Source organism: Kitasatospora sp. NPDC023385 (genome assembly GCF_055664045.1).
The window spans coordinates 1-45,229 of record NZ_JBVOOL010000041.1; the positions used below are offsets into that span (position 1 = coordinate 1).

The 45,229-nt window shown below is 73.4% G+C and carries 40 protein-coding genes; 24 read left to right on the forward strand and 16 right to left on the reverse strand.

The features are described from left to right. Positions 1-173: 173 nt before the first annotated feature. The 6 genes from AC0B61_RS34360 to AC0B61_RS34385 all read right to left on the reverse strand — a co-directional run bounded on the left by AC0B61_RS34360 (position 174) and on the right by AC0B61_RS34385 (position 4,900). Positions 174-344 (reverse strand): hypothetical protein, encoded by a 171-nt coding sequence (locus AC0B61_RS34360; RefSeq protein WP_471746018.1) that lies wholly within the window; start codon positions 342-344, stop codon positions 174-176. 34 nt (positions 345-378) lie between these two features. Next, positions 379-918, reverse strand: coding sequence for a hypothetical protein (locus tag AC0B61_RS34365; RefSeq protein ID WP_471746020.1), 540 nt, complete (start codon positions 916-918; stop codon positions 379-381). Between the two features lie 133 nt (positions 919-1,051). Beyond that, positions 1,052-1,426, reverse strand: a complete 375-nt coding sequence (locus AC0B61_RS34370; protein ID WP_471746022.1) for a peptidoglycan-binding domain-containing protein — start codon at positions 1,424-1,426, stop codon at positions 1,052-1,054. Between the two features lie 302 nt (positions 1,427-1,728). After that, on the reverse strand, positions 1,729-2,091 hold the full coding sequence (locus AC0B61_RS34375; RefSeq protein ID WP_471746024.1) for a peptidoglycan-binding domain-containing protein: 363 nt from the start codon (positions 2,089-2,091) through the stop codon (positions 1,729-1,731). A gap of 121 nt (positions 2,092-2,212) precedes the next feature. Continuing rightward, positions 2,213-2,572 (reverse strand): peptidoglycan-binding domain-containing protein, encoded by a 360-nt coding sequence (locus AC0B61_RS34380; protein WP_471746026.1) that lies wholly within the window; start codon positions 2,570-2,572, stop codon positions 2,213-2,215. Between the two features lie 867 nt (positions 2,573-3,439). Further along, the gene (locus AC0B61_RS34385; protein WP_471746028.1) at positions 3,440-4,900 is read right to left on the reverse strand and encodes a COG1470 family protein; all 1,461 of its coding nucleotides are present in this window, start codon (positions 4,898-4,900) and stop codon (positions 3,440-3,442) included. A gap of 215 nt (positions 4,901-5,115) precedes the next feature. On the opposite strand from AC0B61_RS34385, the gene AC0B61_RS34390 reads away from it, so the two are divergent. Continuing rightward, positions 5,116-5,859 (forward strand): response regulator transcription factor, encoded by a 744-nt coding sequence (locus AC0B61_RS34390; protein ID WP_471746030.1) that lies wholly within the window; start codon positions 5,116-5,118, stop codon positions 5,857-5,859. A 67-nt stretch (positions 5,860-5,926) separates the two neighbouring features. Here the strand turns inward: AC0B61_RS34390 and AC0B61_RS34395 are convergent, their stop codons facing one another. Both AC0B61_RS34395 and AC0B61_RS34400 read right to left on the reverse strand, forming a co-directional pair. Continuing rightward, the gene (locus tag AC0B61_RS34395) at positions 5,927-6,127 is read right to left on the reverse strand and encodes a DUF397 domain-containing protein (RefSeq protein WP_471746032.1); all 201 of its coding nucleotides are present in this window, start codon (positions 6,125-6,127) and stop codon (positions 5,927-5,929) included. Continuing rightward, a complete protein-coding gene (locus AC0B61_RS34400) occupies positions 6,124-6,972 on the reverse strand; it encodes a helix-turn-helix domain-containing protein (protein WP_471746034.1) in 849 nt (282 codons plus the stop codon). The genes AC0B61_RS34395 and AC0B61_RS34400 overlap by 4 nt, the downstream gene beginning before the upstream one ends. A gap of 273 nt (positions 6,973-7,245) precedes the next feature. Between AC0B61_RS34400 and AC0B61_RS34405 the strand changes: the two genes are divergently transcribed. From AC0B61_RS34405 to AC0B61_RS34445, 9 genes are all read left to right on the forward strand, one after another. Further along, positions 7,246-7,614, forward strand: coding sequence for an ATP-binding protein (locus AC0B61_RS34405; protein ID WP_471746036.1), 369 nt, complete (start codon positions 7,246-7,248; stop codon positions 7,612-7,614). Continuing rightward, a complete protein-coding gene (locus AC0B61_RS34410; RefSeq protein ID WP_471746038.1) occupies positions 7,611-7,871 on the forward strand; it encodes a hypothetical protein in 261 nt (86 codons plus the stop codon). The genes AC0B61_RS34405 and AC0B61_RS34410 overlap by 4 nt, the downstream gene beginning before the upstream one ends. 379 nt (positions 7,872-8,250) lie before the next feature. After that, positions 8,251-11,517, forward strand: coding sequence for a hypothetical protein (locus AC0B61_RS34415; RefSeq protein WP_471746040.1), 3,267 nt, complete (start codon positions 8,251-8,253; stop codon positions 11,515-11,517). Next, positions 11,514-12,236 (forward strand): Pvc16 family protein, encoded by a 723-nt coding sequence (locus AC0B61_RS34420; protein WP_471746042.1) that lies wholly within the window; start codon positions 11,514-11,516, stop codon positions 12,234-12,236. Before AC0B61_RS34415 ends, AC0B61_RS34420 begins: the two co-directional genes overlap by 4 nt. Further along, a complete protein-coding gene (locus tag AC0B61_RS34425) occupies positions 12,233-14,404 on the forward strand; it encodes an ATP-binding protein (protein WP_471746043.1) in 2,172 nt (723 codons plus the stop codon). The genes AC0B61_RS34420 and AC0B61_RS34425 overlap by 4 nt, the downstream gene beginning before the upstream one ends. A gap of 196 nt (positions 14,405-14,600) precedes the next feature. Continuing rightward, positions 14,601-16,145, forward strand: a complete 1,545-nt coding sequence (locus AC0B61_RS34430) for a phage tail sheath family protein (RefSeq protein WP_471746045.1) — start codon at positions 14,601-14,603, stop codon at positions 16,143-16,145. A gap of 42 nt (positions 16,146-16,187) precedes the next feature. Beyond that, complete coding sequence (locus AC0B61_RS34435) at positions 16,188-16,628, forward strand: phage tail protein (protein WP_380648825.1); 441 nt, start codon at positions 16,188-16,190, stop codon at positions 16,626-16,628. Beyond that, complete coding sequence (locus AC0B61_RS34440) at positions 16,625-17,122, forward strand: hypothetical protein (RefSeq protein WP_471746047.1); 498 nt, start codon at positions 16,625-16,627, stop codon at positions 17,120-17,122. The genes AC0B61_RS34435 and AC0B61_RS34440 overlap by 4 nt, the downstream gene beginning before the upstream one ends. Beyond that, complete coding sequence (locus AC0B61_RS34445) at positions 17,119-17,277, forward strand: DUF6760 family protein (RefSeq protein WP_199807987.1); 159 nt, start codon at positions 17,119-17,121, stop codon at positions 17,275-17,277. Before AC0B61_RS34440 ends, AC0B61_RS34445 begins: the two co-directional genes overlap by 4 nt. Positions 17,278-17,803: 526 nt before the next feature. On the opposite strand, the gene AC0B61_RS34450 is transcribed toward AC0B61_RS34445, so the two are convergent. Continuing rightward, the gene (locus tag AC0B61_RS34450; RefSeq protein WP_471746049.1) at positions 17,804-18,310 is read right to left on the reverse strand and encodes a hypothetical protein; all 507 of its coding nucleotides are present in this window, start codon (positions 18,308-18,310) and stop codon (positions 17,804-17,806) included. 2,053 nt (positions 18,311-20,363) lie between these two features. Here AC0B61_RS34450 and AC0B61_RS34455 point away from each other — a divergent pair. The 9 genes from AC0B61_RS34455 to AC0B61_RS34495 all read left to right on the forward strand — a co-directional run bounded on the left by AC0B61_RS34455 (position 20,364) and on the right by AC0B61_RS34495 (position 28,667). After that, positions 20,364-20,786, forward strand: coding sequence for a hypothetical protein (locus AC0B61_RS34455; protein WP_471746051.1), 423 nt, complete (start codon positions 20,364-20,366; stop codon positions 20,784-20,786). Between the two features lie 75 nt (positions 20,787-20,861). Continuing rightward, the gene (locus tag AC0B61_RS34460; protein WP_471746053.1) at positions 20,862-21,287 is read left to right on the forward strand and encodes a phage tail protein; all 426 of its coding nucleotides are present in this window, start codon (positions 20,862-20,864) and stop codon (positions 21,285-21,287) included. 62 nt (positions 21,288-21,349) lie between these two features. Next, positions 21,350-22,072, forward strand: coding sequence for a CIS tube protein (locus AC0B61_RS34465; RefSeq protein ID WP_471746054.1), 723 nt, complete (start codon positions 21,350-21,352; stop codon positions 22,070-22,072). Further along, a complete protein-coding gene (locus AC0B61_RS34470) occupies positions 22,069-23,847 on the forward strand; it encodes a VgrG-related protein (protein ID WP_471746056.1) in 1,779 nt (592 codons plus the stop codon). The genes AC0B61_RS34465 and AC0B61_RS34470 overlap by 4 nt, the downstream gene beginning before the upstream one ends. Before the next feature lie 96 nt (positions 23,848-23,943). Next, a complete protein-coding gene (locus tag AC0B61_RS34475; RefSeq protein WP_471746058.1) occupies positions 23,944-24,255 on the forward strand; it encodes a PAAR domain-containing protein in 312 nt (103 codons plus the stop codon). 70 nt (positions 24,256-24,325) lie between these two features. After that, positions 24,326-24,748, forward strand: coding sequence for a GPW/gp25 family protein (locus tag AC0B61_RS34480; RefSeq protein ID WP_471746060.1), 423 nt, complete (start codon positions 24,326-24,328; stop codon positions 24,746-24,748). Continuing rightward, positions 24,748-26,709 carry a putative baseplate assembly protein gene (locus AC0B61_RS34485; RefSeq protein ID WP_471746062.1) on the forward strand — a complete coding sequence of 654 codons (1,962 nt, stop codon included), beginning with the start codon at positions 24,748-24,750 and terminating at the stop codon, positions 26,707-26,709. Before AC0B61_RS34480 ends, AC0B61_RS34485 begins: the two co-directional genes overlap by 1 nt. After that, entirely contained in the window at positions 26,706-27,293 is a 588-nt protein-coding gene (locus AC0B61_RS34490; protein ID WP_471746064.1) for a phage tail protein I, read from the forward strand. Before AC0B61_RS34485 ends, AC0B61_RS34490 begins: the two co-directional genes overlap by 4 nt. Positions 27,294-27,893: 600 nt before the next feature. Next, complete coding sequence (locus AC0B61_RS34495; protein WP_471746066.1) at positions 27,894-28,667, forward strand: zinc ribbon domain-containing protein; 774 nt, start codon at positions 27,894-27,896, stop codon at positions 28,665-28,667. A 103-nt stretch (positions 28,668-28,770) separates the two neighbouring features. Here AC0B61_RS34495 and AC0B61_RS34500 read toward each other — a convergent pair whose 3' ends face one another. The 6 genes from AC0B61_RS34500 to AC0B61_RS34525 all read right to left on the reverse strand — a co-directional run bounded on the left by AC0B61_RS34500 (position 28,771) and on the right by AC0B61_RS34525 (position 36,871). Next, entirely contained in the window at positions 28,771-31,371 is a 2,601-nt protein-coding gene (locus tag AC0B61_RS34500; RefSeq protein WP_471746068.1) for a glycoside hydrolase family 31 protein, read from the reverse strand. A 248-nt stretch (positions 31,372-31,619) separates the two neighbouring features. Beyond that, the gene (locus AC0B61_RS34505; RefSeq protein ID WP_471746070.1) at positions 31,620-32,489 is read right to left on the reverse strand and encodes a carbohydrate ABC transporter permease; all 870 of its coding nucleotides are present in this window, start codon (positions 32,487-32,489) and stop codon (positions 31,620-31,622) included. Then, on the reverse strand, positions 32,486-33,454 hold the full coding sequence (locus AC0B61_RS34510) for a carbohydrate ABC transporter permease (RefSeq protein ID WP_471746072.1): 969 nt from the start codon (positions 33,452-33,454) through the stop codon (positions 32,486-32,488). The genes AC0B61_RS34505 and AC0B61_RS34510 overlap by 4 nt, the downstream gene beginning before the upstream one ends. A gap of 124 nt (positions 33,455-33,578) precedes the next feature. Next, positions 33,579-34,853 carry an extracellular solute-binding protein gene (locus AC0B61_RS34515; protein WP_471746074.1) on the reverse strand — a complete coding sequence of 425 codons (1,275 nt, stop codon included), beginning with the start codon at positions 34,851-34,853 and terminating at the stop codon, positions 33,579-33,581. Between the two features lie 171 nt (positions 34,854-35,024). Continuing rightward, entirely contained in the window at positions 35,025-35,783 is a 759-nt protein-coding gene (locus tag AC0B61_RS34520) for a DeoR/GlpR family DNA-binding transcription regulator (RefSeq protein ID WP_471746075.1), read from the reverse strand. Positions 35,784-35,857: 74 nt separating this feature from the next. Further along, positions 35,858-36,871 carry a LacI family DNA-binding transcriptional regulator gene (locus AC0B61_RS34525; RefSeq protein WP_471746077.1) on the reverse strand — a complete coding sequence of 338 codons (1,014 nt, stop codon included), beginning with the start codon at positions 36,869-36,871 and terminating at the stop codon, positions 35,858-35,860. A gap of 298 nt (positions 36,872-37,169) precedes the next feature. Here AC0B61_RS34525 and AC0B61_RS34530 point away from each other — a divergent pair, with 298 nt between their 5' ends. The 5 genes from AC0B61_RS34530 to AC0B61_RS34550 all read left to right on the forward strand — a co-directional run bounded on the left by AC0B61_RS34530 (position 37,170) and on the right by AC0B61_RS34550 (position 44,741). Continuing rightward, the gene (locus AC0B61_RS34530; protein ID WP_471746079.1) at positions 37,170-38,450 is read left to right on the forward strand and encodes an ABC transporter substrate-binding protein; all 1,281 of its coding nucleotides are present in this window, start codon (positions 37,170-37,172) and stop codon (positions 38,448-38,450) included. Positions 38,451-38,452: 2 nt separating this feature from the next. Next, positions 38,453-39,418, forward strand: a complete 966-nt coding sequence (locus AC0B61_RS34535; RefSeq protein WP_471746080.1) for a carbohydrate ABC transporter permease — start codon at positions 38,453-38,455, stop codon at positions 39,416-39,418. 49 nt (positions 39,419-39,467) lie between these two features. Next, positions 39,468-40,313 (forward strand): carbohydrate ABC transporter permease, encoded by an 846-nt coding sequence (locus tag AC0B61_RS34540; RefSeq protein WP_471746082.1) that lies wholly within the window; start codon positions 39,468-39,470, stop codon positions 40,311-40,313. Next, positions 40,310-42,196, forward strand: a complete 1,887-nt coding sequence (locus tag AC0B61_RS34545; protein ID WP_471746084.1) for a DUF5107 domain-containing protein — start codon at positions 40,310-40,312, stop codon at positions 42,194-42,196. The genes AC0B61_RS34540 and AC0B61_RS34545 overlap by 4 nt, the downstream gene beginning before the upstream one ends. 103 nt (positions 42,197-42,299) lie before the next feature. Beyond that, positions 42,300-44,741, forward strand: a complete 2,442-nt coding sequence (locus AC0B61_RS34550; protein ID WP_471746086.1) for an RICIN domain-containing protein — start codon at positions 42,300-42,302, stop codon at positions 44,739-44,741. Positions 44,742-44,828: 87 nt separating this feature from the next. Here AC0B61_RS34550 and AC0B61_RS34555 read toward each other — a convergent pair. Then, positions 44,829-45,229, reverse strand: a 401-nt coding sequence (locus tag AC0B61_RS34555) for an amidohydrolase family protein (protein ID WP_471746088.1), incomplete at its 5' end; no start/stop codon positions are given.

Here is a 45,229-nt window from a genome sequence, read left to right on the forward strand (position 1 = left end):
CTCCTGAAGACCGCCCCTGACGGACAATCAGCCCACTACACTGCACCACGCAGCCTCTGACCAGGCAAAACACCGAAGTCCTGCTGGAGTACTAGTACTCCAGTGCGGCTTCGTGATCTATCCGGTCGCGGGGGCGGTGAGTCATCGCTGGTAGCGGCTCAGGAGCGCGCGGGTCAGGAGTGAAAGCGGATGCGGATCATGAGGGCGTCCTCGGCGAGAGCGTCGAGGTAGCGGTCGGCGAAGTCGAAGTACCGGTGGCCGACGAGAGCGTCGGGGTCGCTGGACGTGCAAGTGCCGTCGAGCCACTCGCCGTCCAGAGTGAGCAGCACGTTGGTCGGCACCACGCGGGAGCACGTCCGACGTACGTACTGCTCGCGGTTACCGGCATAGCAGGCGACCGGATCGTGCATCCTGGCCCACCGGGGGGGCCTGCTCACTGCTCGCCCGCAGGGCGGTCACGGCCCGGATGACCGGTTGCTCGAAGAACGCCTCCCGCCCCGCCCAGCCGTCGTAAGCCTGCGCGATCATGGCCCGCTCCGACAGTGCGGGTTCGAAGTCGGCGCTGAAGGCGGCCCAGCCATCCCGGTCCGCACCGGCCGCATCCGCCGCTGGCGCGCGGTCGCGGTCCAGATCGAGCAGGCCGCGCGGGCCACCGTCGCAGCGCTCCGCCGGCTGTGGTGGCCGCGGGCTGCCGTCGGACCAGAGCGGGTTACGTGCCAGCCGCGGATCGGCTTCGTATCCGGCACGGACCGCCAAGCCGTCTGCGCCATCGCCGCCGAAGATGTGCCACCACTGCCATTCGCCCTGCCAGACGCCACCTGACGGGATCTCGGCGTCATTCCAGAACGGGGCCATTGCGGCAGCCAGCGCGTTAGGTACGTCGGCGGGTTCGGTGGGCGACAGGCAGACAGTGAGCATGTCTCGGGCCATGGAATCGCAATTCGAACGGCGTTGATACCAGCCGAGGCATCGGTCGGCCGGGCGTGCCGGTGGGCCCCGTCCCCTCCCGGGGCCCACCGGTCACGGACCTACCGCCGTTGCGCGCCGGGTGTCAGCGGAGGGTGGGCAGGAAGTTGTAGCAACCGTAGTAGTCCTTGGTCGTCTCGACCATGACGTCACCGGTCCTCGGGCCGACGACGCCGTCCGGGTCCAGGCTCGCCCAGCGCTGGATGGCAACGATCGCCCCAGCGGTGTCGGGGCCGAAGGAGCCGTCCACGTCGATCGTCTTGTAACCGGTCTGGAGGTGCAGGCTGTTGGAGATCTGCTGCACGCACTTGACGCTGTTGTAGGTGTTGCTCCGGCCGGGACCGACCCACAGCGAGCCGGAGTTGGGCACGGCCTGGGCGACGCCCGTGGCCCCGACCGTGGCCATGGCCGCAGCCGCGAACAGGAACGCGCCGCGGCGCTTGATGGAACTGCTGCTCAAGGTAACCCCCAAAGTGTTCGGGGCGGGGCACCGCGAGGTGCCCTGCCCCGGTGTTGCTTCCAACCGACTGGTCAGCATACGTGTTCGAGGCGTTGCTCAAGTAGTCGAGCTTCGCCCAGGTCAGCGGGTCGACCTCGCCGTCCGTCTGAAGTCCGGTGCCGCCTGGAACTTCTGAGCGGCCCGCAGGGTGGCCTGGCCGAACACCCCGTCGCGGTCGATCCCGTAGCCGTCAGAGGTTTCCGTTCAGCACGCCGCAGCGCTGGGGCGGTGACCCCGCCCCAGCGCTGCGGCTGACAGCTCGGTCAGCAGGCCCAACCGGAGGCGTTGCTCCAGTAGTCGAGCTTCGACCAGGTCAGCGGGCCGACCTCGCCGTCCGTCTGAAGCCCGGTACACGCCTGGAACTTCTGGACGGCCCGCAGGGTGGCCTGGCCGAACACGCCGTCGCGGTCGATCCCGTAGCCGTCGCTGGGGTTGATCGAGAGGTTCAGCTCGCACTGGAGGGCCTGCACCGCAGCACCGGTGGCGCCCGGCTTCAGCAGCGGCTCCGAGGTCGAGTACTGGCTGCAGGACGAGTTGGGCGTGGCGGCACTCGCGGTGCCGGCGGTGGCGATGCCGCCGCCGAGAATGAGGCCGGTGACGGCCAGAGCGCCGAGGATCTTGCGCATGGGGAGTTCCCTTTCCATGGTGGCGCGCCGGACTCCGGGCGCGCCGTGTGGTGTTCGTGTTGATCGGTTCCGCACCAGCGCTGGAACCTGCCCCGCTCCAGTGCGGCAGCTACCGGCGGGGTCAGCAGGCGTAGTTCGGCCCGCTGCTGTAGTAGTCGAGCTTCGCCCAGGTCTGCGAGCCGACCTCGCCGTCCGCCTGGAGCCCGGCACAGCCCTGGAACCTGTAGACGGCGTTCAGCGTGGCCTGGCCGAACACGCCGTCCTCGGCGATCGGGTAGAAGCTGCTGCTGATCGAGCGGTTCAGCTCGCACTGGAGGGCCTTCGCGGCGTCGCCGGTGGCGTTCGCCTTCAGCAGCGGCTCCGACGTGGTGTACCAGCTGCACGGCTTCCCGGGCTGAGCGGCACTCGCGGTGCCGGCGGTGGCGATGCCGCCGCCGAGAATGAGGCCGGTGACGGCCAGGGCGCCGAGGATCTTGCGCATGGAGTTCCCCCGTTCTTTGCGGCGCGCCGAATCCGCAGCGCACCGCGTGGTGTTGGCGTTGAGCGGTTCCGTTCGACTGCTCTCGGAACGGCACCAGACTCGCCTGCCGGGGGGCCTGCCGACTATCCGAAAACGGTCCTCGTCGGTGCACGGAATCGGCTAGGAGCTGTCCGGGCGGTCAGGTAGGGAGCCGGACCGCCCGGTGGCTTGCGGAACGAGGACGGTGATCGGGGTGGAGTGCGCCGGCCGGGCTCGCAGCCGATCTGCGCGCCGGGATGCTGCTCCCACACGACCGGAACCTCGCCGCCACCGGCGCACACCTGCCGGTTCGGACGACCGGGCCACCTACGAGGCCACCATCGGCATCGCCATGCTCACAACGGGCCCTTGACGCAGGCCGGCCTGCCCTGACGGCCGGTGTCTCGGTACGGCGAGGAGTGAGCAGCACCGTCGACGCCTGATCACGGTCTATAGCGCGAGTACTGGATCAGGGGTGGGGACGGCGTGTAGGTGACAGGCGGGTCGGCGCGGCGTCAGGAGGGGGCGCCGGGGGCAGGCTTCGGCGTGTGCCGGGGGAAGGGCCGGCTGCCCCTGAGGGACGGGCCAGGTGCCCGTGTGGGCAGGTCCGGATGTCCCGGACGGGGCGCCCCGTCCGAGCTGGTGTGATCTGGTCGTATTGTCGGTGGGTGCCCGAACCGGTCGTTGTTACTGTCGGGTATTGACATGGTCACGGGCTGGGGGAGGAGATATCCGGAGGGGGAGATCACGGGGACGGGCAGGTCAGAAGGGGCTCGTCGCCATCGTTTGGGGCAGCCGGCGCACCGTCCGGTCCGGCTGCCCGGGGAGGAAAGTCACCCTGACACCGATTCAGTTGCCCTTACTGACATCACTCAGCGCGCCGCTGATGTTGAGGAGTTCGTGGCACGTGGCCGCCTGCTTGCCCGAGGCCGGGGTGCCCGGCGTCTCGCAGGTCACGTTTGCCGTCACTGCCTGGTCCTCGGAGACCTGGATGGGAGTCACCCAGTGGTAGTCCTGGTTGCGGAAGGTCTCCAAGGCGATCGTGGTGATCGTCTTGTTGCCGGCCGTGATGGTCACCAGCCCCTGGTCGCCCTGGAAGTTGGCGACCACGAGGTCGGTGATGTCGAAGACCTTGCCGTGCGGCACCACGTAACTGCCCGTCGCGGAGGCGCCGTTCGCCGTCTGCACGTCGATCGTGGCGGAGCTCTGCTGTCCGGTCCCCGGCACCGCCTGGCCCGGACCCGGGTTGCGCCCGCCGGTACCCGCGCTCGGCTGGCCGGCGCCCGGCTTGGCCTGACCGCTGGAGCCACCGCCGGCCGGGGCCGTCGGGGCGCCCCCGGCGGGAACGCCGGCGGCCGGAGCCGGGGTGGCGCTCTGCTGGGCGACGGCCTGTTCGGCGGCCTGCTTCGCGGAGCTGCGCACCGCCGGGCGGACCAGGGCGAACCAGGCCAGCAGCAGCGCGAGCAGCGCCGCCAGGAGGGCGAGCAGCCACCGGGGGAAGATCGGAAGTTGAATGAACTCGCCGTCCAGGACCGACCGCTGGACGGCCGTCGGGGAGTCGGCAGGGGCGGCGGGGGCGAGAGTGGCCGTCGAGACCGTCGCGGCCTCGCCCGCCGTGCCCGTGGCGCGGCCCGTATCGGTCGCGCCGTTGCCGGCCGCGCCCTTGCCGTCGGCACCCTTGCGGGCCCCGTCCTTGTCGGCCGCGACCTCCTCCGGGCCCACCGTGACCTCGAACGGCCAGGAAGCCTGCTTGCCGAACCAGATCAGCTTGCGGGTGCGTGCCTGCACGCGCAGCTCGCCGGACTCGCCGGGCTGGAGGCGCAGCCGGTCCGGCGTGACCCGGAACCGCAGGTCCTCGCCGGCCTGCCCGGGAGTGAGGACCACGGTGCCCGGGGCGTTCCCGAGGTTGCGCACCGAGGTCCGGTAGCGGCCGCGCAGCCAGCCGCGGCGGCGGCGCGGCGCGAGGGCGGCCTGCAGCTCGTGGAACGGCGTCACCGTGACGGTGGCCTCCGGGACCGTCACCAGCTCGGGGTGCTCGGCCGGCAGCACCCGGATGCCGAGCGGGAAGTCCCCGGCCCGCGAGGCCGGCGAACGGGGCGGAGCCAGACGGACCGTCACCGTTTCGGACGTCCCCGGATAGAGGGAGACCCGGGCCGGTTCGACCGTCGTCCACGCGGCGCAGTCGCCGACCACCTCAAGCGAGTACGCCTCAACGATGTCGAGGTCGTTGCGTACCGTCAGGGTCGTGGTGGCCACGCCACCGGGCGCCACCGTCAGTGCGGGCAGGCCGAGTTCGGCGGATGTGGTCATAGCGTGACGGTAGGGCCGACCGGTGGGCCGACGAGAGGGCCGTGCGGGCAAGCTGTGGGCACAACCCTTGCCCGCACGGACAGACCGACCCTGCCCGGCGCCGTCGCGGCTCACCCCGCGGCCCGGGCGCACGTACCGCCCACACCCACGGCCGGCTCCGCCCCACGGCGGCCGGCCCGTCACCACCGCAGGTCCCTGGAGAATGGAGTAGTGCGATGACGCTGACCGATACATCCCGTGAGGAAGACGTCACCATCCGGCGGACCGTGCTGACACCGCCGTCCGGCAGTGCCCGGCGGTCCGGGCCGGTCGTCCCGACCCAGGGGCGGGGCAAGCCGGCACAGGTGCGCGTGGCGGTGTACGCCGAGGACCTCATCCTGCAGACCGGTGTGGTCCAGCAGTTGCGCCAGCGGCCCGAGGTGGAACTGCTGAGCGAGAGCGAGGCGGCGAAGGCCGAGGTCTCCCTGCTGGTGGTCGACGCCCTCACCGAGGCGGTGGCCGAGCACCTGCGCCGGCTACGGCTCGCCACCTCCGGCCGGATAGGCCTGGTGGTGGGGCACTTCGAGGCGGGCGGACTGCAGACGATCGTCGAGTGCGGGGTCGCCGCCGTGCTGCGCCGCTCGGAAGCGGACCAGGACCGACTGGTGCACCTCATCACCGCCCTGGCCAACGGTGAGGGTGTGATGCCGGGGGACCTGCTCGGCGAGCTGCTCGACCGGATCGGGATCCTCCAGCGCACCATGCTCGACGGGCGGGGCCTGACCCTGTCGACGCTGACGGCCCGCGAAGCCGAGATGCTCCGGCTGGTCGCGGAGGGCTTCGACACGAGCGAGATCGCCGCGAAGACCTCCTACTCCGAACGCACCGTCAAGAACGTGCTGCACGAGATCACCACGCGGCTGGGCCTGCGCAACCGGGCGCACGCGGTGGGGTACGCCATGCGGCGCGGCCTGATCTAGCGCGAGGGCGGAAAGGGAAGCGGTGCCTCGCCCGGCTCGGGCGAGGCACCGCTTGACGGGGGAGTGCTCAGAGCAGCCCGAGGTCGAACTCCCCGGTAGCGACGGCGGCGATGAAGGCCTGGTGGGCCGCACGGTCGAAGGCCAGGGCGGGACCGGAAGGGTCTTTCGAGTCGCGGATGTACGAGACCGGGCCGCCCGGAATGGCAACCTCGACGCAGTTGTCGTCTCCGCCGCTGTAGCTGGACTTCTTGAAGGTCGGCTGAGTCACTTGATCCTGTCTCTCTGTGCGGTGATAAAGGCGAGCGAAGAGTCGACGGACATGGCTTCTGCCGTGATCTCCTGAAACTTCGCCCGGCAGAGTTCCACATCGGCTGGATCCTCGACCCACAAGCTGCTCAGCATCCCTTCGACCAGGACGACGTCGAGGTCCTTCCGCTGCGGGAAGCCCATGAGCGTGAACGCTCCGTACATTCCCGGGTGGACCGCCGCACCGATCGGCATGACCTGGATGTTGATGTTGGACATGCCGCTGAGTGTCAGCAGCCTGTCCAACTGCGGGACCATGACCTCGGGCCGGTTGGCGTTCGAGTAGAGGGCTGCCTCATGGATGACGGCCCACACCTGCACGGGGTTCGGGCGCGTCAGGATGGACTGGCGTGCCATCCGAACCTGGACCAGGTCCTCGACGGTCCCGCCGGACCGGGTGCGTAGGCGGTCGATGACGATCCGCGCGTACTCGGGGGTCTGGAAGAGGCCCGGGATGAAAGCCGATTCGTACGTCTTGTAGGTGGTGGCGTCGGCTTCCAGGACGATGAGGTCGTTGGCGGTGGCATTGATGACATCGCGATAGCTCAGCCACCAGCCGCGCTTGCTTCCATCTTTGGTGATGGCGATCAGCCCAGCCCTGTAGTCCTCGTCATCGCATCCGTAGAAGTCGAGGAGCTTGATGACGTCCTCGATCTTGGCCGCGGTGTGGGCGGTCTCGATGCGAGTGAGCTTGGGTTGGCTCATCCCCGTGGCTTCTGCGACCACTTCGGCGGTCAGCTTCCGTTCTTCACGTAGCTTCCGCAGTTCGCCGCCGAGCCGCCGTCGGCGAACGGTCGAGACTGCCATGGTGTCCCCTCCTGAGCTGTCAGTTGACCAGTCTGCCTGTGTGAAGGGGCCGGCGCTACCGACAACTGGCCTTCCGAGCCGCCGAATTCCGGTTCGATTTGTATATATGCGAGTTATGGCGGATGAGTTGCGCCGTGCAGTGCATAGGCCCCATGCTGAGCGTAGCGGGTCGATTGCGGTGCGTATGCGATGACCTGTGATCTCGCCGTCGCCTGAGGCGTGCCTGCCTGTATGCGGCGATGAGTGATCCATTTCCCCTGAGGAGGTTCCTTCGTGTCTCCCCTTGAACTCCCCCCTGACTGGTCGGCCGCGCGCGAGGAGTTGCGCGAGGCGACGGCGCGCGCCGGGTGGAAGCCCGATCTGGTCGCCGATGCCGAGGTCGCGCTCCTCGAACTGTTCGTCAACGCGTGGCGCCATGGCGGGAGTGCGGCGCCGCTGGTCGTGATCGCGCTGCTCGACCACGTGCTCCGGGTCTCCGTCAGTGACGCGAGCCCCGTCGTCCCGATCCAGCGCGACGGCTCGGACCTCCTCTCGGTCTCCGGCCGGGGCCTGCACCTCGTCCGCTCCCTCACCGACCGGTTCGGTGCGGAGCCTCGTACGGCGGGCAAATCTGTCTGGTTCGAGCTGGACGCGGCCGCGTGACCGCCGACCACCGCCGCCCGACGGGGCCGGACGACCCGATCATGCGCACCTACACCGAGCCGGAGGTCGCCTCGCTGCTCGGCGAACTCCGCGAGCGCGGCCGCGAGTTCGGCCTGCTCTGGCCCTCCGCCACCACGGACAGCGTCGTGGACGGCCGGGTCCTGGTCCGGTTCGGCAACGCGCCCGCCAGCACTGTCCTCAACCTCCTCGCGATCCTCCGTCACTACGAGAAGGCCGAGGCCCCGTGCGACTCCTGATCGACCTCGTCCTTCCCCTCCTCCTGCTGCTCGCCATCGCGGTCGTCGGTGTCGGCGCGGTCGCCGTCCTGCGAATGCCCCACGGCCGGGAGGCCGCCGTGAATGCCGGTTCCGGTCCCGACCGAGGCCGCGTCCGGCAACCCGTGGCCTGACGCCCCACCCGCGCCGCCCGGCTCGACCCGTCGGGCGGCGAAGGCGTGACGGGAAGTCGGGCCGGCCGAGTTCCCGTGCGCGATGCGCTGGGCGCCGCGGTCGCCGTGGCCTGCCCTTCGGGGACACCGGTTGTTTCCCCCGGCTGGGGTGTCCGGGCTCTGCCGCCGCGGCCCGGGGCCGGGGAGACTGCGGGGGAGACCGCCCCTGCCATCCTGTGAGGTCGAGCGTGATCGGCGCCACCGCCACCCCCCGCTTCATCCGGCGGCCGGCCCGTGCCGCCGCCGCCGTCCTGCTCGCGCTGGTGACGGCCGTGGTGACGCTGGGCACCGCCGCCCCCGGAGGGCAGAGCGCACCGGCCGCCGCCGCGGCCGTCGACCCGGCGGCCGGGCGGATCGTGTTCGCCGGCACCAACCACCGCGGCCTCGGCCGGGTGACCGGTGCGGCGGCCAGCACCCCGCTGTTCGGGCCCGGCCCGATCCACTTCGACCAGGACCCGTCGGCCCGTGGCGGCGACCTGGTCTTCACCAGCCTGCGGGACGGCCCGCTGCCCCAGGTGTACCTGCGCGACGCGGCCGGCGCGGTGCACAAGCTCACCACCGGCATGGACACCTCCCAGCCCGCGCTGGCCCCGGACGGCAAGGGCGTCGTCTTCGTCGCGCTGGAGCCCCGCGATGGCGGCGGCGCGCCCCAGAAGGTCCTGTGGGCGGTCAACCGGGACGGCTCCGGGCTGCGCCGGATCACCGACGGCGCGGCCGACGAGACCCATCCGACGGTCTCGCCCGACGGCAAGTGGGTCGCGTACGCCTGCACCGGCGACGGGGCGCACATCCAGGTCTACCTGCGGCCGTTCACCGGCGGCGCGCCGACCAAGGTCACCAACGTGGCCGACGGCAACGCCGTCGACCCGGCCTGGAACCCGGTGGACGACGACGCCCACCGCAACCAGATCGTCTACACCTGGGACCGGGGCGACCAGGGCCGGACCCTGATGCTCACCTCGCCCACCGGCGGCGACAAGGCGTTCTTCCTCCGCACCGGCTCCACCTGGCGGACCGGCTCCGCCGCCTGGATGGCCGACGGCAGCGGGGTCCTCTTCCTGAGCGCCGACCCGCTGCCCCCCAACCCGCCGCAGCCTGACCCGTCCCGGCCGCCGGTCGTCAACCTGTACCGCGCGCCGACCTGCTCCTGCGACGACCCCCAACTGCTGTACGGCACCGACCGTTTGATCGCGGCGCCGACCTGGCTGGGCACCCAGGCCGAGGGCGGCCCGGTGGTGGAGCAGACCAGCGCCTCCGCCGCCAACATCGCCGACGTCCAGGACGTCCGCCCCGACGGGGCCGACCCGCGGGACCTGGGCATCAGCGTGCTCAGGGAGGACCCGGCCGCGGACACCAACACCGATCCGAACCCGGCGGCCGACCCGCTCTTCCACCCCCGCCCCGGCTACGACCCGTGGTACGAGCGGCAGGCCTACACGCCGGACGGCCGGAAGATCGTGGTGACCCGCTACGAGGACTCCCCGGCCGGGCGGATCGAACGGATCTGGCTGGCCGACGCCGACGGCTCCAACCCGCACCCGATGAACCTGGCCGGGCGCGGCCCGACCGACCGGGACACCGACCCCTCCTTCTCGCCGGACGGCAAGCTGATCGTGTTCAGCCGGAGCGCCCCGGGCGGCGGCGGGCAGCCGGGGCGTCCGGGGCGGGTCCTGATCGCCCAGGTGTCCACGGGGGCGATCGTCGGCACCGTCGAGCCGCCGGCCGGCCAGGCCGGGGCCTCCGACGGCGAGCCCTTCTGGTCGCCCGACGGCAAGTCGATCGCCTTCTCCAGGACCGCGGTCGTCAACGGCAACGCCGGCAACCTGCACGTCTGGACCGTGGCCGCCGGCGACCTCACCCGGCAGACCGACCTCAGCCGGGCGGTCTGCCCCGGCACCTGCAACGTCATCGACGACAGCCCCGTGTTCTCGCCCGACGGCCGGCGCATCGCCTTCAACCGCAAGGCCGGCGACGGCGGGAACAACCGCCAGGACGGCGTCGTGGTCACCTCGCCGACCGGCAGCGACTGCACCGTGGTCCTGCCCACCCAGCTCGGCCGGGACAAGGGCGCCTGCACCCGGCCGCTGCCCGACACCTCCGAGACCGGGCCGTTCCAGCCCCGCGACGTCGCCTGGACGGCGAACAGCGCCCAACTGGTGCTCACCTCCCGCCGGGCCCTGCCGCCGAACTCGCCGGAGGGGCTGGCCGTCTACGACTTCGCCGCCGGCACGCTCACCCCGCTCGACCGGCGACTGCCGGGCCGCCAGAAGGAACCGGCCGTCCAGCAGTCCGTCGACCTGGCGCTGACCGCCCCCGCCCGCACGCCGGCCGTCCCCGTCGACGGCGGCACCGACGTGACGATCACCGTCACCAACAAGGGGCCCGCGTCCTCGCCCGGGACCACCCTCACCGTCTCGGTGCCGACCGGCGCCCGGCTCGGCGGCCTCACCGCCCCGGTCGGCCAGTGCGACGCCGGCGCGCTGCGCTGCGACCTCGGCACGCTGGCGCCGGGCGCGGCGGTCCGGGTGACCGCCCGACTGATCGGTACCCGGCCCGGCACCCAGCCGTTCGGCTGGAGCGTCACCGGGGCGGTGGTCGATCCGAACCCCGGGGACGACTTCGCCCAGACGTTCCTCCCCGTGCTGGACCCGCCGACCCCCACGCCGTCACCGTCCGCCTCGCCGACGCCGTCACCCACACCCACACCGACGCCGACGCCGACGCCGACGCCGACCCCGGCACCGTCCACCACGCCCGCCCCCGCGCCGCCGCCCCCGCCGGCTCCCGAACCGGCCCCGGCACCGCCGCCGCAGGCCGGCCCCGGAGTGTCGGTCGACGCCCAGCCGAACCCCGGCTACGTCGGCGGCCACGTGACCGTCAGCTACACGGTGCGCAACACCGGGCAAGCCCTCGCGACCGGGCTGCGCCTGTCGCTCGGCCTGCCCGCCGGCGTGCCCGCCGAAGCCCTGCCCCCGGGCTGCCGGGACGGGGCCTGCGACCTGGCCGACCTGTCCCCGGGCGGCAGCCAGGTGGTCCGCGTGGTGCTGTCACCCGTCGCGGCGCTGCAGACCACCATCAGCGCCGAACTCACCACCACCGGCACCGACGCCGTCCCGGGGCCGCACCGGGCGAGCACCCCGCTGCGCATCCTGCAGCCCCGCATCGTCGCCGTGCCGCCGATCGGCAAGCCCGGCTTCGTGACCTCCGTCCGGGGCGTGGACTTCCCGCCCGGCGCACCGGTGCGGTTCACCTGGCAGCCCGGCATCACCGCCGCGGCCGCACCCACCCACCCCCGGGCCGACGGGACCTTCGCGGGCCAACTGCTCATCCTCCCCAAGGACGAGACCGGCCCGCGGACCATCATCGCCGACGGCCCCGGATTCTCCCCGGTGACCACCCCCTTCCTCGTGGTCGAGGGCAGCATCGGCCCGCCCGGGGAGGTGGAGCGGCGATGATCCACGAAGTCGACGAGGCACTGCGGCTGCTGCTCGCCGAGGCCGGTCTGCAGGAGCGCGGGGTCGAGGTGGCCTTCGACGCGCCCACCCGGGACTTCAGCGCCCGGCGCACCGCGCCGACGGTCAGCGTCTTCCTGTACGGGATCCGCGAGGAGACGGGCCGCCGACAGGCCGGCGCCATCGCGGAGCACGACGCGGACGGCATGGTGATCGGCCACCGGGCCGCGCCCCGGTGGTTCGAACTGGCCTACCTGGTCACCGTCTGGACCAGCCGGCCGCAGGACGAACACCGGCTGCTGGCCGAAGTGCTGCAGTGCCTGACCGCCGTGGACGCGCTGCCCGCCCGGGTGCTCACCGGGACGCTCGCCGACCTCGGACTGACCGTCGGGCTCGACATCGCGGGGCGCGACACGGGCCTGCCGTCGGTGTCCGACGTGTGGTCCGCGCTCGGCGGCGAACTGCGGCCCTCGATCGACCTCAGGGCGCTCGCCCCGCTGCCCGGCGGACGCAGCCCCGTCGGACCGCCCGTCACCGAGGGCCTGGTGGTGCGCGCCCAGGACACCAGTCGGGACGCCTCTCGGGACGATGCGGCACCCGCCGACGGCCCGGGCCGCCGGCTGCGCTACCACGGCGGCGCGGACCCCGGCCCGGACGGCTTCGCCGCGCCCCGGGACCGCGTACTGCCGCCGGGCCGCCGGACCCGGGGCGGGACGCGATGAGCCTCGACCTCCGGACGGCCGTGTCGGATGCGTCGGCCGCGTCGGGTGCGTCAGGTGCGTCGGCAACGCCCGCCCCGGCCGCGGCACCCGCGGGCCCCGACCACCTCTGGGAACGGCTGCACCTGGTCGAGCAGCGGGTCCGGACCGCGGTGCGCGAGCGCCGGGCCGACGACCCCGACCCGGACGACCCGTACCGCGGCCAGTACCTCAGCCCGGAGGCGGTGGAACGGATCCTGGCGGCCTCCGCCACGGCGCGCCACGACGGTACGGCCCCCGGCGACGCGCCCGCGCCGCCGCCCGGCTCGCGGCTCGCGCGGCTCAGCGAGGCCTTCGGGCTGCTCCCGGTGGACGTCGAACTCCTGCTGGTGGCTCTCGCCCCCGACCTCGACACCCGCTTCGAACAGCTCTACGGCTACCTCAACGACGACCTGACCCGACGCCGCCCGACCATCGGGCTGGCCCTGCGGCTGTGCGGACTGTCGGGCCTCGGCGCCGCCCGCTTCCGGTTCTCCACGCGGGCCCCGCTGATCGCCGGCGGGCTCCTGGAGGTCTCAGAACCGGACCGCCCGCTGCTCTCCCGCGCCCTGCGCGTGCCGGACCGGGTGACGGCCCATCTGCTCGGCGACGACGAACCGGACGGCGCCCTCGCCGGGCTGGCCCGCCGCGCCGCGCCCGTAGCCGCCGACGGCGCCGCAGCGGCGTCGGAGCCCGTCGAGCGGCTGCGCGCGGCCGCGGCGGACGGCGGACTGGTGCACCTGCTGGACCGGGACGGGCACGCCGTGCCGCTGGCGGTGGCCGCCCTCGCCGCCGACGGCCGGGCGCCCTTGGTCGTCGACGCCGCCGCGCTCGCCGCCCGCCCGCCGGGGAGCATCCTTCGGGTGCTCGCCCGCGAGGCCCGGCTGGGCAGGGGCGGCGTGGTGTTCGGACCGCTGGACCGGCTCGAACCCGAACGGCCCGAGCGGGCGGCCCTGTTGCGCGAACTGTGCGCGGAGCTCACGGGCCTCCCGCTGCTCGTGCACGGCCCGCAGGTGTGGGATCCGGACTGGGCGCGGGACAGCCCGGTGGTGGTCACCGTCCCGCCGCCGGACGCGCGCGGCCGGGCCGAACGGTGGGCCCACGCGCTGGCCGCCGCCCGGACACCGCTGACCGACGCGCCGGCCGAGGCGCTGAGCGACGAACTGACCGAGGCGGTGGCCGCCTACCGGATCGACCACGAGAAGCTGGAGCGGGCCGCCGGGGTGGCGGCCCGGACGGCGGCCGCCGAGCGGCGCCCGGTGAGTGCGGAGGACCTGCGGGCCGCCGTGCGGGCGCAGAACGCCGCGGGCCTGGCCCGTCTCGCCCGCCGGATCGAGCCCGCCGTCGGCTGGGCCGACCTGGTGCTGCCCGAGCCCACCGAGGGCCGGCTGCGCGAGCTGGTGCTGCGGGCCCGGCACCGCGAACAGGTGCTCGGGCGCTGGCGGATGCGGCCGGGCGGCGGCCGGGGGAACGGGGTGATCGCCCTGTTCGCCGGGGAGTCGGGCACCGGCAAGACGATGTCGGCCGAGGTGGTCGCCGCCGAACTCGGCATGGAGCTCTACGTCGTGGACCTGTCCACCGTGGTGGACAAGTACATCGGCGAGACCGAGAAGAACCTGGAACGCATCTTCACCGAGGCCGCGCAGGTGAACGGCGTCCTGCTGTTCGACGAGGCGGACGCGCTGTTCGGGAAGCGCTCCCAGGTGAAGGACGCCCACGACCGCCACGCCAACGTCGAGACGGCCTACCTGCTCCAGCGCATGGAGTCGTTCGAGGGGATCGCGGTGCTGACGTCCAATCTGCGCGCCAACCTCGACGAGGCGTTCACCCGGCGGCTCGACGTCATCGCGGAGTTCCCGCTGCCCGACGAGGCGCAGCGGCGGGTCCTGTGGGACCGCTGCCTGGGGTCGCGGCTGCCCCGCGGGGACGACCTCGACCTGGACTTCTGCGCCCGGCGCTTCGAGCTGACCGGCGGCTCCATCCGGGCCTGCGCGGTCTCCGCGGCCTACCTGGCCGCCGGGACGGGTGCCCCGCTGGGCATGGCGCAGCTGGTCGCCGCGGTGGTCGGCGAGTACCGCAAGCTCGGCCGGCTGGTGCTGGAGAGCGAGTTCGGGCCGTGGCTGACCGTCCTCGGGGGCGGCGGGCGCGGCTGACCCGGCCCGTCGGCGGCGGGCCGGCGGTGGCGGCCAGCCGGGTGCCGCTCCGCCGGTGGGGGCGCCTGCGGGTACCTGCGGCGCTGCCCGCCGGGGCAGTCGTTCCTGCCCCCGGTCCGGGACCTCGGGACATGTCCCCGGACGGCGCCCGGCAGCAGACTCGGGGACGACTGACCGGCCATCCGAAGGAGCGCGAATGCCGTCGTACCTCACCCCGGGCGTGTACGTGGAGGAGGTCCAGTCCGGTGCCCGCCCGATCGAGGGCGTCGGCACGGCCGTCGCCGCTTTCGTCGGCTTCGCCGAGACCGGTCCCTTCCACGAGCCCACGCTGGTGACCAACTGGGACCAGTTCGTCCAGCGGTTCGGCGGGTTCACCGAGGGCACCTACCTGGCGCACGCCGTGTACGGCTTCTTCGCCAACGGCGGCGGCTCCGCCTACGTCGTGCGGGTCGGCGACCCGGCCCGGCAGGCGCCCGGCGGCACACCCGCCGCCGCCGTCAGCGCGCCCCCGCCCGTCGCGGTCTCGGGCTTCCTGTTCTCGGCCCTGCCCGGCGCGGGCGGCGACGTGTCCGTCGAGATCGCCGACGTGGAGGGGGAGAACGTCCCCGAGGACCGGTTCCGACTGCTGGTCCGCCGCGGCAGCGAGGTCGCCGAGACCTACGACGTCTCGACCCGCCGGAACACCAAGGGCTACGTCGTCACCCAGCTGCGGGAGTCGAAGCTGGTCGCGGTCACCGAGCAGGCCGGCACCGCGCCGAGCCGCCCCGAGCGCGCGACCCACGCCCTCGCCGCGGCCCCCGCGCCCGCGTCGGCCCCGGCCACCGCCACCCGGCTCGACCCCGCCGAGTACGTCGGCGACGCCGCCGCCCGGACCGGGTTCTCCGGCCTGGAGGCGATCGACGAGATCACCATGGTCGCGGTGCCCGACCTGATGAGCGCCTACCAGCGCGGCGACCTCGACGACGAGGGCCTGCGGACCGTCCAGCTCGCGGTCATGTCGCACTGCGAGCAGATGGGCGACCGGATCGCCGTACTGGACCCGCCGCCCGGCCTGAACGCCCAGCGGATGCGGACCTGGCGCAACGAGGAGGCGGGCTTCGACTCCCGCTACGCCGCCCTCTACTACCCGTGGATCAAGGTGTTCGACCCGGCGACCGGCCGCAACGTGCTGGTCCCGCCGAGCGGCCACGTCGCCGGGGTGTGGGCGCGCAGCGACGCCGACCGCGGCGTGCACAAGGCGCCGGCCAACGAGGTCATCCGCGGTGCGGTGGACCTGGAGACCCGCCTCAGCAAGGGCGAGCAGGACCTGCTGAACCCGATCGGCGTCAACTGCGTCCGGGCGTTCCCCGGGCGCGGCATCCGGATCTGGGGCGCGCGGACCCTCTCCTCCGACCCGGCCTGGCGCTACCTCAACGTGCGCCGGCTCTTCAACTACCTGGAGGAGTCGATCCTCCTGGGGACCCAGTGGGTGGTCTTCGAACCCAACGACGACCGTCTGTGGTCCAGCATCCGCCGGAACATCACCGCGTTCCTCACCGAGGAGTGGCGGCGCGGGGCGCTGTTCGGCCAGACCGCGGCCGAGGCCTTCTACGTCAAGTGCGACCGCGACAACAACCCGCCGGAGTCCATCGACCTCGGCCAGGTGATCTGCGAGATCGGCGTCTCTCCGGTGAAGCCGGCGGAGTTCGTGGTGTTCCGGCTGTCCCAGTTCTCAGACAGCACGAGCCTCGTCAACGAGTGACCGCCGGCACGGTCGGCACCCATCGGAAGGTGACAACAAGCAATGGCTGAAGGCGATCCGCTCTCCACACACATCTTTGGCGTCCAACTCGGCGGCTACAACGTCGAGTCCGTCAAGGAGATCAGCAACCTGTCGGTCGACCAGGAGGTCGTCGAGTACAAGCAGGTCACCCAGGAAGGCAAACTGATCGTCCGCAAGCAGCCGGGCGCCCGGCTGCCCGGCGAGGTGACGATCACCCGCGGCCTCGACAAGAGCGGCGCGTTCACCAACTGGATCAAGGAAACCCTCAACAACGGGGCGATCAACACCGCGCGGCAGAACCTCACCATCGAGGTCAAGGACACCACCGGTGCCACCCTGCGGCGCATCCAGCTGACCAACGCCTGGGCCAGCCGCTGGGAGGGCCCCACGCTCACCGCGGGCGAGTCCAGCGCCGCGACGGAGACCGTGACCATCGTGTTCGAGGAGATCAGCGTAGAGTGAGGCGACGGATCGGCCTTGACGAACTGCTGGAACGGGGCCCGGCCCAGCAGAACACCGCGCCGCCGCAACAGCAGCAGCCCGCGGGCCAGCCGGGGCCGGCCGGGCCCCGGCCCCGCGGGCAGGCACCACGCACCGAGTTCGAATTCGAGCTGCCGCTCGGCTACGTCGACGACGAGGGCGGCGTGCACCGGCACGGCACCATGCGCCTGGCCACCGCCCGCGACGAACTGATGCCGCAGATCGACCTGCGGGTCAAGGAGAACCCGGCCTACCTGAGCGTGGTGCTGCTCAGCCACGTGATCACCAGCCTCGGTGACATCACCGACGTACACGCCGGCATCGTCGAGCGGATGTACGCCACCGACGTCGCCTTCCTCCAGGACCTCTACCAGCGGATCAACAGCGAAGGCCACACGCGCGCCGCGGTGACCTGCCCGCACTGCGACGGCGCCTTCGAGGTCGACCTCGCCGGTGGGCGCCTGGGGGAATCGTGACGTACGCGCCTGCTCGGCTGTACGAGGAGATCGCGTACATCGCCTACCACTTCCACTGGCAGCGGGAGGACATCCTCGACCTCACCCACCGCGAACGCGGGCAGTGGGTGCGGGAGATCGCACGGCTCAACACCCGTGTCAACGAAGGCGGGTGAACAGAGTGGGGCTTCGGGACTGGATCAGCCGCCGGACGGCGGGTGAGGCGGCGGACGGCGGTTCCGACGGCGGCGCGAGCAGCGGCGTGGGCAGCGGTGCGACCGGCGGTGTGACCGGCGGTGCGGGCACGGCCGGCTCAGCCGGTGACGGTCCGCGGCGCCCCGCTGCGGGGGACGAGGGGTGGCGCGCAGTGCGACCCCTGGTCCCGACCGTGGCCCGGGCGGCGCACGGGGTCAGCGACGGCCTGAAGTTCCGGTCCCGGCTCTCCTCCTGGCAGGACCCCTCGCTGTGCGGACCGCTCGGCCATGCGGTTCTCCCGTCCGCTCCGGCGGGGATCCTGCGGGCGGTGGCGGCACCGCTCGCACCGGCCGCCGCCGTCGCGGGCGGGGGCGGCCCTGCCCTGCCGGTCGCCAGGAGAACGGCCGGGGCGACCGATGCAGGGCCGGTCGCAACAGGCGAGCCGGCCGAGGCAGCCGGGTCGGCCGAGTCGGTCCGCGTGGGAACACCGGCGCAGACCCGGCCGGTTCAGCGCTCCGGCGGGGTGCGGCGGCTTCCCGTGCGGCCGGCCTCGCGGGCGACGCACGCGGGCGGGGGCGACCGGTCGGTCGTGCCGGACGGCCGTCCATCCATGCCTAAGGTGACGACGCCTGATGCGGCGGAGCCTGAGGTAACGAAGCCTGAGGCCGTGAAGGCTGATGCGCTCCGCCCGGTGCGGCCCCGTTCCGTCAGCGAACCGCTGATCGTCGCGCGGCGCCCCCGGACACTGTCCGCTCGCCCGGTGACGGTGGTCCCGGGATCGGTCAAGGCGCCGGTGGCGACGCCTGCCGCGACGCCGGTTGGCGCCACCGAGTCGCCGAGCCGTGGCACGGAGACGGCGCGACCCGCCGTCGCGGCGGAACCCGGCACGTCCTCGCCTGAGAGCGGCGAAGCCGTCGTGCGGACGGTCGCGCGGCCGGAGAACACCATCGCGCCCGCGCGGAGCGGACCGGCCGAAGGGGCGGTCCAGCGCGCCGTCGCGCCGGGCGTGGCCACGCCCGCCCGCCCGGTCCTCGGCGAACCCTTGACCTCGCTGCCCGCGAGCGCCTCACCCGTGGCCGCCGTCGGCCCTCAGCGCCCTGACACTGCCCCGGGACTGCCGCCCATGCCGGTCGTCCCGACCGACGCGGGGACCGTGCGAGCCGAGACGGGCGGCCCCGACGGCGCCCGGCAGCTCGGGAACAGCCACCGTGACGCCACCGACGGCGGGGGCTCCCGCACGACCACCGAGCGGGGCGGCCCGGCATCGTCCCGCGCCGGACGTGGACCCGCCGACGGCGCATCCGTCCAGCGTGCTCCGTCCAGGGCAGGCACTTCCTCGCGCACACCGTCGTCGCAGGCCCCCGAGCGCGCCGAACGCGCCGAACGCCCCGCAGACACCGACCAGGTCCGCCCCGACCCGGCCCCCGCCCGTACGCGCGGAGGCCTGGGCGCGCCCCTCGACGCGTTGCCGCCGACGGCGGCAGCGCCGCGTGGCACCGCCCCCCTGCTCGGCGGGCGCGGACCGGTCCGGCGGATCACGGGCCCGGCGGCGACCGGCGCCGCGGGCGGCAGCACCGGGAGTGCGGCGGAACAGGGCGGCCCTGTGGCCGCGGGGCCTGCGGTCGGTGAAGCGCTGCGGGTGCAGCGTGCCGTCCGGCGTTCCGACGAGACTTCGGCTCCTGCAGCTCATACAGCTCCTCCAACAGCTCCTACGGCACCGGCAGTTCGGCCTCGGAGCGGCCCAAGCGAGGGCGGTCCGGGCGTGCCCACCACCGTTGCGCCGGTGGCCGATGGGGGACCGAGCGTCCAGCGTGCCGTCCGGCGCCCCGGAGAGACCCCGTCGGCCCCGACGGCCCCAACGGCGTCGGCGGGCCGCTCCCGGAGCGGCGACGACGGACAGCCCCGGCCGGGCGGCGCGCCGCAGCAGGCCCCGGGCCAGGGGAGTGCTCCGCACGAGAGCGGTGTCGGCCCGGCGGTTCCGGCGCGGCCAGGGGCCGGAGGCTGGGGCGTGCAGCGAGCCGTCGCGGTCACCGGCCCGAGGCGTGGCCTGATCGGCGAGCGTCCGATGACATTCGCCCTCGCCGCAGCGACGCCGCCGTCCGCGACCGCCGCCGGCGCTCGCCCCGGCACTGCTGCGGCGCCGTCCGGCCCGCCCGTGGTGCCGGCCGTCTGGCCGAGGGCGCTCCAGCCGCGCACGGACGGCGAGACGACCGCTGCCGCGCAGTCGGCGGCGCCGGGTGGTCGGCCGTCCGGCGCCACGGCTGTTCCGCAGCGCTCCCGCTCGCGGCACGCGCCGGGCGTGGGGGACGGCCGCTCCGCCGTCGGGCCGTCGGCGGTGCAGGGAAGTTCGGCGGGGTCCGGCACTTCGGGCCCCGCAACAGCGCGGGATCAGGCGTCCGGTGCGGGTACGGCTGCGGCTCGCGGGCTCGCGGGTGTGCTGCAGCGGTCGCGCGCTCGGCGGTCGTCCAAGGTCGGGGACGGCGGTGCGGACGGCCGACAGGACGCCGATCGCCCGTCGGCGCCGCCGCCGCAGGGTTCGGCGCCGACCGGTGCGACCCCGGTTTCTGCCGTGCCGGGACAGGCGTCCGGTGCGGGGACGGCTGCGGTGCGCGGTATCGCGGGCGTGTTGCAGCGTTCGCGTGCGCGGCGTTCGTCCGCAGGAGGGGCTGGCCGGAGTGCGGCCAATCACCCGGTGGTGCAGGGGAGTTCGGCGCCGAGCGGCCCGTCAGGCGCAGCAGCCGGGCCCACCGACCCGCCGCCTGCGCTGCCCCTGTCCGGCCGCGCCCGTGCGGCGGTGGCGACCACGGGTGGCTCGGCCGTGCAGCGTGTCGTCGCACCGGAGTCCGCAGGGCGCCCGGCGTCCGGCGGCCGCGTTGCGCCGTCCGCCGCCGGGTCGGCTCCGCGCCCGCCCGTGGTGCGGCTCGCGCCGCTGACGGCTCCGTCGCTCCAGCGGCTTCCGGCCGGCGCCCGGTCCCCGCAGCCGTCGCCGTCGCCGTCGCTGGCGCCCGCCCAGCCCGGCCCGGGCTGGGCAGCGGGTTCGCAGCTGCCCGTCGCGTCCTCGCCGGTCGTGTCGCGCGCCGCGGCCTCCCGGTCCGTACAACTGGCCCCGGCAGCGCCGTCGACCTGGGCAGCGCCGTCCGCCCCGGCCGGCCCCGTGCTGCCGTCGTCCGACACGGCGCGGGTGCTGCAGCGGGTGGCGGAGCAGGCGGGCCTGACCGGGGTGCCGTTGACCGCCGTGCCGGCCCGGACGCCGACGACGGTGCAGGCCGCCCCGCCGGCGGCCGCGCCGACCCGGGCCGGCGCGCGGCGTGCGACGGACGCCGGTGGATCACCGGCCGAGCCCGCCGACGCCACGGCCACCGGCATCGCCGGGGTCGCCGACCTCGACGAACTGGCCCGGCGCCTGGTCGAACCCGTGGGGCGGCTGCTGCGGACGGAGCTGCGCCGGGGGAGGGAGCGCAGCGGGCGACCGTACGACGTGCGCCGCTGAGCGCAGACCAGGCGCGCGGCCCGACGGGCGACCGCAGCGACATGACCGGAAGCAGCAAGCAGGGAAGCGGGACCGATGACCGACAACATCTTCGCGACCAGTGTGTTCTTCAGCCTGACCATCGGTGGGAACGACCTGGGCGAGTTCACCACCTGCTCGGGCCTGGGTGCCCAGGTGGAGATCGAGCAGTACGCGGAGGGCGGCAACAACGGTTTCGCCTGGCAGCTGCCGGGCCGCATCACCTGGTCGAACATCACGCTGAGCCGTGCGGTCACCGCGGACACCCTCAAGATCGCGCGCTGGCTGGGTGAGATCGTCCGGAAGGTCGAGCCGAAGGACGGGGAGATCGTGGCGCTGCGGCCCGACCTGAGCCGGATCGTCGGCTGGCAGGTGCTCGGGATCGTCCCGGTGCGGTGGGACGGCCCGTCGTTCGACCCCTCCAGCTCCCAGGCGGCGATGGAGACGCTGGAGATCGCCCACGCGGGCCTGCGCCCATCCTGACGCCCCCGCCTACCCGTGCCCCACCCCGCCCCACCAGCCCCACCCACGTAAGGAGCACCACGATGTCCCCGGCGGTCCCCGCGAGCGTCACCCGGGCGCAACTGACCATCATGGAGCCCCCGTCCACGGTCGGTGCGCAGCCCGGCGGGGCGCTCGTGCGGCTTCCGCTCCAGTTCAACCCGGCGACGCTGGTGCTCCGCAAGACCACGGAGTGGCGGCGCACGCCGTCCCGGACGGCGGGCCAGTCCGCGTTGCCGGAGTTCGTCGGCAGCGGTCCGCGGTCGCTCTCCCTCGACGTGTTCCTGGACTCGACCGCGACCCACGACAACTCGGTGGAGCGGGCGGTGGAGCAGCTGATGACGGCGTGTGTGCCGACCCCGACCAGCCTGGCGCGCAAGACGCCGGCCAGCCCGTGGATCCGGCTGGACTGGGGCACCCTGAAGACGACCTCGTTCAACGGGGTGCTGACCGGCCTGTCGGTCACCTACACGCTGTTCGACGTCGACGGCAATCCGCTGCGGGCGGTCTGCTCGCTCACCATCGACGAGGCCAGCGTCGACCCGGCCGGCCAGAACCCGACCTCCGGCTCGCCCGAGGCCCGCAGCACCCACCGGGTGATCGCGGGCGACAGCCTGCCGCTGCTCGCCTGGCGCGCGTACGGCGACGCGACGGCGTGGCGCACCATCGCGGAGGTCAACGACATCGACGATCCCATGGCCCTGGTCCCGGGCGCGGAGCTGATCGTGCCCGGGATCGACGAACTCACCCAAGGCGGCCGACCGTGACCACTCCCGAGGCCCGCGGCGGCCGGCCCTTCGCCGCGGATCCCGTCGTCGAGGCGCCGGGCCCGCTGCCGCCGGTCTGGGCGACCCAGCTGGTCTCCTGCGACATCGAGGAGAGCGTCGGCTTGCCGGACACCGCGGTGCTGACCTTCCGGGACGCCAACCACACCTTCCTCGCCGCGACCGGGATCACCATCGGGACCAAGCTGCGGGTGTCGGTGGTCACCGTGCAGGGGCACACCCAGGTGCGGCTGCTCACCGGCGAGGTGACGGCGTTGGAGCTGGAGGTGGACACCACGGGCTCGTACACCGTGGTGCGGGCGTCGGCGGTCACCCACCGCCTGATGCGCGGGCGCCGGGTGAAGGCCTTCCGGAACATGACGACCGCCGACATCGTCCGCCAGGTGGCCGCGGGCGCGGGCCTGGCCTGCGGCCGGATCGACTCCTTCCCGGTCGTCCACCAGCAGCTGTCCCAGGCGAACGTCCCGGACTGGGAGTTCCTGCAGTTCCTGGCGCAGGAGAGCGGCGCGCAGGTGCGCGTGGACGACGACGGGCAACTGGAGTTCGTCCGGCCCGAACCGGCGTCCGGCGCACCGGCCCCCTCCACGCCGGCGCCGCAGAGCCCGCTGGTCCTGGAGTACGGCCGCAACCTCCTGGAGCTGCGCGGGGTGCTGACCGGCGCCGCCGGCGCGGACACCGTCGAGGCGCGCGGCTGGAACGTCACCACCAAGAGCGCCCTGGTCGCCACCGAGCCGTCGGTCACCTCCCGGACGGTGCAGCCCGGGATGAGCCCCTCGACGGCGGCCTCGGCCTTCCCCGGCCAGGCCCGGCTGACCGTCGCCGACACCCCGTACCGCACCCAGGCGGAGACCACCGCCGCCGCCCGGTCGCTGGCCGCCTCGGTGGCCGCCGGCTTCGGCGAGCTGGAGGTGGTCGCCGAGGGCAACCCGCGGCTGCGGGCGGGCGTCGCGGTCGCCCTGGGGAACGTCGGGGCGGCCTTCTCCGGCCGCTACACCGCCACCGGCGTGCGCCACCTCATCGAACCGTTCCGCGGCTACCGCACCACCGTCGTGGTCAGCGCGGCGCCGGACCGCTCGCTCGCCGGGCTGGTCACCGGCGGCAACGCGCCGCCGCGCGGGCCCCGGATGCCTGGCCTGGCCGTCGCCGTGGTCACCGACGTCCGGGAGCCGGGCGACGGGCAGCGCGGCTGGGTGAAGCTGAAGTTCCCCTGGCTGGACGACACGTACGTCTCCGACTGGGTGCGCACCGTGCAGTGGGGCGGGCACGGGGGCGGCGGCATGGTCTGCCCCGAGGTCAACGACGAGGTGCTGGTCGGGTTCGAGCAGGGCGACCTGGACAGCCCGTACGTGCTGGGCGGCCTCTACAACGGCGTGGACCGGCCCTCGCCGCACGACGTACCGCTGGTCGACGCGGCCGCCGGCAAGGTCAACCGCCGTTCCGTGGTGTCCCGTTCGGGCCACCGCCTGGAACTGCTGGACGTGCCGGGCGGCAAGTCCGGCGTCCGGCTGGCGAGCGGGGACAAGAAGCTGGAGGTCAGGCTCGACCAGCAGAGCGGCGAGATCGTCCTGACCGTCCACGGCGTGGGCGGCGCGGCGGGGAGCACCGTGCGCCTGTCCTCCACCGGCATCACCCTCGACGCGGGCACCGGAGAGGTGAACGTGCGCGGCGGATCGGTGACCCTCCGGGGCACGACGGCGGTCACCGTGGACGGCGGGGTCGAGGCCGTGATCAAGGGGGCCTTCGTCCGCCTCAACTGACGGAGCCTCAGGAAGTGTGCGGCAGAATGCCCGCAGCAGACAGCAGAACCGTGCCCGCGACGTTCGGGGGCACACCATCGGAAACGGAGACCGCAGATGCCCCCCGCAGCCCGGACCGGCGACCTCACCGACCACGGCGGCGCCCTCACCACCCCGCCGCCGGGCGCCCTCAAGGTGGCGACCGTGCTGATCGGCGGCCGGCCCGCCGCGGTCGTCGGCAGCATCCACGCCTGCGTCCCGCACGTGGAGATGGGCCCCGCCAACCTCGTCGAGCCCTCCCTGGGCACGGCGACCAGGGGAATGGTGCTGATCGGCGGCCTCCCCGCCGCCCGCATGGGCGACAAGACGACCTGCGGCGCCACCATCACCTCCGGTGCGCTCAACGTGCTGATCGGAGGCGCCATATGAGTGGGCGCGGCGAGCGGGACAGCGACCGGAACTGCGAGCGGAACATCGAGCGGAACAGGAGGAGGCGCGCATGACGGCGAGCTTCATCGGCCGGGGCTGGGCCTTCCCGCTGCGGGTGAACGCCACCGGCGGCATCGGCATGGTGGACCGGGACCGGGAGATCGCGGAGGCCATCCGGCTCATCCTCGGCACGGCCCCCGGCGAGCGGCCGATGCGCCCGGAGTTCGGCTGCGGCATCCACGAGTACGTCTTCGCCCCGGGCGACAGCACCACCGCCGGGCGGATCGCGCGCGAGGTGCGCATAGCGCTGGAACGCTGGGAGCCGCGGATCGAGGTCGACGACGTGGCGATCGCCTTCGACAGCGTCGAGGAGGGCACGCTCTACATCGACGTGCACTACACCGTCCGCGCCACCAACGACCGCCGCAACCTGGTCTTCCCCTTCTACACGATCCCGGAGTCCCCGGCGTCGGCGGACGGGGGCGAGAACTGATGGCACTGCCCTCCCCGAACCTGGACGACCGCCGCTTCCAGCAACTCGTCGACGAGGCCAAGCGGTACGTCCAGCAGCGCGCGCCCGAGTGGACCGACCACAACGTCTCCGACCCCGGCGTCACCCTCATCGAGACCTTCGCCTACCTGGTCGACCAGCTGCTCTACCGGCTGAACCGGGTACCGGAGAAGAACTACGCCGCCTTCCTCGACCTGCTGGGCATCCGGCTCTTCCCGCCCGCCGCGGCCCGGGCCGAAGTGGACTTCTGGCTGTCCGCCCCGCAGCCCGAGACGGTCCTGCTGCGGGCCGGCACCGAGGTCTCCACGCTGCGCACCGAGACCGACGAGGCGGTGGTCTTCGCCACCGCCGACGACCTCCCGATCGTGCCCAGCGCGCTGGAGCGGCTGGTCACCGTCAACGCCTCCGGCGAGCAGTCCGACGGCACGGCCCGGCTGGCCGACGGGGCGGACGTGCGGTGCTTCCAGCAGCGCCCGGCGGCCGGGGACGCCATGCTCTTCGCCCTGCCGGCCGTCGTGCCGCGCTGCATCCTCGTCGTCCGGCTGGACAGCCGGGTGGAGGGCGTCGGCGTCGACCCGCGCCAGCCGCCGCTGGCCTGGGAGGTGTGGGACGGCGCGCGCTGGATCGGCTGCGAGACCGGCAGCGACACCACCGGCGGCCTCAACCGGCCCGGCGAGGTGGTCGTCTTCGTGCCCGCCGGACACACCGCGTCGGTGGTCGCCGGGCGGCGGGCCGGCTGGCTGCGCTGCCGGGTCACCGAGCCGCAGCCCGGCCAGCCGTTCTACTCCGAGTCCCCCACCGTCCGCCGGGCCGAGGTGTTCACCGTCGGCGGCACCGCGACCGTCGTCCACGCGCAGACCGTCACCGACGCGCCGCTCGGCTCCTCGGAAGGGGTCGCGGGCCAGCGCTTCACCCTCGCCAGGCCACCGGTCCTGCTCGACGCCGAGCCCCCGGTGGTCGAGGTCGCGGCCGGCGACGGATGGGAGCCGTGGACGCTCGTCGAGCACTTCGGCGACTCGGCGCCGACCGACCGGCACGTGGTGCTCGACCCGACCACCGGCGAGTTCCAGTTCCCGCCGGCGGTGCGCGAACCCGACGGTAGCCTGCGGGCCTTCGGCGCGGTGCCGCCCAAGGGCGCCCAGCTGCGCGTCCCGCACTACCGCACCGGCGGCGGCATCGCGGGCAACGTCGCCCGGAGCACGATCACGGTGCTGCGCAGCTCGGTCCCGTACATCGCCCGGGTGGACAACCGCGAGGCGGCCAGGGGCGGGGTCGACGGCGAGACCGTGGAGAACGCCAAGCTGCGCGCCCCGCACCAGCTGAGGCTGCAGGAACGCGCCGTCACGGCCGGGGACTTCGAGCTGATCGCCCGGCAGGCCGCGCCGTCGGCCGCCCGGATCAGCTGCGTGCCCGCGGGCTCCGGCGAGGCGGGGGCGGTGCGGGTGCTGGTGGTTCCCGACGCGGTCGCGGACGAGGGCGACCGGCTGCGGTTCGAGCAGCTGATCCCCGACGAGCAGGTGCTGGCCGCGGTCGCGAGGGCACTCGACGAGCGCCGGCTGATCGGCACCCGGATCCTCGTGCAGCCCCCCGCCTACCAGGGCGTGACGGTGGTCGCCCGGCTCACCACCCGCGCCGCGGACCCCGACCGGGTCCGCGAGGCGGTCCTCGCCGCGCTGTACCGGTACCTCAACCCGCTGCGCGGCGGCGCCGACGGCGCGGGCTGGCCGTTCGGCCGGGCGGTGCAGTACGGGGAGGTGTTCGCGGTGCTCCAGCGGGTCGCCGCCGTCGCGGGGGTCGAGGAACTGCGGCTGTTCCCGGCGGACCCGATCACCGGACGCCGCGGCGCGCCCGCCGAACGGGTCGAAGTCCTGCCGGACGCCCTGGTCTTCTCCCACCAGCACCAGGTCGTGGTCACCGCCCAGGCCGAGGGCGGGCCGTCATGACCCGCGCCGCCGTGCCGGGACTGCCCAGTCCGCACCCGATCGGCGAACTCCTCCCCGCGCTGTTCGCCGAGGACGACTTCGCCCAGCGGTTCACGGCCGGCCTGGACACCGTCCTCGCCCCGGTCTTCGCCACCCTGGACAGCCTGCCCGCCTACTTCCGGCCCCACCTCGCACCGGTCGACTTCCTCGACTGGCTGGCGTCCTGGGTCGCGGTGGACGTCGACCCGTCCTGGCCGGAAGAGGTGCGCCGCGCCGTGGTCGAACGCGCGGTGGAACTGCACCGCTGGCGCGGCACCCGGCGCGGACTCGCCGAGCGGCTGCGGCTGGTGCTGGGCGCCGGTGCCGAGATCCTGGACGGCGGCGGCGCCTCCTGGTCCACCGCCGCCGGTGCCGCGCCGGCGCCCGGGGCGGGCGGCGAGCTGCTCGTCCGGGTCTGGCCGCTGCGCGGTCCGGGGCCGGACCAGGGGCCGGGCCAGGAGCTGGACGAGGACCAGGTGTTGGCCGTCGTCAGGGCGGGCTGCCCGGTCCACCTGACCTGCCGGGTAGAGATCCTGCCCGGTCCACCCGGGCGAGCGGAGGACTGACGGATGCCGGTGTGCCCCGACTGCGGAACGGCCAACGGGGAGGGGGACGACTTCTGCGGCAACTGCGGTGCCTACCTCGGCTGGTCGCACGGCCGCGCCGCCACGGCGGCACCGGCCGCCGAGCCCGCGCCCGCTGAGCCGGCGCCCGCCGCGCCTGCGCAAGCCATCCCCGCGCAGACCGCCCCTGCGCAGACCGCCCCTGCGCAGGCCATCCCTGCGCAGGCCGAGCCGGTGCGGGCTGACCCCGAGACAGCGCCCGCTGCGCCCAGGACCGCACGTACCGAATCCACCTGGCGGACCGTGTCGCGACGGGTGACCCGCGGTGGGAGGGAGCAGCCGCCCGTCTCGGACGCCGAGACGCCGGCCCCGCCCACCGGGGAGCCACCAGCCTCGCCACTGGCGTCGCTACCGGCCTCGCCACCGGTCTCGCCGGCCGCCGAGCCGCCGCGCTCGGCCTCCGCCCGCGTACGGCCGGCTCCTGCGCCGGCTCCTGCCCCGGACCCCGCTCCGGCTCCGGCTCCGGCTTCCGAACCGGCTCCGGTCTCTACCCCTGCTCCCGTACCGGCCCCGGCCCCGGCTCCCGAACCGCCGACCGACCCGGTGGCCGTGCAGCCCGCCAAACCCGTCGCGCCCCGCCCGGTGGTCCGGGCATCCACGGCCGACGAGCGCCCGGACGGGCCGCCCTGCCCCCGCTGCGGCACGCCCAACCTGCCCGACCGCCGGTTCTGCCGCCGCTGCGCCGCACCGCTGACCGTCACCGCGCCCGCGCCGAAACTGCCGTGGTGGCGCACCCGCTGGCCGTTCCGGCGCCGGGTGCGGATCGGCGGTTCCGGCAACGCGCTGCGCCGCACCATCGCGCTGCTCGTGCTGGTCGCGGTGGTGGTCGCGGGGATCCTGCTGTACCCGACCGGCAAGAACGTCTACCAGGACGTGCTGGACAAGCTCCGCGGCACCGCGCCGATCACTCCCGCCGCGGCCTCGGCGAGCGCCGCGGTCGAGGGGCACCCGGCGACGGCGGCCGACGACGGCCTCACCAACACCTACTGGGGGGCACCGGCCGTCGGGGACTCCGTCACCTTCTCCTTCCGCACGCCGTTCCGGCTGGTGGACCTGATCATCCACAACGGCGGCTCGGCGGACCCGCAGCGGTACAAGGAGCAGGGCCGCCCCCTCGTCCTGTCCCTGGAGGTCACGGACTCACACGGGACGTCGCACGCGCAGCAGGTCACGCTGAACGACCAGCCGGGTCCGCAGACCGTGGCGACCGGGATCAGCGACGCCGTCCAGGTGAAGCTCACCATCCGCGAGGCCGCGGGGGCCGATCCCGGCCGCGCCATCGCGCTGGCCGAGGTGGAGTTCTTCAAGCGCACCTGAGCCCGTCGCGCCTACCGTCAAGGGCTCCCCTCGCACCGCTGCGAGGGGAGCCCTTGACGGTATGGCGGTACGCCGGTGCCTCGGCCGGTCGGTCGAGCGCCGGTCAGCGGCCGCCGTGGATCAACTCGACGGAGAAGCCGCGGTCGGTGGGCTGGTCCGGGGTCTTGACCCGGGTCACGCCGGTCGCCGCGTCGTAGTACCAGCCGGAGGCGGCCGCGTCGAGCGCGGCGGCCGAGGCGAGCCGGGGCAGCGGGCCGCCCGGGGCGACCACCAGGCGCGGGGCCGGCTGGCCGTGCACCGTGAAGCGGTACGCCCGGGAGGCCGGCTTGCCGGCGTAGTCGCCCACGCTGGCACCGACCTTGACGACGGTGACCGGCCCGGCGGCGTGGACGTCCACCCGCTGGGTGGCCGAGGCGCCGGCGGTGAACTGCCGGGTGACGCCGTCGTCCTCGTACAGGGTGTAGGAGGAGTCGCCCTTGGCCTGCGGGTAGAGGTCGTAGTCGAGTTCGCCGCGGTTCCTGGTCTGCCAGGACAGCGTGCCCTCGGGCCACATCGGCACGATCGCCCCGCCCTTGACGAACAGCGGCAGGGTGTCGAGCGGCGCGGAGTAGCCGTCGACGGTGGTCGGCCCCTGGTAGGTGCGGCCGGTCCAGTAGTCGGTCCAGGTGCCCTCCGGCAGGTAGATGCCGTTGCGGACCGCGGTGTCGGAGTAGACCGGCGCGACCAGGAAGTCCGGCCCGGCCAGGAACTCGTACGTGGCGTTCGGCCCGAGGGCGGCCGGGTCGTTCGGGTACTCCAGGGCGAGCGGCCGCACGGCGCCGACGCCGGTCCTGGTGGCTTCGGCGGACAGGGTGTACATGTACGGCAGCAGCCGTTCCTTCAGCTGCAGGTACTTGCGGTTGATCGAGGTGTACGGCTCGCCGTCCAGCCAGGGCTGCTGGTCGCGCTGCTCCTTGCCGGACATGTCCTTCGCCCAGCCGTCCATGGTCATGATGGCCGGGAGGAAGGCCTTCCACTGCAGGTCGCGGGTGTACATCTTCGGGTCGCGGCGGAAGATCGAGCCGACGTCGCCGGTGTTGTAGGCGATGCCGGACATGGTGGCACCGGCGTAGGTGGGGATCTGCCAGCGCAGGTAGTCCCAGGACAGGCTCTGGTCGCCGCTCCACAGCACGCCGCAGCGCTGGGCGCCGGCCCAGGAGACGGGCAGCCAGACGAAGCCGCGGGCGTCGCTGTTGTCCTCGATGCCGGCCTTGGCCTGGTCGCAGGCGTTCAGCGCGAAGTCGTAGCCGTTGCCGACCCAGGCCACGTCGAGCTTGCGGACCCGGACCCCGGCCTTGACCTCGTCGGACTGGTTCGGCAGGCCGTTCTGCGTCCAGAGGCCGAGCTGGGCGTGGTCCTTGCGCAGGCCCTCACCGGTCTGCGGCAGGTTCTCGTAGCCGCAGCCGTAGCCGTCGTTGACCAGCATCCAGCCGAGCGGCATCTGGTTCTGCCCGTAGCCGTCGGCGACCTTCACGGCGTCCGTGGTGTGGCGCTCGCCGCGGTTGGCGTTGTGCAGGTAGCAGTCGGAGTCGCCCGGCTCCAGGCCGTACACCGGCGGCATGAAGGGCTTGCCGACCAGGGCGGTGTACCGGCCGATCACCGACTTCACGTCGCCGGTGAAGTAGTAGGCGTCCAGGCGCCGTTCCTGCTGCCCGGTGCGGACGGGCGAGCCGAAGTCGTAGATCCCCGGGGCGAAGGTGTTGCGGAAGACGCCGTACCCGGCGCTGGAGACGTAGAAGGGCTGGGAGTTGTTGTAGCCGCCCTCGTTCCAGTTCGTGCTGTTGGCGACGTGGACGGTCCGGTCGCGGTGCGAGAAGCTGCCGTTCTGCTCGCCGCCGCCGAAGAACTGCTCGTCGGCGCCGCGCACCAGGCTCTGCCGCAGGCCGCCGGTGCTCCAGCGCAGCGGGGCGTCCTCCTGCCAGATCGCGGTGCGGTTGTCGGCCTTGTAGAGGCCGAACCGCAGGGGGTGCCGGTAGACCCGCAGCACCAGGTCCTTGGAGCGGATGCCGTAGTAGTCGCCGGCGTCGAACGTGCTGGTGTCGCGCTGGAGTTCGGGCTGCTGGCGGATGATGGTGCTGCCGGCCGGGTCGGTGAGGACGCCGTCCGGGGCGGCGCGCAGCCGCAGTTGGTCGTCGGCGAGGAAGTCGACCTTGGCCTTGAGCGTTCCGGCGGAGATGTCGTAGCTGCCCTGGGAGCCGGAGAAGGAGGTCAGGTCGCCCGCGTCGGCGGTCTGCGGCAGGTAGGCGCGGCCGGTGAAGGAGCCGCCGTGGACGTCGTAGGGGACGACCAGGACGTGGTAGGTGCCGGAGGCCTTGGGGATCACGGTCGCCTCGGGGTCGGCGGTGCCGGCGCTCTCGGCGACCTCCTTGCCGTTCGCGTCGTAGACGTAGAGGTCGAAGTCGTCGGTGGGGTTCTGCCACTGGATCGAGAGCGGGACGCCGCCCTCCGGGTTGTCGTCCCAGTAGCCGGCCGGCACGTCGACGGTCAGGTCGAAGCGGCCGCAGACCGTGCCGTCCGGGTCCTGCGCGGCGGTCGGACAGCTGGTGGCGCCGCCGAGCGTGCCCTTGGCGTAGGCCGGGCTCTGCCAGCTGACGCTCTGGTGGCCCCGGTCGAGGACGGCGGAGCCGGGGCCGGCGGCCCGGGCCGGCAGGGCGGGGCCGGCCACGGCGGTGAGGGTGGTCAGGGCCGCGGTGAGGGCGGCCCGGCGGAGTTGGGACCGGGGGCGGGACCGGGGACGTGACCGGGGGCGTGATCGGGGGAGGCGCACGGGTCTTCTCCTGTCGGGTGTCGACGGGCTGGGCGGTTCCGGTGCGTGGCCGGGAGACGGTCGGCTCCCGGTGGTCAGGTGCGGTGCGTCAGTGACGGTGCTCGGGTGCGGTAGTCGCGCGGGACGACGGGCGGTGGCGGGGCCGACTACTTGACCGATCCGGCGGTCAGACCGGAGACCACGTGCCGTTCGATCAGGGCGAACAGCACCACGACCGGCACGATCGCGACGACCGATCCGGCGAACAGGTAGTTCCACTCCACCGTGTAGTTGCCGATGAAGCTGTTGATGCCGACGGTGAGCGGCTGGCTGCGCGGTTCCGTCGACAGGGTCAGGCCCATCACGAACTCGTTCCAGGCGGAGATGAAGGTGAAGATCACCGCGGTGACCAGGCCGGGCCTGGCCAGCGGCAGGACGACCCGGCGCAGCGCGCCGAGCCGGCCCAGGCCGTCGAGCATCGCGGCCTCCTCCAGTTCCACCGGGATCGCGGAGATGTAGGCGGTGAGGATCCAGACAGCGAAGGCGAGGTTGAAGGCGGCGTTGCAGAGGATCAGCGTCCAGACCGAGTTGAGCAGGTCCAGCCGGTAGAACTCGCGGTAGAGGCCTACCAGGAGGGAGGTCGGCTGGAACATCTGCGTGACCAGGACGAGCAGCAGGAAGAGCCTGCGGCCGCGGAACCGCATCCGGGCGGTGCAGTACGCGGCGGGCAGGGCGACCAGCAGGGCCAGCACGGTGGAGCCGCCGGCGACCAGCAGGGTGACCTTCAGGTTGGTGCCGAGGGTGGACTCGCGCCAGACGTCGACGAAGGCGGACCAGGCGAAGTGCCGTGGCAGGTAGCCCGCGTCGCGCAGTTCGTCGGCCGGGCGCAGCGCGGTGACGACCATCTCCAGGTAGGGGAGCAGGAAGAGCGCCGCCAGCAGCCAGGCCACCCCCGCGAGGGCCAGGGTGCGCGGTGCGATCCGGCGCCGGCGCGGCGCCGGCAGGCCGGCCGGGGCCGGCGGCCCGGGGCGCGTCAACTCTCCTCCCCGGTCCAGCGGCTGACCTTGAGGAAGGCCAGGACCATCAGGACGACCAGTGCGAAGTTGACCACTGACATGGCCGCGGACTCCCCGATGTCGGTGCTCTTCAGCTGGTACATGAACACGGTGGTGGTGGCCGTGTCGCTGCTCGGGCCGCCCCGGGTCATGCCCCAGATGACCGGGAAGGAGTTGAAGACGTTGATCAGGTTGATCACGACGCCGACCAGGAAGGCCGGGCGGAGCAGCGGCAGGGTGATCCGGCGGTAGGTCTGCCACCGCGAGGCGCCGTCCACCCTGGCTGCCTCGTACAGCTCGGCCGGTACGGTCTGCAGGCCGGCGAGCAGGGTGTAGGTGGTGAACGGCAGGGAGACGAACACCGCGACGAGCACCATCCAGGGCCAGGCCGTGGCGGGGTCGCCGAGCCAGTCCCGGGGGCCGTCGACCAGGCCGAGGTCGGTCATGGCGGTGTTGAGGACGCCGGCCGTCCGGTCGAGCATCCAGCGGAAGCCGATGGCGGTCATCAGGACGGACGCGGCCCAGGGCACCAGCAGCGCCCAGCGGGCGTACCGCCGGCCGGGGAAACGCTGGTCGAACAGCTGGGCCAGGCCGAGCGAGAGCAGCATGGTCAGGCCGACGACGGCGAGGGTCCAGGCCACCGTGGCGAGCAGGACGTGGCCGAGGTCGGCCTCGCCGAAGAGCTTGCGGTACTTGTCCAGCCCGGCGGAGCCGCGCACGAAGCCGCTGGTGCTGATGCGGAGGAACGAGGTGCGGACCATCTCGTAGACGGGCCACAGCACGACGGCGAGGATCAGCAGGACGGCCGGGGCGATCCACGGCAGCGGCCCGAGCCTGCCCGGGCGGACGGTCGCCCCGGCGGGTGGCCGGCGGGGCGGGGCGGCGCGTGGTGCGGGGGAGTCGGCGGGCGCGGGGGTGCCGAGGGCCGCGGGGGTGCCGAGGGTCACGGGGGTGCCTTTCGCGGGGTGCCTTCGCGGGGTTGCCGTGGACGGGGGTCGCCTGGGGCGGGCCTGCCCTGGGCGGCACTGCCCTGGGCCGGAGTGCCGGGGGCGGAGCCGCCGTTCGCAGGGGTCACTTGTTCGCGACGGCGTCCTGGGCCTTCTTCTGCAGGTCGCCGAGCACCTTGGCCGGGTCGCCCGAGACGGCGCTGCCGATGCTCTTCTTGAGTTCGGCCGAGACCGCGTCCCAGGTGGTGTCGCCGAGCGGGTAGAAGGCGGCGTTCGGCAGGACGGCGAAGAACGGTTCGAGGTCCTTGTGGTTCCCGCCGGCGGTCAGCGCGCTCAGACTGTCCTGGGTGACGGGCAGCAGGTTGTAGGTCTCGTCGAAGGTCAGCATGTTGTCCTTGGCGTACGCGAAGTCGAGGAACTTCCTGATCTGGTCGCGGTGGCCGTTCTTCTTGAAGGCCATCATCCAGTCCGCGACGCCGAGGGTGGAGGTGAGCGGGCCCGCCTTGCCGGGGATGGGCGCGACGCCGTAGTCGACCTTGCCGTCGCGGGACATCCGGATCAGCGACGGGTGGCCGTCGAGCATGGCCGTCTTGCCCGCCGCGAAGTCCGCGAACGCCGTCTTGCGGTCGGTGGTGGCGGGGTTGGCGTACGTCAGGCCCGGGTCGACCAGGTTGGCCTTGAGCCAGCGGAAGGTGTCGATGTCCGCCTGGCTGTTCAGGGTGTACGAGCCGTCCCCGGCGGTGGGGCCGCCGCCGTTGCCGAGCTCCCAGATCATGCTCTCGCCCTGGGCCTCCTCCGGGCCGAGCGGCAGCGCGTACGGGGTGACGCCGGGGACCTTGGCCTTGATCTGTTCGGCGTCCTGGCGCAACTCCTCCCAGCTGCCGGGCGGTTGGGCGATGCCGGCCTGCTGGAGGAGCGCCTTGTTGTAGAACAGGAGCCGGGCGGAGGAGACGAACGGGATGCCGTACTGCACGCCCTTGACCTGGCCGGCCTTGGCGAAGCTGTCGATCAGGTTGCTCCGGGTGGCGGGTGACAGCACGTCCTCCGCCTTGTAGAGCAGGTCGTCGGCGACCTTGTCGGCGTAGCCGCCGGTCTGCAGGACGTCCGGCACGTTGCCGCTCTGGATCATCGTCTTGACCTGCTGGTCGATGTCGTTCCAGTTCACCACCTGGACGTCGACCCTGATGTCCGGGTTGGCCGCCGTGAAGGCGGTGGCGACGCCGTTCCAGTAGGCCTTCGAGCTGTTGGACTCCTTGTCGCCGTAGTCGGCGGCGACCAGTCTGAGCGTCACCTTGCCGTCGGCGTCGGTGCTGCCGCCGCTGCTGCCGCTGCCGCAGGAGGTGAGGGTGAGGGCGCCGAGGGCGCATGCCGTGAGGAGGGCCGGAATCCGTTTGTCCACCGCAGTGACCGCCTTCGTACGCGCTTGATCTGGTGATCGTAGGTGCTTGAAGAGAGCTTGTTTTGCGCAGTTTCGAAAGAGATTGCTGTGCCAGAGAGTTCATGTCAACCGACGGAGCAACAGAAATGCCCGGCCGGGAGGCCCGGCCGGGCGTCGACGGGTGCGCGGACGTCAGGCGCGCAGCACCCGTACCCCGCAGGCGGCGACCGCCTCCTCCTGGGCGGCGGTGGCCTCGGCGTCGGTGACCAGGTCGTGGACCTCGGCGAGCGGGCAGATCCGGGCGAAGGTGACCCGGCCGATCTTGCTGCTGTCGGCCAGTACGACCGAGCGCGCACTGCTGCGCAGGAAGGCGCGGTCGGTCTGGGCCTCCATCTCGTCGTGCGTGGTGCAGCCCTCCTGGGGGGTCAGGCCGTCCACGCCGATGAACGCGACGTCGAGGTGGTACTGGGCGAGCATCCGGTCGGCGGCCGGCCCGACCAGCTCGTAGCTGGTGGTCCGGGCGATGCCGCCGACCACCACCAGGCGGACGTCCGGCCGGACGATCAGGTCGGCCGCGATGTTGACGGCGTTGGTCACGATGGTGATCCCGCCGCGTTCGGCCAGGACGCGGGCCAGTTCGCTCGTCGTGGTGCCGCCGGTCAGGCCGACCACCGCACCCTCCGGGACCAGCCGGTCGGCCGCGAGCGCGATCCGGCGCTTCTCCGCCTGCCGGGTGCCGTGCTTGTGGCGCAGCGGCAGCTCGAGGTTGACGGCGCCGGTGACCGCCCCGCCGCGGGTGCGGTGCAGCAGGCCCTGGTCGTGGAGTTCCTGCAGGTCCCGGCGGACGGTGGCGGAGGACACCCGCAGGAGCCCGGCCAGCTCGTGCACGTCGGCGCTGCCCGTCTCGGTGAGGTGCGCGAGGATCCGGGCGGTACGGTCAGCTTTGAGCATGCCGGAAGTGTAGTGGGCCGCTGTGCGGGGAGGGCTCCACGCAGAACCGCTCAACGGGGCGGGGCCGGCGGAGGTCATCGGATCGGTCGGCCGTCGACCGGGCCGGTGCTGTCCCGGACGACGAGTTCCGGGCGCAGCAGCTGGATCGAGTTGGCCGGCGCGCCCGACTTGCCGAGGGCGCGCAGCAGCAGCTCGACCGCCTCCCGGGCCATCTGGCGCTTGGGGATGGCCACGCTGGTCAGGGCGGGTCGGGCGAGCCCGGTCTCCGGGTTGTCGTCGTGGCCGACGATCGACAGGTCGTGCGGGACGGAGCGGCCCGCGGCCCGGGCGGCCTCCAGGGCACCGAGGGCGAGCACGTCGTGGGTGGCGAAGAGCGCTGTGGTGCCCGGGGAGGCGGTCAGGGCCGCGGTCGCCGCCGTGAATCCGCCCGCGGGGGTGGGTTCGGGCGCGAAGTGGACGGCGCTGTCGGGGACGGTCAGGCCGTCGGCGGCGAAGGCGCGGCGGAAGCCGGCCACCCGCGGGGCGTGGTCCGGGCTGGCGAGGACGGCGACGCGCTCGTGCCCGAGGTCGCGCAGGTGGCGTCCGGCCAGGTGGCCGGCCCGCTCGTAGTCGATGGTGACCACCGGGAACCGGTCCGGGGCGTCCGTCTCCCAGGCGCACAGGACGACCGGGAAGGACGCTTCGGTGAGCAGCGGCAGATGGTCGATCAGGTCGCGGTCGCCCGCGATCAGCAGCGCGTCCACCGAGCGGCTGGTGAGGCCCGCCAGGTGCCGCTTGGCGCGCTCGCCGTCGAGCCGGGTGGTGCACAGCAGCAGGTGGTAGCCGTTCTCGTCGAGGACGTCCTCGACCTCCTCGACGATGTGGGCGTAGAAGGGGACCGTCGCGGTGGGGACGAACAGGCCAACCGTCCTGGTGGCGCCGGTGGCCAGTGAACGCGCGACCAGGTTGGGGGTGTAGCCCAGTTCCTCGACGGCGGCGCGCACCCGCGCGGCGGTCGCCGGGCCGACCGCCCCCCGGCCCCTGATGACGTTGGAGACGGTCTGCTTCGTGACCCCGGCGCGCTCGGCCACGTCCTGCATCGTCACCATGAGGGGATCCTTCGATTTACCGGTCAACTCGATTCCCGTGCAACCTAGGCCACCGGCCCGACTCCGTCAAGGTGTGCGTACGCCCTTGTAGAAGCGGTGAGTTGAGCGGCCGCCAGGATGAGGGCGCCGGACCGGGTCGAGCTCCGAGGGGTTTCTGCAAGGACTCTTGATTTACCGGTCAACCCGACCGTATCGTCCCAGCCATCCAGCGGCGCCCCCGGCTCCGGGCCCGGCTGACGTCACGTCCGCGCGGCATCTCGCGCCTCCGAGAGGAAACCCACCCATGGGGAGAACGACCATGTCCGCCGGCCGTGCCGTCGGCACCGCCGCCACCGCCACGGCCCTCGCCCTCGCCGTGAGCGCCTGCGGTTCGGGCGCCGGCGCGAAGGCCGACGGCGGCTTCAGCTACTGGTCGATGTGGCGCGCAGACGAGCCGCAGGCGCAGGTGCTGAAGGCCGCGATCGCCGACTACACCGCCGCCACCGGCGCCAAGGTGAACGTCACCTGGGCCGGCCGGGACATCGCCAAGAAGATCGGCCCGGCGATCGCCGCCAACCAGGCGCCCGACCTGTGGGACGAGTCCGACGACAAGGTCTACGGCGCCACCGCCGCGGCCGGCCAGGCGCTCGACCTCTCGCCGGTCCTGGGGCTGCCGGTGCCCGAGGAGAACGTCCCGGTCTCCCAGGTCCTCCCGGCCAAGTACTTCGACATCCTGCCCAAGGACCCGTCCGGCTCGAACCACTACGTCATCCCCTACGAGATCGTCACCAACGCCGTCTTCTACAACGCCGCCGACCCCGTCCTCGCCGCGGCCATGCCGAGCCCGCCCACCGACTGGGCCGGGCTGCTCAAGGTCTGCGACGCGCTGAAGGCGGCCGGCCGGGCCTGCATCGCCTCCGAGGGCGAGGACCCGTGGAGCAACGCGCTCTACTTCGACTACCTGCTCAACGGTGCCGGCGTCGACGTCGGCAGGCTCTCGGCCGACCGCTCCGGCGCGACCTGGGACGACCCGGCGGTCCTCACCGCCGCGCAGCGGATCGAGCAGCTGGTCAGGGGCGGCCACCTGATCGCGGGCTACGACGCCACCAAGTACCCGGCTCAGGAGACCAACTGGGCGAACGGCAAGGCCGCCTTCTACCTCGACGGAAACTACGTCACCGCCGAAGTGGCCAAGCAGGTCCCGGCGGGCTGGAAGTCCGCCTCGATGCTGCCGCCCACCGCGAAGGCCCCGGACGTCAACCTGATCGGCTTCTCGATCCCCAAGCGCGCCAGGAACGCGGCCGCCGCGCAGAAGTTCATCGCGTTCTTCCTGCAGAAGAAGCACCTGTCCGGGATCTCCACCACCGCCCTCAACCTCACCCCGCGCACCGACATCCCGGCCCCCGCCGAACTGGCCGACGCCCAGAAGGCCCTCGACGCCCCGACCGTCCGGCTCACCTTCGACGGCGTGGCCGGCAGCTGGCTGCCCAAGGTCCTCAACGAGAACTACCTGGCCCTGTGGCACGGCAAGACGACCGCCGCCCAGTTCGTCGCCGCGTGCAAGGCCGACCAGGCCGCCTACTGGCAGAGCCAGGGCTGACCGTGGCGACCACGATCCACCCGGCGCCCCGCACCGACGGCCTCGGCGGCCGGCCCGCCCGCGCCGTCCGCACCGGCGCCGGCCCGCTGGAGCGCCAACGCCGCCGGATGTTCTGGCCGTTCACCGCGCCCGCCCTGGCGGTCTACGCGGTGCTCTTCCTCGCCCCGGTCGGGTACGCGCTGTGGACCAGCCTGTACCGGTGGGACGGCATGGGCGCGATGGAGTGGCGCGGCCCGGGGAACTACACGCTGCTCCTGCGCGACCCGGCGTTCCGGACCTCCCTGGTCAACACGCTGGAACTGATGGTCGTCGGCGGCACCGTCACCTTCGTGCTCAGCTTCGCGCTGACCCTGGTGCTGCGGGAGATGCGGGCCCGGCTCTTCGCCCGCGCGGTGCTGTTCTTCCCCTCGCTGGTCAACGGCATGGTCTTCGGCATCGCCGCCGGGTTCCTGTTCTCGCCCACCGGCCCGGTGAACCAGGCACTGGAACTGTTCGGGGTGACCACGCCGCCCGCCTGGCTGTCGACCGACAACCTGCTGCCGATGGTGCTCGGCACCCTGGTCTGGACGGGGACGGGCTACTATACCTCGATCATCATGGCGGCCGTCGACCAGATCCCCGACTACCTCTACGAGGCGGCCGAACTGGACGGCGCCGGCCCGTTCCAGCGCTTCCGGCACATCACCCTGCCGTGCGCCTGGGACGTCATCGCGGTCTGCGCGGTGCTGTGGACCGTCAGCTCGGTGAAGATCTTCGAGCTCATCCTGCTCTACGGCGGCAGCACCAACGCCTACCCGCCGGTGAGCAGTTGGAACACCGCCGTGTACGTCTACGCCGAGGCCTTCCCGCAGGGCACCGTCCCCCGGCTGGGCATGGCCACCGCGGCCGCGGTGGTCAGCCTGGCCATGGTCACCCTGGTGACCGTCGTGCTGCGCCGCCTGCTGCGCCGCGACCCGATCGAGTACTGACCCGCCGCACCCCGGCACCCCCACCCCGCAACCGGAAAGGCCCCCGCCCGTGCGACGCAGAAACCGAGCCGCGGGACTCGCGAACAGGACCGGCACGGCGGCCGTCTGGATCATCGTCGCCGCCGACCTGCTGCTGATCCTGTGGATCCTCCTGACCTCGCTGCGCAGCGGCCCCGACATCCTCCGGCACGGCTTCGGCCTGCCGACCAGCCCGCAGCCCGGCAACTACACCACCGCGCTCGACCAGGGCGGCTTCGCCCGGGCCGCCCTCAACAGCGTGGCCACCGCCGGCGCCTCCTCGCTGGTCGCCGTCGCCCTCGCCGCCCCCTGCGCGTACGCCCTCGCCCGGCGCCGCTCGCGGACCTCCTCGGCGCTGACGATGACCTTCGCCATGGGACTCGGCGTGCCCGGCCAGGTCCTGGTGGTGCCGCTCTTCGTCGGTCTGTCCAGGATCGGCCTGACCGACAGCGACCTCGGCCTGACCCTCGTCTACATCGGCCTGGCCATGCCCTTCACGGTCTTCCTGCTGACCGGCTTCTTCCGCGGCATCCCCGGCATCCTGGAGGAGGCGGCCGTCCTGGACGGCGCCGGGCCGGTGCGCACCTTCGTCCAGGTGGTCCTCCCGGTCGCCCGGGGCGGCCTGGTCACCGCCCTCCTCCTGCAGTTCATCGCCGCCTGGAACGAGACCCTGTTCGCCCTCGTCCTGACGAACAGCCAGGACCGGCTCACCCTTCCGGTGGCGCTCGCCTCGTTCGTCGCGGCCCAGCAGTTCAACGGCCTGGACTACGGCACGATGTTCGCCGGAGTCTGCATCATCCTCGCCCCGATGATCGCGCTCTTCTCCTGGATGGGCTCGCGGATCATCCAGGGCATGACAGTTGGGATCGGCAAGTGACCTCGACCCTGCGCACCGACCTGCTCCGCATCGACGCCGCCGCCGACCCGGCCGGCGGCACCCTGCCGATCCTGCACGGCCTGCCCCGGCAGACCGGCGCGGGCGCCGGCGTCGACGCCGAGATGCGCCGGAACCTGGCGTACGGGGTGCCCGACACGCTGCTGCCCTACACCCGGCAGAGCGGCTACGACCGGGTCCGCACCGAGCGCGAACTCCCGAGCGTCGTCCTGGAGAACGAGACCCTCACCGCGACCTTCCTGCCCTCCCTCGGCGGCCGGCTGTGGTCCCTGGTCCACCGCCCCACCGGGCGGGAACTGCTGCACCGCAACCGCATCCTCCAGCCCGCCAACCTCGCCCTGCGCGACGCCTGGCCGGCCGGCGGCGTGGAGTGGAACCTCGGCGCCACCGGGCACTGGCCGCTGACCTGCGAGCCGCTGCACGCCGCCCGGGCGACCGCGCCGGACGGCACCCCGGTGCTGCGCCTGTACGCCTTCGAACGGCTGCGGCGCCTGGTCCTGCGGCTCGACACCTGGCTGCCCGCCGGCTCCCCGGTGCTGTACGTCCACGTCGCCGTGCACAACCCCGCGCCGACCGCGACACCGCTCTACTGGTGGTCCAACATCGCCGTCCCCGAACACGAGGACGTCCGCGTCCTCGGCCCGGCGGACCACGCCTTCCACTGCGACTACGTCAGCGACCTGCGCCGCGTCCCCTTCCCGCAGGTCGACGGCGCCGACCGCAGCTACCCCGGCCGCACACCGCGCGCCGCCGACTACTTCCTCGACCTCCCGGCCGGCGAACGCCCCTGGATCGCCGCACTGGACGGCGCCGGCACCGGACTCGTCCAGACGTCCACCGCACGGCTGCGCGGACGCAAGCTGTTCTGCTGGGGCACCGGCACCGGCGGCAGGCACTGGCAGGAATGGCTCTCCGGCCCGGACACCGCCTACCTGGAGATCCAGGCCGGCCTGGCCCGCACCCAGCTCGAGCACCTGCCGCTGCCCGGCGGCGACACCTGGTCCTGGACCGAGGCGTACGGCCTGCTGGAAGCCGACCCCGAAGCGGTGCACGGCAGTTGGGACACCGCCCGGAAAGCCGCCGGCGAGGCGCTGCACCGGCTCGTCCCGCCGCTGGAGCTGGCACTGGCCGACGCGCTCGCCGACGGCTTCGGCGAGCCCGAGGAGGTGCTGGCCGAGGGGGACGGCTGGGCCGCGCTGGAGATCGAGGCCGGCGCCCTGACCGCCTCGCCCCGGCTGCCGTTCGGCACGCCGGTCGCCGCCCAGGAACCCTGGCGGCAGCTCCTGCGGACCGGCACGCTCCCGGTCTGCGACCCGCCCGCCGAACCGGTCACCGGGGCGCACTGGCGGCTGCTGCTGGAGCAGAGCGCCGCGGACTGGCACGCGCTCTACCAGCTCGGGCTGCTGCGCCTGGCCGCCGGCGAGCGCCCGTCCGCCCGCGAGGCCTTCGAACGCTCCGTCGCCGCCCAGACCTCGCCCTGGGCCCTGCGGGCGCTCGCCTTCCTCACCCCCGACCCGGGGCAGGCCGCCGACCTCATGCTCGCGGCCCACCGACTGCGCCCGGCACTACGGGAGTTGACGATCGAGACGCTGGAGGCGCTGCAACGCGCCGAGCGCCCCGGCCAGGCCCTCGCACTGATCGGCGAGCTGCCCCCGGCCGACCGGGCGCACGGACGGATCAGGCTGGCCGAGGCGGAGGCGGCCCACGCCTCGGGCGACGACGACCGGGTCCGGCGCCTGCTGGCCGACGGCATCCAGGTCGACACCATGCGCGAGGGAGAGATCTCCCTGGACCGGCTCTGGCTCGCCGTCCACCCCGGCACCCCGGTACCGCCGCAGTACGACTTCCGGATGACCGACGGCTGAGCGCGCCGTCCCCACCGGAACGCCGCCTTCACCGGAGCACCACCCTCACCGGACCGCCGCCCCCGCCCCGAGGGGCGCGCCCCCGCACGGAAGAGGAGTAGCAGTGTCAGCTCATCGAACACGATTGGTCGGCGTCCTCACCGCCGCCGCCCTGGCCGCCTTCGGCACCGGCCCCCTGGCCACCCCGGCGACGGCCCAGCCGCCCGCCGCCGCCTACACCGTCTCGGTCGGCAGGACCGGCGCGTACCCCTACCCCGACGACACCCCCGCCAGTGCCTACACCGACAAGGACGGCACGTTCTACTTCCAGCAGTCGCACTCGCTGTACGGCGCGAACGACTCCCGGCAGTGGGACTTCTTCACCGGCCGCGACTTCGACAGCGCCACCAGGTCGGCCGCGATCAGCGACGCGGTCGACCCCGCCGACCCCACCGACCGCAACGACGACACCACCGCGCGGTGCAACAACAGCCCCACCGGCCGCCAGTCGAGCTACCCGCCGCAGGGCTCGCACTACGCGCAGCGCAACTACTGCGACCTGTCGGGCGTCTGGGTCGACCCGGACACCGGTGACTGGTACGGCCTGGTGCACAACGAGTTCACCCCCCAGCCCTTCGGCGACGGCCTCCACTACGACGCCGTCGACTACGCCGTCTCCACCGACCAGGGCCGGACCTGGACCATCCGGGACCACGCCATCACCTCCCCGTACAGCACCACACGCGGCGACAGCGCGGCCTTCCCCGCCCAGACCTACTCCTACGGCGACGGCGACCAGCGGCTGTTCGTCGACACCGCCGCCGGCTACTTCTACGTCTTCTACGGCTCGCGGATCGTCGACAAGGGCGGCAGCTGGGGCGCCTTCCAGCAGCACGTCGCCCGGGCCCCGATCTCCGCCAAGATGGCGCCCGGCAGCTGGCAGAAGTGGTACGACGGCGCCTGGTCGCAGCCCGGGACGGGCGGCCGGGAGAGCGACATGGTGCCCGCCGACACCGCGAACCCGACCGGCTACCTGCCGCCCGCCAAGGAGTACGACCCGGCGAACCCCGGCACCGTCAAGCAGCAGATCGCCGCCGGGACGCTCGCCCCCAGCACGCCGCTGTTCGTCATGAACGTCGCCTACGACGCCTACCTGGGCCTCTACCTCGGCACCCCGCAGGCCGTCGACCAGAGCGGCAGCGCCCCGCAGCAGATCTACGCCACCAAGGACCTGTCCACCCAGAAGTGGACCCTGCTCGGCGACACCGGCGGGTACCACACCGCCTCCTGGTACCGCTGGTTCCTGGACAGTGCCAACCTGACCGGCTCCACGATCGTCGGCCGGACCTTCCGGATGTACTGCGCCTTCGCCTGCTCCGCCTCGGACGGCGAGTACGCCGAGATCACCGTCGGCTCCACCCGGCCGGCCCCCGCGCCGGTCGACCTCACCAGGACGTACCGGATCGGCAGCGGCGACGGCCGGGTGCTGGCCCAGCGCGGCGGCAGCCGGGAGACCACCTCGCTCGCCGGCGCCACCGGCTCGGCGCTGGAGTCCTGGTCGTTCCTCAGCAACGGCGACGGCTCCTACCGGATCGTCAACGCGGCGACCGGCGGCGCCCTCGGGGTGGACGCCTCGACCGACGCCGGCCGCGCCTGGGGCGCCGCGCCGACCGTCGGCGGCGGCAGCGGCGCCGGGCAGCAGTGGTTCATCGTGCCCGCCGGCGCGGGCCACCGCCTCGTCAACCGGTACAGCGGCCTGGTGCTCGGCCTCACCGCCACCGGCACCCCGGCGGAGACCACACCCGCCCGGTCCTGGACCGACACCACCGGCTCGGCCGTCGGCGGCGGACGCAGCGCCGCCCGGCAGACCCTCACGCTCACCCCGACCGGCAAGGCCCCCGAAACGGTCCTGCTCGCGGCACCCGGCGACCAGTCCGGCACCGTCGGCCGGGCCGCGTCGGTGCAGCTGACCGCGACCGACAGCGCCGGCAAGCGGCTCACCTTCACGGCGACCGGCCTGCCCGCCGGGCTCACCGTCAGCCCCACGGGCCTGGTCTCCGGCACCCCGACCGGCCCCGGCGTCGCGAAGGTCACCGTCACCGCCTCCTCCGGCACCGCACGCGCCTCCACCTCGTTCACCTGGACCGTCACCCCGGCCGTCAGCGGGAACCACGTGCTCACCACCGGCGGCCGGGCCCTCGACGACGCCGACCACAGCACCACCGCCGGCAACCGGCTCATCACCTGGACCGCGTCCGGCGACAGCAACCAGCTCTGGCAGTTCCGCCCGCAGCCCGACGGCTCGTACGAGCTGGTGAACGGCACCTCGGCGATGTGCGCCGACGTGAGCGGCGGCTCCGGCGCGGCCGGGGCCGCGGTGATCCAGTGGCCGTGCACCGGCGGCGCCAACCAGCACTGGACGGTCCGTCTGTTGGCGAACGGCCGGTACGCCGCCACGTCGGCCGGCAGCGGGCTGCTGCTCAGCGCCGACGCGGCCGCCGACGGCGCCCCGGTGAGCCAGCAGCCGGACACCGGCTCGCCGCTGCAGCAGTGGTCGATCGGCTGACCCGGGCCCGCCCGGGAGGGCGGTCCTGACGCCGGGCCCCGGGGGTGCTCCCCGGGGCCCGGCCGTTGCCGTTGCCGTCGTCGCTGGTCAGACGGGTTGCACGGTGGGGAAGGTGTCGCCGCCGACGATCCAGCGGCCGTGGCGCATGACGGCGACCAGGTCGTAGGTGGCGGAGTCGACCACGACGAGGTCGGCGAGTTTGCCGGTCTCCAGGGAGCCGATGGAGTGGCTGAGGCCGAGGAGTCGGGCGGGGGTGGTGGACAGCGATTCGACGGCCTGGTGGAGGGTCAGTTTCCCCGTCGTGAGCGCTCTTCGGAAGACCCGGTCCTGGGTGAGGGTGGAGCCCGCGATGGAGCTGCCGTCGGGGAGCATCGCGACGCCGTCCTTGACCTGGACCTGGAGGGGGCCGAGGGGGTAGAGGCCGTCGCCCATGCCGGCGGCGCCCATGGCGTCGGTGATCAGGGCGACGCGGGTGGGGCCGGCGGTGC

Excerpts from the sequence above, each read along its gene's own strand:
- AC0B61_RS34365 (WP_471746020.1), bottom strand. The coding sequence starts at position 918 with ATGCTCACTGTCTGCCTGTCGCCCACCGAACCCGCCGACGTACCTAAC.
- AC0B61_RS34375 (WP_471746024.1), bottom strand. The coding sequence starts at position 2,091 with ATGCGCAAGATCCTCGGCGCTCTGGCCGTCACCGGCCTCATTCTCGGC.
- AC0B61_RS34380 (WP_471746026.1), bottom strand. The coding sequence starts at position 2,572 with ATGCGCAAGATCCTCGGCGCCCTGGCCGTCACCGGCCTCATTCTCGGC.
- AC0B61_RS34385 (WP_471746028.1), bottom strand. The coding sequence starts at position 4,900 with ATGACCACATCCGCCGAACTCGGCCTGCCCGCACTGACGGTGGCGCCC.
- AC0B61_RS34390 (WP_471746030.1), top strand. The coding sequence starts at position 5,116 with ATGACGCTGACCGATACATCCCGTGAGGAAGACGTCACCATCCGGCGG.
- AC0B61_RS34400 (WP_471746034.1), bottom strand. The coding sequence starts at position 6,972 with ATGGCAGTCTCGACCGTTCGCCGACGGCGGCTCGGCGGCGAACTGCGG.
- AC0B61_RS34420 (WP_471746042.1), top strand. The coding sequence starts at position 11,514 with ATGATCCACGAAGTCGACGAGGCACTGCGGCTGCTGCTCGCCGAGGCC.
- AC0B61_RS34425 (WP_471746043.1), top strand. The coding sequence starts at position 12,233 with ATGAGCCTCGACCTCCGGACGGCCGTGTCGGATGCGTCGGCCGCGTCG.
- AC0B61_RS34430 (WP_471746045.1), top strand. The coding sequence starts at position 14,601 with ATGCCGTCGTACCTCACCCCGGGCGTGTACGTGGAGGAGGTCCAGTCC.
- AC0B61_RS34435 (WP_380648825.1), top strand. The coding sequence starts at position 16,188 with ATGGCTGAAGGCGATCCGCTCTCCACACACATCTTTGGCGTCCAACTC.
- AC0B61_RS34460 (WP_471746053.1), top strand. The coding sequence starts at position 20,862 with ATGACCGACAACATCTTCGCGACCAGTGTGTTCTTCAGCCTGACCATC.
- AC0B61_RS34465 (WP_471746054.1), top strand. The coding sequence starts at position 21,350 with ATGTCCCCGGCGGTCCCCGCGAGCGTCACCCGGGCGCAACTGACCATC.
- AC0B61_RS34475 (WP_471746058.1), top strand. The coding sequence starts at position 23,944 with ATGCCCCCCGCAGCCCGGACCGGCGACCTCACCGACCACGGCGGCGCC.
- AC0B61_RS34480 (WP_471746060.1), top strand. The coding sequence starts at position 24,326 with ATGACGGCGAGCTTCATCGGCCGGGGCTGGGCCTTCCCGCTGCGGGTG.
- AC0B61_RS34485 (WP_471746062.1), top strand. The coding sequence starts at position 24,748 with ATGGCACTGCCCTCCCCGAACCTGGACGACCGCCGCTTCCAGCAACTC.
- AC0B61_RS34490 (WP_471746064.1), top strand. The coding sequence starts at position 26,706 with ATGACCCGCGCCGCCGTGCCGGGACTGCCCAGTCCGCACCCGATCGGC.
- AC0B61_RS34520 (WP_471746075.1), bottom strand. The coding sequence starts at position 35,783 with ATGCTCAAAGCTGACCGTACCGCCCGGATCCTCGCGCACCTCACCGAG.
- AC0B61_RS34525 (WP_471746077.1), bottom strand. The coding sequence starts at position 36,871 with ATGGTGACGATGCAGGACGTGGCCGAGCGCGCCGGGGTCACGAAGCAG.
- AC0B61_RS34530 (WP_471746079.1), top strand. The coding sequence starts at position 37,170 with ATGTCCGCCGGCCGTGCCGTCGGCACCGCCGCCACCGCCACGGCCCTC.